At 65.2% G+C, this 55146-nt stretch carries 58 protein-coding genes (1 of these 58 running past the window's edge); 30 read left to right on the top strand and 28 right to left on the bottom strand.

Annotated elements, in window-relative coordinates; genetic code table 11:
- Window positions 1-918, top strand: the 3' portion of a protein-coding gene (locus tag FJ443_RS09370; RefSeq protein ID WP_140582516.1) for an NAD(P)/FAD-dependent oxidoreductase. Its footprint begins 348 nt before the window's first position; only the last 918 of its 1266 coding nucleotides appear in the window; the start codon falls outside the window, past its left edge; it ends in the stop codon at window positions 916-918.
- 107 nt (window positions 919-1025) lie between these two features.
- Window positions 1026-2213 (top strand): ATP-grasp domain-containing protein, encoded by a 1188-nt coding sequence (locus FJ443_RS09365; RefSeq protein WP_140582519.1) that lies wholly within the window; start codon window positions 1026-1028, stop codon window positions 2211-2213.
- Between the two features lie 12 nt (window positions 2214-2225).
- Here FJ443_RS09365 and FJ443_RS09360 read toward each other — a convergent pair whose 3' ends face one another.
- From FJ443_RS09360 to FJ443_RS09345, 4 genes are all read right to left on the bottom strand, one after another.
- The gene (locus FJ443_RS09360; RefSeq protein ID WP_140559831.1) at window positions 2226-3044 is read right to left on the bottom strand and encodes a class I SAM-dependent methyltransferase; all 819 of its coding nucleotides are present in this window, start codon (window positions 3042-3044) and stop codon (window positions 2226-2228) included.
- A gap of 22 nt (window positions 3045-3066) precedes the next feature.
- Complete coding sequence (locus tag FJ443_RS09355; RefSeq protein WP_140582521.1) at window positions 3067-4278, bottom strand: GNAT family N-acetyltransferase; 1212 nt, start codon at window positions 4276-4278, stop codon at window positions 3067-3069.
- Between the two features lie 480 nt (window positions 4279-4758).
- A complete protein-coding gene (locus FJ443_RS09350) occupies window positions 4759-6060 on the bottom strand; it encodes a hypothetical protein (protein WP_181169975.1) in 1302 nt (433 codons plus the stop codon).
- Window positions 6057-7226 carry a glycosyltransferase gene (locus tag FJ443_RS09345; protein WP_140516153.1) on the bottom strand — a complete coding sequence of 390 codons (1170 nt, stop codon included), beginning with the start codon at window positions 7224-7226 and terminating at the stop codon, window positions 6057-6059. Before FJ443_RS09345 ends, FJ443_RS09350 begins: the two co-directional genes overlap by 4 nt.
- Before the next feature lie 294 nt (window positions 7227-7520).
- Here FJ443_RS09345 and FJ443_RS09340 point away from each other — a divergent pair, with 294 nt between their 5' ends.
- A complete protein-coding gene (locus tag FJ443_RS09340) occupies window positions 7521-8681 on the top strand; it encodes a DUF1972 domain-containing protein (protein ID WP_140556373.1) in 1161 nt (386 codons plus the stop codon).
- Window positions 8678-9937 (top strand): cellulase family glycosylhydrolase, encoded by a 1260-nt coding sequence (locus tag FJ443_RS09335; RefSeq protein WP_140582524.1) that lies wholly within the window; start codon window positions 8678-8680, stop codon window positions 9935-9937. The genes FJ443_RS09340 and FJ443_RS09335 overlap by 4 nt, the downstream gene beginning before the upstream one ends.
- 33 nt (window positions 9938-9970) lie before the next feature.
- On the opposite strand, the gene FJ443_RS09330 is transcribed toward FJ443_RS09335, so the two are convergent.
- Window positions 9971-10840 carry an NmrA/HSCARG family protein gene (locus FJ443_RS09330; protein WP_140556369.1) on the bottom strand — a complete coding sequence of 290 codons (870 nt, stop codon included), beginning with the start codon at window positions 10838-10840 and terminating at the stop codon, window positions 9971-9973.
- A gap of 103 nt (window positions 10841-10943) precedes the next feature.
- Between FJ443_RS09330 and FJ443_RS09325 the strand changes: the two genes are divergently transcribed.
- Complete coding sequence (locus FJ443_RS09325; protein WP_140630565.1) at window positions 10944-11834, top strand: LysR family transcriptional regulator; 891 nt, start codon at window positions 10944-10946, stop codon at window positions 11832-11834.
- Between the two features lie 111 nt (window positions 11835-11945).
- On the opposite strand, the gene FJ443_RS09320 is transcribed toward FJ443_RS09325, so the two are convergent.
- Both FJ443_RS09320 and FJ443_RS09315 read right to left on the bottom strand, forming a co-directional pair.
- Complete coding sequence (locus FJ443_RS09320) at window positions 11946-13316, bottom strand: VpsF family polysaccharide biosynthesis protein (RefSeq protein ID WP_210239461.1); 1371 nt, start codon at window positions 13314-13316, stop codon at window positions 11946-11948.
- 1 nt (window position 13317) lies between these two features.
- Window positions 13318-15450 carry an exopolysaccharide transport family protein gene (locus tag FJ443_RS09315; RefSeq protein WP_140663641.1) on the bottom strand — a complete coding sequence of 711 codons (2133 nt, stop codon included), beginning with the start codon at window positions 15448-15450 and terminating at the stop codon, window positions 13318-13320.
- Window positions 15451-15715: 265 nt separating this feature from the next.
- On the opposite strand from FJ443_RS09315, the gene FJ443_RS09310 reads away from it, so the two are divergent.
- The 3 genes from FJ443_RS09310 (at window position 15716) to FJ443_RS09300 (ending at window position 19462) form a co-directional block, all read left to right on the top strand.
- Window positions 15716-17221, top strand: coding sequence for a formyl transferase (locus FJ443_RS09310; RefSeq protein WP_140516165.1), 1506 nt, complete (start codon window positions 15716-15718; stop codon window positions 17219-17221).
- A 320-nt stretch (window positions 17222-17541) separates the two neighbouring features.
- Window positions 17542-18573, top strand: coding sequence for a hydroxyacid dehydrogenase (locus FJ443_RS09305; RefSeq protein WP_140499087.1), 1032 nt, complete (start codon window positions 17542-17544; stop codon window positions 18571-18573).
- 232 nt (window positions 18574-18805) lie between these two features.
- Entirely contained in the window at window positions 18806-19462 is a 657-nt protein-coding gene (locus FJ443_RS09300; protein WP_140499090.1) for a GntR family transcriptional regulator, read from the top strand.
- A gap of 57 nt (window positions 19463-19519) precedes the next feature.
- Here the strand turns inward: FJ443_RS09300 and FJ443_RS09295 are convergent, their stop codons facing one another.
- Both FJ443_RS09295 and FJ443_RS09290 read right to left on the bottom strand, forming a co-directional pair.
- Window positions 19520-20521 (bottom strand): NADP-dependent oxidoreductase, encoded by a 1002-nt coding sequence (locus FJ443_RS09295; protein WP_140649357.1) that lies wholly within the window; start codon window positions 20519-20521, stop codon window positions 19520-19522.
- 96 nt (window positions 20522-20617) lie between these two features.
- Window positions 20618-21433 carry an oxidoreductase gene (locus FJ443_RS09290; protein ID WP_140663639.1) on the bottom strand — a complete coding sequence of 272 codons (816 nt, stop codon included), beginning with the start codon at window positions 21431-21433 and terminating at the stop codon, window positions 20618-20620.
- 104 nt (window positions 21434-21537) lie between these two features.
- Between FJ443_RS09290 and FJ443_RS09285 the strand changes: the two genes are divergently transcribed.
- Window positions 21538-22107 (top strand): TetR/AcrR family transcriptional regulator, encoded by a 570-nt coding sequence (locus FJ443_RS09285; protein ID WP_140559838.1) that lies wholly within the window; start codon window positions 21538-21540, stop codon window positions 22105-22107.
- A gap of 220 nt (window positions 22108-22327) precedes the next feature.
- Window positions 22328-22633: a hypothetical protein gene (locus FJ443_RS09280; RefSeq protein WP_140499097.1), complete on the top strand. Its 306-nt coding sequence runs from the start codon at window positions 22328-22330 to the stop codon at window positions 22631-22633.
- A 65-nt stretch (window positions 22634-22698) separates the two neighbouring features.
- On the opposite strand, the gene ugpC is transcribed toward FJ443_RS09280, so the two are convergent.
- From ugpC to FJ443_RS09250, 6 genes are all read right to left on the bottom strand, one after another.
- Window positions 22699-23763 (bottom strand): sn-glycerol-3-phosphate ABC transporter ATP-binding protein UgpC, encoded by a 1065-nt coding sequence (gene ugpC / locus FJ443_RS09275; protein WP_140663636.1) that lies wholly within the window; start codon window positions 23761-23763, stop codon window positions 22699-22701.
- A 34-nt stretch (window positions 23764-23797) separates the two neighbouring features.
- Window positions 23798-24619, bottom strand: a complete 822-nt coding sequence (locus FJ443_RS09270; protein WP_140521426.1) for a carbohydrate ABC transporter permease — start codon at window positions 24617-24619, stop codon at window positions 23798-23800.
- Window positions 24620-25525 carry a sugar ABC transporter permease gene (locus tag FJ443_RS09265; protein ID WP_140521586.1) on the bottom strand — a complete coding sequence of 302 codons (906 nt, stop codon included), beginning with the start codon at window positions 25523-25525 and terminating at the stop codon, window positions 24620-24622.
- 95 nt (window positions 25526-25620) lie between these two features.
- A complete protein-coding gene (locus tag FJ443_RS09260; RefSeq protein WP_140521425.1) occupies window positions 25621-26958 on the bottom strand; it encodes a sugar ABC transporter substrate-binding protein in 1338 nt (445 codons plus the stop codon).
- Between the two features lie 63 nt (window positions 26959-27021).
- A complete protein-coding gene (locus FJ443_RS09255; protein WP_140499104.1) occupies window positions 27022-27681 on the bottom strand; it encodes a GntR family transcriptional regulator in 660 nt (219 codons plus the stop codon).
- A gap of 19 nt (window positions 27682-27700) precedes the next feature.
- A complete protein-coding gene (locus FJ443_RS09250; RefSeq protein WP_140663634.1) occupies window positions 27701-28585 on the bottom strand; it encodes a dihydrodipicolinate synthase family protein in 885 nt (294 codons plus the stop codon).
- 263 nt (window positions 28586-28848) lie between these two features.
- Between FJ443_RS09250 and FJ443_RS09245 the strand changes: the two genes are divergently transcribed.
- Window positions 28849-30810: an acyltransferase family protein gene (locus FJ443_RS09245; protein WP_140663632.1), complete on the top strand. Its 1962-nt coding sequence runs from the start codon at window positions 28849-28851 to the stop codon at window positions 30808-30810.
- Window positions 30811-30959: 149 nt separating this feature from the next.
- Complete coding sequence (locus FJ443_RS09240; protein WP_140499110.1) at window positions 30960-31265, top strand: hypothetical protein; 306 nt, start codon at window positions 30960-30962, stop codon at window positions 31263-31265.
- Between the two features lie 107 nt (window positions 31266-31372).
- Here FJ443_RS09240 and FJ443_RS09235 read toward each other — a convergent pair whose 3' ends face one another.
- Entirely contained in the window at window positions 31373-31969 is a 597-nt protein-coding gene (locus FJ443_RS09235) for a DUF6456 domain-containing protein (RefSeq protein ID WP_140521422.1), read from the bottom strand.
- Between the two features lie 134 nt (window positions 31970-32103).
- On the opposite strand from FJ443_RS09235, the gene FJ443_RS09230 reads away from it, so the two are divergent.
- Together FJ443_RS09230 and FJ443_RS09225 are read left to right on the top strand one after the other, a co-directional pair.
- Window positions 32104-32385 carry a DUF982 domain-containing protein gene (locus FJ443_RS09230; RefSeq protein WP_140499114.1) on the top strand — a complete coding sequence of 94 codons (282 nt, stop codon included), beginning with the start codon at window positions 32104-32106 and terminating at the stop codon, window positions 32383-32385.
- A 99-nt stretch (window positions 32386-32484) separates the two neighbouring features.
- Window positions 32485-32787, top strand: coding sequence for a DUF982 domain-containing protein (locus FJ443_RS09225; RefSeq protein WP_181167247.1), 303 nt, complete (start codon window positions 32485-32487; stop codon window positions 32785-32787).
- 236 nt (window positions 32788-33023) lie between these two features.
- Here the strand turns inward: FJ443_RS09225 and FJ443_RS09220 are convergent, their stop codons facing one another.
- Window positions 33024-33608 carry a GcrA cell cycle regulator gene (locus FJ443_RS09220; protein ID WP_140663630.1) on the bottom strand — a complete coding sequence of 195 codons (585 nt, stop codon included), beginning with the start codon at window positions 33606-33608 and terminating at the stop codon, window positions 33024-33026.
- A 575-nt stretch (window positions 33609-34183) separates the two neighbouring features.
- Between FJ443_RS09220 and FJ443_RS09210 the strand changes: the two genes are divergently transcribed.
- The 3 genes from FJ443_RS09210 (at window position 34184) to FJ443_RS09200 (ending at window position 35583) form a co-directional block, all read left to right on the top strand.
- Window positions 34184-34888 carry a helix-turn-helix transcriptional regulator gene (locus tag FJ443_RS09210; RefSeq protein WP_140663627.1) on the top strand — a complete coding sequence of 235 codons (705 nt, stop codon included), beginning with the start codon at window positions 34184-34186 and terminating at the stop codon, window positions 34886-34888.
- A 96-nt stretch (window positions 34889-34984) separates the two neighbouring features.
- Window positions 34985-35275 carry a type II toxin-antitoxin system ParD family antitoxin gene (locus FJ443_RS09205; protein ID WP_140663625.1) on the top strand — a complete coding sequence of 97 codons (291 nt, stop codon included), beginning with the start codon at window positions 34985-34987 and terminating at the stop codon, window positions 35273-35275.
- The gene (locus FJ443_RS09200) at window positions 35272-35583 is read left to right on the top strand and encodes a type II toxin-antitoxin system RelE/ParE family toxin (protein ID WP_140521418.1); all 312 of its coding nucleotides are present in this window, start codon (window positions 35272-35274) and stop codon (window positions 35581-35583) included. Before FJ443_RS09205 ends, FJ443_RS09200 begins: the two co-directional genes overlap by 4 nt.
- A 20-nt stretch (window positions 35584-35603) precedes the next feature.
- Here the strand turns inward: FJ443_RS09200 and FJ443_RS09195 are convergent, their stop codons facing one another.
- Window positions 35604-35906 carry a hypothetical protein gene (locus FJ443_RS09195; protein ID WP_140663623.1) on the bottom strand — a complete coding sequence of 101 codons (303 nt, stop codon included), beginning with the start codon at window positions 35904-35906 and terminating at the stop codon, window positions 35604-35606.
- A 174-nt stretch (window positions 35907-36080) separates the two neighbouring features.
- On the opposite strand from FJ443_RS09195, the gene FJ443_RS09190 reads away from it, so the two are divergent.
- The 4 genes from FJ443_RS09190 (at window position 36081) to FJ443_RS09175 (ending at window position 38390) form a co-directional block, all read left to right on the top strand.
- Window positions 36081-36449 carry a hypothetical protein gene (locus FJ443_RS09190; protein ID WP_140499122.1) on the top strand — a complete coding sequence of 123 codons (369 nt, stop codon included), beginning with the start codon at window positions 36081-36083 and terminating at the stop codon, window positions 36447-36449.
- A 155-nt stretch (window positions 36450-36604) separates the two neighbouring features.
- Window positions 36605-37201 carry a hypothetical protein gene (locus FJ443_RS09185; protein WP_140663621.1) on the top strand — a complete coding sequence of 199 codons (597 nt, stop codon included), beginning with the start codon at window positions 36605-36607 and terminating at the stop codon, window positions 37199-37201.
- Window positions 37198-37818 carry a hypothetical protein gene (locus FJ443_RS09180; protein ID WP_140663619.1) on the top strand — a complete coding sequence of 207 codons (621 nt, stop codon included), beginning with the start codon at window positions 37198-37200 and terminating at the stop codon, window positions 37816-37818. The genes FJ443_RS09185 and FJ443_RS09180 overlap by 4 nt, the downstream gene beginning before the upstream one ends.
- Window positions 37815-38390, top strand: coding sequence for a hypothetical protein (locus FJ443_RS09175; protein WP_140516193.1), 576 nt, complete (start codon window positions 37815-37817; stop codon window positions 38388-38390). The genes FJ443_RS09180 and FJ443_RS09175 overlap by 4 nt, the downstream gene beginning before the upstream one ends.
- 22 nt (window positions 38391-38412) lie before the next feature.
- On the opposite strand, the gene FJ443_RS09170 is transcribed toward FJ443_RS09175, so the two are convergent.
- The 5 genes from FJ443_RS09170 to FJ443_RS09145 form a co-directional block, all read right to left on the bottom strand.
- Window positions 38413-39528, bottom strand: a complete 1116-nt coding sequence (locus FJ443_RS09170) for an ionic transporter (RefSeq protein WP_140663617.1) — start codon at window positions 39526-39528, stop codon at window positions 38413-38415.
- 127 nt (window positions 39529-39655) lie between these two features.
- A complete protein-coding gene (locus FJ443_RS09165; protein WP_140663615.1) occupies window positions 39656-40939 on the bottom strand; it encodes a hypothetical protein in 1284 nt (427 codons plus the stop codon).
- A 126-nt stretch (window positions 40940-41065) separates the two neighbouring features.
- Entirely contained in the window at window positions 41066-42082 is a 1017-nt protein-coding gene (locus FJ443_RS09160) for an ABC transporter permease (protein ID WP_140516199.1), read from the bottom strand.
- Window positions 42079-43650: a sugar ABC transporter ATP-binding protein gene (locus tag FJ443_RS09155; protein WP_140663613.1), complete on the bottom strand. Its 1572-nt coding sequence runs from the start codon at window positions 43648-43650 to the stop codon at window positions 42079-42081. The genes FJ443_RS09160 and FJ443_RS09155 overlap by 4 nt, the downstream gene beginning before the upstream one ends.
- 226 nt (window positions 43651-43876) lie before the next feature.
- Window positions 43877-44824, bottom strand: a complete 948-nt coding sequence (locus tag FJ443_RS09145; RefSeq protein ID WP_140516203.1) for a substrate-binding domain-containing protein — start codon at window positions 44822-44824, stop codon at window positions 43877-43879.
- A gap of 318 nt (window positions 44825-45142) precedes the next feature.
- On the opposite strand from FJ443_RS09145, the gene FJ443_RS09140 reads away from it, so the two are divergent.
- Window positions 45143-45835 (top strand): RibD family protein, encoded by a 693-nt coding sequence (locus FJ443_RS09140; RefSeq protein WP_140663609.1) that lies wholly within the window; start codon window positions 45143-45145, stop codon window positions 45833-45835.
- Between the two features lie 18 nt (window positions 45836-45853).
- On the opposite strand, the gene FJ443_RS09135 is transcribed toward FJ443_RS09140, so the two are convergent.
- Window positions 45854-46744: an SDR family oxidoreductase gene (locus tag FJ443_RS09135; RefSeq protein WP_140663607.1), complete on the bottom strand. Its 891-nt coding sequence runs from the start codon at window positions 46742-46744 to the stop codon at window positions 45854-45856.
- A gap of 90 nt (window positions 46745-46834) precedes the next feature.
- Here FJ443_RS09135 and FJ443_RS09130 point away from each other — a divergent pair, with 90 nt between their 5' ends.
- Window positions 46835-47680 (top strand): helix-turn-helix transcriptional regulator, encoded by an 846-nt coding sequence (locus tag FJ443_RS09130; RefSeq protein WP_181165261.1) that lies wholly within the window; start codon window positions 46835-46837, stop codon window positions 47678-47680.
- A gap of 84 nt (window positions 47681-47764) precedes the next feature.
- Here the strand turns inward: FJ443_RS09130 and FJ443_RS09125 are convergent, their stop codons facing one another.
- Window positions 47765-48664 (bottom strand): LysR family transcriptional regulator, encoded by a 900-nt coding sequence (locus tag FJ443_RS09125; RefSeq protein ID WP_140663605.1) that lies wholly within the window; start codon window positions 48662-48664, stop codon window positions 47765-47767.
- 94 nt (window positions 48665-48758) lie between these two features.
- Between FJ443_RS09125 and FJ443_RS09120 the strand changes: the two genes are divergently transcribed.
- From FJ443_RS09120 to FJ443_RS09110, 3 genes are all read left to right on the top strand, one after another.
- Window positions 48759-49643: an aldo/keto reductase family oxidoreductase gene (locus FJ443_RS09120; protein ID WP_140663603.1), complete on the top strand. Its 885-nt coding sequence runs from the start codon at window positions 48759-48761 to the stop codon at window positions 49641-49643.
- Window positions 49644-49768: 125 nt separating this feature from the next.
- Window positions 49769-50500 (top strand): pseudouridine synthase, encoded by a 732-nt coding sequence (locus FJ443_RS09115; RefSeq protein WP_140663601.1) that lies wholly within the window; start codon window positions 49769-49771, stop codon window positions 50498-50500.
- A gap of 142 nt (window positions 50501-50642) precedes the next feature.
- Complete coding sequence (locus FJ443_RS09110) at window positions 50643-51044, top strand: VOC family protein (RefSeq protein WP_140559852.1); 402 nt, start codon at window positions 50643-50645, stop codon at window positions 51042-51044.
- 5 nt (window positions 51045-51049) lie between these two features.
- Here FJ443_RS09110 and FJ443_RS09105 read toward each other — a convergent pair whose 3' ends face one another.
- A complete protein-coding gene (locus FJ443_RS09105) occupies window positions 51050-51631 on the bottom strand; it encodes a histidine phosphatase family protein (RefSeq protein WP_140663599.1) in 582 nt (193 codons plus the stop codon).
- A gap of 219 nt (window positions 51632-51850) precedes the next feature.
- On the opposite strand from FJ443_RS09105, the gene FJ443_RS09100 reads away from it, so the two are divergent.
- Window positions 51851-52300, top strand: coding sequence for a universal stress protein (locus tag FJ443_RS09100; protein WP_140663597.1), 450 nt, complete (start codon window positions 51851-51853; stop codon window positions 52298-52300).
- A gap of 36 nt (window positions 52301-52336) precedes the next feature.
- Here the strand turns inward: FJ443_RS09100 and FJ443_RS09095 are convergent, their stop codons facing one another.
- The gene (locus FJ443_RS09095) at window positions 52337-53095 is read right to left on the bottom strand and encodes a sulfite exporter TauE/SafE family protein (protein WP_140663595.1); all 759 of its coding nucleotides are present in this window, start codon (window positions 53093-53095) and stop codon (window positions 52337-52339) included.
- The gene (locus FJ443_RS09090) at window positions 53088-53300 is read right to left on the bottom strand and encodes a hypothetical protein (protein WP_210239605.1); all 213 of its coding nucleotides are present in this window, start codon (window positions 53298-53300) and stop codon (window positions 53088-53090) included. Before FJ443_RS09090 ends, FJ443_RS09095 begins: the two co-directional genes overlap by 8 nt.
- Before the next feature lie 156 nt (window positions 53301-53456).
- On the opposite strand from FJ443_RS09090, the gene FJ443_RS09085 reads away from it, so the two are divergent.
- From FJ443_RS09085 to FJ443_RS31950, 3 genes are all read left to right on the top strand, one after another.
- Window positions 53457-54329 (top strand): LysR substrate-binding domain-containing protein, encoded by an 873-nt coding sequence (locus FJ443_RS09085; protein ID WP_140663590.1) that lies wholly within the window; start codon window positions 53457-53459, stop codon window positions 54327-54329.
- 126 nt (window positions 54330-54455) lie between these two features.
- Window positions 54456-54962, top strand: coding sequence for an Lrp/AsnC family transcriptional regulator (locus tag FJ443_RS09080; RefSeq protein WP_140499160.1), 507 nt, complete (start codon window positions 54456-54458; stop codon window positions 54960-54962).
- Window positions 54959-55084, top strand: coding sequence for a hypothetical protein (locus FJ443_RS31950; protein WP_263486469.1), 126 nt, complete (start codon window positions 54959-54961; stop codon window positions 55082-55084). Before FJ443_RS09080 ends, FJ443_RS31950 begins: the two co-directional genes overlap by 4 nt.
- Window positions 55085-55146: the final 62 nt, after the last annotated feature.

Genomic DNA, 55146 nt, shown 5'->3' with positions numbered 1-55146 from the left:
GAACGGACCAATGCGGGATTCCGGCTGATCCTTGCCGACGGCGATGCGGTTCGCGCCGGCCGCGTCGTCGTCGCCATGGGCCTGAAGAACCAGGAACTGGTGCCCGCCGCCTTCACCGGCCTGCCCTCCGAACTGGTCAGCCACACCAGCGCGCACATTGGATTCGAAGCCTTTGCCGGCAAGCATGTCGCCGTTGTCGGACGCGGACAGAGCGCCTGCGAATCCGCCGTCCTGCTGAGAAAGGCGGGAGCCGACGTCGAACTCGTCTGCCGGGGCGACATCCATTGGCTGGGCGCGCCGTCCAGCAGCCGGGGCCGCAATGTGCTCGGCGCCGCCGAGGAACTCCTGGCGTCGCCCTCGCGCGTCGGCCCGTTCCCGCTGTCCTGGCTGATCGAGGCGCCGGGTCTCGTGCATGGTTTGCCGGCGGCGGCGCGACGCTGGGTCAATGCGCGTGGCCTCAGGGCCGGCGCGTCAGGCTGGCTGCGGCCGGACTTCGGCGGCATCAAGGTCAAGGCCGGCCGCGTGATCGTCGGCGCCTCCGCCAGCAACTCCGGACTAGACTTGCGGTTCGAGAACGGCTCGACCGCTTACGATCACGTCCTGCTCGCGACCGGCTATCGCATAGACATCGGCAAGCTCGGGCTCTTCGCCCCCGATTTCCTCGATGCGATCGCCTGCCGCGACGGATCGCCTGTCCTTTCCACGGGACTGGAATCGAACATTCCCGGCCTGCATTTTGTCGGCGCCAGCGCGGTCGCGAGTTTTGGCCCGTTGATGCGTTTCACCGCCGCCACCCCGTATGCGGCGCAGGCCGTCACCCGTTTCATACGCACTGCCAGAAGCAAGGGGCAGAACGCACGGCGCTCCACCGTGAGACTGGGCGAAGCCTCGGTTCCCGCCGGCCCGAAGCCGCGTTGAGCATCGCGGGCCCCGCCATGTATCAGCGCGATCAGGCGGGGCTCTCGCCTGTCAAAGCGGAAGAGCTGGGCAACCGGCCGTGCCGGACAGCATGTGAGGATGTAGGCTTGGCGACGTCAGGCGCAGTGTTTCTTGGGGGCGCGCACGGCACGCTTGCCCTGGCGCGCAGCCTCGGCGCGCAAAAAGTGCCCCTCACCTACATCACCAATGATTCGCCGCTGCCGGGCTGGTCGCGATTTGTCGGAGCCACCATCCGCTGGCCCGGCCCAAACGATGAGCGGGCACTGCCGTTTCTGCTGGAAGCGGCGCCTAAACACCGGCTGGAGGGATGCCTCCTGATCCCGGCCGCCGATCCAGAGGTTCGCCTGGTCTCGGAAAACCTCGCCGCCCTGTCGGCGATCTATAAGATCTTGCTGCCTTCCTGGGATGCGTTGCAGTGGGTCTGCGACAAGCCTCTCCTCTACAGGCGGGCAACCGAGTTGCGGCTGTCCATTCCAAGGACCTATGACATCGCATCCATGGCGCAGGCCTCATCCCTGGACATGGTTTTTCCGGTCGTTCTCAAGCCTCACATGGGCGGCGGCAACACCCGCATCGCCAGGGCCAAGGTCGTCCAGGCCGACGACAGGGCCTCGTTTCTTGCCGCCTATCGCGACGCGGCCGAACAGGTCGGCGGCCAAAACGTCGTCGTGCAGGAGCGCGTGCCGGGCGGGGGAGAAAGCCAATTCTCTTACGCCGCGCTCTGGAACGAGGGCAAGCCGATCGCGGAGTTCACCGCGCGCCGCTCGCGGCAGTATCCGGTCGACTTCGGCTATACCAGCACCTTCGTCGAGATCGTCGACGAGCCCCGCGCCGTCGCTGCCGCGCGCACATTGCTGTCGTCGATCGGCCATAGCGGCCTGGTCGAGGTCGAATTCAAGCACGATTGTCGCGACGGCACGCTCAAGCTTCTCGACGTCAATCCGCGCCCCTGGTCGTGGTTCGGACTTTGCGCGCCTGCCGGCGTCGACCTGGGCGCGATGCTGTGGGAGACAGTGAACGGCCGGGCCACCGCAGCCGCTACCGCTCGCCCGGGAACGGCATGGATGTATCTGGCCCGCGACGCTGTTTCATCCGTGACGCTGATGCTGGGCGGCAGGCTTGGCATCGCGGCCTATGTCAACTCCTTCGCGACGGTTCGATCCTGGGCGGCGTTCGCCTCAAACGATCTGCTGCCGGGGCTGATCGAACTGCCGCTGACGGCATGGCGGGTGCTGACGAAACGGCTGCTGAACCCGGCCGGCCGCCGGCCCTGACAAAATCGCCCTTTATGATGGCCGGTAGTCGAAGATCGCGTAATCGATGGTCCGCACCGCGTCGAGGAAACGCGGCATGGGCGGCGTCACGCGTTGGTGGAAAGACCCGGCATCGTGGATGGCGGGCTTCGCCCATTCGATGGCCCTGTGGCTCGAACTGCCGTAAACGACGAGGCAGGGCCGCGGGTGCCGTTCCAGCGACGACATGAGATTGCCCAGCACGATTTCGAACACGTCCCTGGAAAAGGGATTGTAGAAATAGACCAGCAGCGGCGTCGGCGGGAACTCATACGTCGCGGCATCCGCTTCGATAACTGCAATCTGGCGGCATTTCTGGGCCGGGCTCTTGTATCGCTCGATGTTGCGCCGGGCGATTGCGACGAGCTCCCGCGCGAACTCCACACCGACAATCGCGGCGAACGGGTAGTGCGAGGCCAGCAGGAGCGTGCGCGACTTGCCCGAACCGATATCGATGAAGGTGTAGTCTGCAAGATCGTCCGTCAGCCTGTCCATGATGAAGGCGAAGGATCTGGGCGACGTGCAGACGCATTCATTGCCCTGGTCCCGGTGCGGTCCGACGACATCGAGCGCGTCGAGCCGGATCGAACCCGCCGTGTCGACGCCATTGTCGCGATCCCACTGGCGCGCCAGCCGGTCGGCAACGAGATGGCGGATGTTGCGTGCGACGAAGCGGCCGCTGTCACCAAGGCCATGCCGTCGCACGAGCCGGAACGGTTCGAGGATTCCTTGCTGCCGGACGAACCGCAGCGCCCTCGCGATGCGTCCTCTCGACCGGTCCTGCAAATCGATGCTGTACGTTTTACGGTTCATTGCGGATCAGCTCGGTTGCCTGTCAGCGCAAGCGGCGCAGGCCGCGCACCAGGCCTTGGCCGGCCTTGAGCAGCCGCGGTTTGGAGCGAATGAAAAGCTCGATCCGGCAGCGCAGCGAAATGTAGGCGGTGGCGCCCCATCCCCGCAGTGTCATCGACTGGCACAGTTCCGCCAGCACCGAACTGGCGGCGCCGATGTGCTCCTTATAGCCCTGGCTGCCGACCGAAAGGTCGAAATAGTCGAACCCGTGCCCGCGCCCCCACATCATCAGCTTGCCAAATGTCGTCAGTCCCGGCGGGGCAATGGCATTCTGGTCGATCCCAAGCAACAGGGTATGGAGCGTGCCTTTCCTGACCAGTACATAGATGACGGCGAGCCAGGCTTCCCCTCCGCGCAATCCGAAGATGCGCACCGAGCCGTCGGAAAGGCCATGCAGCGCGGCATCTCGGTAGAAGTCGACGACGGGCTCCTGCGTCAAAAGGTCGAAACGGCCGAGCTCGCGAAACCGCTTCAGTCGCAGTTCAAGGAGCGTGTCAAAGAGCGTTTCCGTCAGCGCCGGCGTGTCGGCCTCGACCAGGCTCAGGCCGCCGCGCTTTTCGAGGCGGCGGCAATGCTTGTGAAAGCTCTTGGCGAAGGAGGGCCTGCAGATGCGCTTGATAAGCGTTTCCGGTTCGCCGTGCAGGATTAGGCCGGAGGTGATCTGGAGGGAATCGTGCGCCGCCGAAAGCAGCGCCAGAGGATTGGCGACTCGTTGGATCTGTTGCGGGATTCCCAAGATATGGATGCGATCCGCCGGTGGCAGCACGGCGCGGACTGCCGCCCATGCGGCGTCGGCGCCTTGCCTGGTCCATGCCCTATCATCCGCCAGCAGCGGTGCCGAATAATCGCAGACGCCGCAGCTCAACCATTCGATCACGGAGTGGCCCAGCGCCCGGCGCCGCATCAGCGGCAAAAGCATGACCGGCGCGCCCGTGGCGGCGTCGTTGACCTCGACGACAAGCAGTTCCGCGCCTTTGGGCATCAGCCGTTTGGCGATCCCCTCGACCCACGCATAATGCTGATGCGCGGTGCACACGCCATCGGCCTGAAATCGCAGCCAGAGCGGCTTTACAGTGTCGAGGCTGGTGTGCAGCCGGGCTTTGAAGCGCGCGGCTGTACCGGCGCTGGCGGCAGTCGGGGACAATAACCCATCGGATAGATCCGTCTTGGGAGCCGTTCCCGTGGCTTGCCACATGCTTCTCCTGTCCTCCCGGCCGGCCATAAACATCGTCCACGCAAGCAGTGTAAACCCCGCCAACTCAGGACCGCTCCGGGCAGCCGTGCGTTGGAGCGCACGAAAGCCATGGTTGCGGACCAATGGCAGCGCTTGCGATACCCCCGCATCGTAAACCACGGCAAAGTTCGGTCAGGACCAGACCTTTGGCGCCATTATGTTCGTTGCTTTCGCCTACCGGCCGATGGCCGAACTAGTCGAACCTTTGCCCGCGTGCCCAGCTTGTCGACCTGCCATGAGGCCCGGTGAGACGTTGGGCACTTGCGCTCAGGTCGATCGCTAGCATCAAAGCATGAACGGTGCGTTGATGGACACTCAGAAATTGCACCGATCGGTCGTGCCACGTCGGGGCCATTCGTGAGACCACGCCGACGACAAACGGGGCCTTCCCGCCGCGTGCGTCCGTTACACCCTCACTGCCTCGCCTGCCACCGGTCTCTGCTACCGTTTTACCGGGGCGAACGGGACCGACCGCCGCCACCCGCCCAACCAGCTGTCGCGCTGCTGGTCCGGGTGCTCGATGTTCCATATGCGGTGACGTGCGAAATACCATGACGCCGCAAGGACGAAGATTTCGGAGACCGCGGAACCCAACAGCGACCACGGCGGAGGCGCGATTGCCAGCAGGATTGCGATCAGCGTCAGCCCGATTATTGCGCCACCGGTCGTGATGAACGCGACGGTCCGGAAATCACCGAGGACCTCAAGGATGATGCGAGGCATGACATAAAGCATGACCGGGATGAAATTCGCGATCACGAAAAGTCCGATGAATCCGACCGAGGCATCCTGGAGGGCCTGGGATTTTATCATCGGCAGGACGAATAGGATGGCACATCCATAGACGAGGCCACCGATCCCCATGACCAGCGACCAGATCTTCGCTTGCGCCCAGACACGGCTTGTTTCGTTGTTACGCATCAGCTTCGCCAGCTCCGGCTGCGTCATGTTGAAGAGAGCAAGGCTGATGATGCGTAGTGGGGCAAACAGCACGAGGACCGCCGCCAGCGGTGCGTAAGCGGCGGGTCCGGCAATGCCCGCGACCAGCAGGGCCAGGCATTGACCCTGGATGTTCGTGGTGGTCGCGCTGAACGCCGACCAGCGCAGCTGCGGCCAGAGCCTTGTATAGCGGCGGCGCGTCGGCATGCGGAAGCTGATGCGAGGTGTGCGGCGCGCCAGCCGAACCAGGACGACGATGCCGAGTAGATTTGCGGCCGCAAGCGCATAGAACACGGTTTGCAGCGCGTCCTTCGCCAACCACATGGTCAGTCCGGTCAGGATGATGCCGGTGATCGTGAAAGCGGCGTCGCTGATGGAGACGATCACCTGCTGGCGCCGAGCGAACAATGCCGTGCGCATGTGGCTGCGCAGCGACCATGCGCCGACGAAGCAGCCCGCGGCGATGCCGCTCGGATCGCCCAGCAGATGCATCAGGATCGCCGTGCCGACCGCCATCAGCAGCGACACTACCAAAGCCGCTGTTCCGAAGGCCACGTCATGGGCATCGACGCCGGCACTGTTGGTGCTCTTGCCCATCCATATCGAGGCGGGGACGGCAGTGAGCGAGCGGATGTACGACAGGCCGACGCCGCCCATCACCATGCCGATGGCGAAGAGACCGTAACCTTGCGCCGACAGTATGTGCAGCAGCGCGATGTTGAGGGCAAAGTGAAAGCCGCTCTGCATCGCCTCGCCGCCGACCATCAGCACGAGGCGTCGCAGCAGATGGACCGGGAATTTCACGGCCGGGTCTCCGCCTGGCGGGCGGTTGCCGGCCTGCCCGGCCTCGCCATCGTCACTTTCAGCTTGTCGGCGGCGATCGCCGCGATCGCGGCCGCTGCGACCGGTTCGCTGAAGACTGTCTCGTAGCGCGCACGGCCGGCGGCAATAAAACCGCGCCAGGCCTCGGGCCGCAGGATGATCGCCTGCAATTTCGCGGCAAGGGCGGCGGCGTTGTTCGGCGGAACATGCCAGCCGGTCTCCCCGTCGCTGACCACCTCGACCAGCCCGCCGATCGCCGATACCAGTGGCGGCCGACCATAGGCCATCGCCTCGATGGCGACGCGGCCCAGCGATTCCGGGCGCCGCGACGGAACGGTGACGATGTCGGCCCAGCGGTAGTGTTGCGAGGGGTCCGATATGAACGGCAGCACGCTGACGCGATCGGCCAATCCCATGGTGTTCACCAGCTCGGCCAAGGCCAGTTCGCGCTCGGTGCTTTCGAAAGCGCCGCCCACCAGCCGCACTTCTATGCGCGAGCGCAATTCCGGCGGCATCGAGGCGACCGCCTCGAGCAGCACCTCCTGGCCCTTGATCCTGTTGATGCGGCCGAGCAGCAGCACCCGCAACGGCCGGCTGCCGTCATAGTGCATCGGCTCGACCGCAGGCGGGCCGGCAACGCCATTATAGACCACATGCGTGCGTGAACGTCCGGCAATGCCGAAAGCGGCGCGCGTGGCGCGTGAATTGAAGATCAGGTCGGCATGGCTCCAGCGCATCAAGGCGACCAGGATCGTGCGCATGAAACCTTCGGGGATCTCGTGGATATGCAGGACAGCCTTGTGAGGCAGCAGGCGGGCGGCCAGCGCATAGTCGGCCACGATCGAGGTGTTGACATAGACCAGATCGCATTGCCTCAAACGTCGCCATGCCCGCCATAAGGCCAGCGGCAGGCGCGCCATCTCGACGGTCGCGAGGCGCAGGATGGCTTGGCGCCGCAACACCCAGAGCGGCTCGAAGACGATCCGGCTGGCATGCGGTTCGAGGATCTGCACGATCGGCCCGCTGCGCGGCAGCACGACTTCGATGTCGGCGGACGGAAACGCGGCGCGCAGGGCTGCGACGCTTTCCGCGAAGCTTCGGTCGGAGCCATAGAGTTCGTAGCCCTGATGAACGCAGGCAATCCGCATCTTAATATCCCGCCAGGTTCATACCCCATCCAGCATCGCGCGAGGCGGATGGCTGCCGAAGTCCAGGGGCAAGAATCATGCCCGGTCCGCTTTCCCAGGCGGTTAGGCCGAGGAACCCCAGCAACGCCTCGTTTCGATACAGATACGCCCGGAAAGTTGACCGATAATGAAACAACTCCGGCGTTTGGTAAGAATTTTTTACGACGTTCTGCGACAGTTGCTCCCACTCTTGCCCGGCTGGAAGTCGCAGGGTGGGTTCTGGTGCAATGAACATTCCGGAAAGTCCCGTCGGCCATGACATCAAAGCCCTCCATCCTGATCCTGGGAACGCGCGGCATACCCGCGGCCCACGGCGGTTTTGAAACCTTCGCCGAGAAGCTGGCGCTTTTCCTCGCCGGACGCGGCTGGAGGGTCGGCGTTTACTGCCAGGACGAAGTCGAGCGTGTCGAGCACAGGGTGCGCAGCGAAACTTGGCGCGGCATCGAACTCATCCACATCCAGGTCGCCTCGAAAGGTCCGCGCGCGACGCTGGAATTCGACTGGCAATGCGTGCGCGATGCCGTGCGGCGGCCCGGCGTGTGCCTCGTGCTGGGTTACAATGGCGCGCTTTTCCTGACCTGGCTCAGGCTGATGCGGCGCAAGATCATGACCAACATGGACGGCATCGAATGGCGCCGCCCCAAATGGGGCCTGTCGGCGCGAAGCTGGTTCTGGCTCAACGAATGGATCGGCGCCTGGACCTCGCATCGCCTCGTCGCCGATCATCCTGTCATCGCCGATCATTTGGCGACACGCCGGCCGCGCAGCGCGATCGTCACCATCCCCTATGGCGGCGATCCGGTGACGACGGCGCCGGAGGCACCGGTCAGGGCGCTCGGGCTCGAACCTGGAAAGTACCTGATCTCGATCGCACGCATCGAGCCCGACAACAACATCCTGCCGATCGTCGAGGCCTTTTGCAGCAAAAAGCGCGACATGAAGCTGGTGGTGCTTGGAACGCTCTCGGATGAAATCCCCTATCACGCCGCCATCCGCAAGGCCGCGAACGGCTCGGTGGTCCTGCCCGGGGCCATCTATGACCAGGCGACCGTGAAGGCGCTGCGGTACCACGCGCGCGCCTATATGCATGGCCACACGGTCGGCGGCACCAACCCGTCATTGGTCGAGGCGCTGGCGGCCGGCAACATGGTGATCGCCCACGACAATCCCTACAACAGGTGGACCGCGGGCGCCGCCGCCCTCTATTTCACCGATACCGGCACTTGCGCCGGCCGGATCGATCGGGCCATCGAAGACGACGCCCTGGTCGAGAGTTGCGGTGAGGCCGCCAGGGCGCGCGCCCGCGAAGCCTTCCGCTGGGAAGACGTGCTGCTGGCCTATGAGAATGAAGCCTTCCGGCTGCTCGGCGTCGTCGCCGGCGAGGCCGTTCCGGTCGACCATCCCTCGCACGCATGACGACGTGGTCGCGCCGGCGGGTTCTCGGAGCGGCGCTGTCCACGGCGGCGTTGTTCGCGCCGCTTTCTCCCGTGTCGTCCAGCCTGGCCGCCACCGGCGAATGGCGCTTCCGGCGCGGCGTCAACGCCTTCCCCTGGTTTTCGCTGACGCGCGAATTCCCCGCACCCCGTACCGACTACGACTGGCCTCCATTCCAGCAGCGGCCGGTCCCGACGGCGGCCGATCTGCGCAGGCTGCGCGCGACGGGTCTCGATTTCATCCGCCTGCCGGTCGATCCCGGCCCGTTCCTGGCCGGCGATGCCGGCACGCGCGGCCGTTTGCTGGCGATGCTCGATCGGGCCGTCACCGCCGCCCTCGACGCCGACCTCGGCATCATCGTCAACGTGCAGGCCAATAGCGCGACCCACTATTGGAATCCGCACCGCATGGTCTCCAGCACTGCCGCGCCCGCCTTCGATCTCTATCGGACGCTGATCGGCGAGCTTGCCGGCCGGCTGGCGCGGTTTCCATCGGGCAAGGTCGCGCTGGAGCCGGTCAACGAGCCGCAGCAATCCTGCGAGTCCAACGTCTGGTCGCAGGTCCAGTTCGCGCTCCTGACCGAAGCCAGGGCATCGTCCGTTACCCTGCCGCTGGTCGTGACCGGTGGCTGCGGCTCCATGGTGAGCGGGCTGACCGCGCTCGATCCGGCGCCGCTCTCGCGCTTCGAACCGATCCTGTTCACCTTCCACTTCTATGAGCCCTACCTGTTCAGCCACCAGGGCGCGCCGTGGATGAGCGAACCCGTCTACCGTTCGCTCAACAACGTGCCGTGGCCCGCCTCGGCCGGTTCGCTCGAGGCGACGCTAGCTTCGGTGCGGGCGCGCATGGCCGAGGACGCCGAAACCTCCGAAGCGGACAAGAAAGCCGCCTACGCGGAAACCGAGCGCGTGCTGAAGGTCTATTTTGACGCCCAGCCCGGCCGCTGGTTCATCGACAGATACCTTAGCCAGGCGCGCGATTGGGCGGATAGCCATGACATCGCGCCCGAACGCATCATCATGGGCGAGTTCGGCGCGCTGCGCACCGACGCCCGCTACGTCGCCGCGCCCGATCCCGACCGCGCCCGCTACATCGCCGACGTCAGGCAAAGCGCAGAGTCGTTCGGCTTTGCCTGGGCCTTCTGGGCCCTCTTCGACGGCATGGGCATGATGGACGACACCACGCGCGCCCTGGACCCGGCGATGATCGAGGCGCTTGGGCTGGAGATGCCGGGCTAGACGGCCTATCCCCGTTGCTTGTCCTTGCTTCCGTCAAGCGGAGGCAGCGATCGCCGAGGCGAAGTCGCGATATGGGCGCAGTGGGCGTCCGAGCAAGGCGGTCAGGCGCTCGACGTCGCCGGCCTCAGGCAGCATCCCGTTGGTCAAGAACCGCTCGCCCATCAGGCGCATGTCGTAGGCCATCCAGGCGGGCAAGAGCTGCTTGAGATTTTGCTCGAAGCCTTCGGTATTGTCGCCGCCGTAGTTGATCGGGCGGCCAAGCACCTCTGACCAGATTGCGGCGATATCCGTCCCGGTCAGTGTCTCCGGGCCGACGAGGTTGATTCGGTCGAGCGCAAGCGGCTCGGAAGACTGTTCGCGGCGCAGCAACTCGAGGGCGGCGATCTCGGCGATATCACGCACGTCGATCATGGCGAGCCCCTTGGCGCCGATCGGCATTGGGTAGGTGCCGTGGCCGGTGATGACGTCTTCGATCATCAGATCGTTCTGGATGAAGTAGGCCGGGCGCAAGATCGTAGCCTTGAAGTCCATCTCCTCGATCATGCGCTCGACGCCGAACTTGCCCGCGAAATGGGGTACGTTCACATAGACGTCAGCGTGGACCACCGACAGATAGACGATCCGCTCGATGCCGGCAGATCGGGCGACGTTGAGCGCGACCAAAGCTTGGGTGAATTCGTCCGGTACCACGGCGTTCAAGAGGAACAGAGTAGAGACTCCGGACATGGCTTTCCGCAGCGAATCGACATCGAGAAAGTCGCCTTGCACGACGGAGACGCCTGCCGGGAAGTTGGCTTTCGACGGATCGCGGACGAGAGCACGCACATCTGCGTCGCGCTTGACGAGATGTTCGACGACTTGGCGGCCAATGTTGCCCGTGGCGCCGGTAACGAGAATGGTCATGAAATTTCTCCTGTTGGATTGCTTGACAGCTCCAATATGTGTGGCTCACTAACAGCCCAACAGGCGGAAATTTTAGACACGTCGTCTCACTGGTGGAACACACATGGACCTCCTTGCCCTCGCCGATTTCAATCTCGTTGCCCGTCATGGCGGCTTCGGCAAAGCGGCAAGGGCCACCGGCCGGCCCAAGGCAACCCTGTCCCGGCGCGTTGGCGAACTGGAAAGCAGTCTTGATCTGCGCCTGTTTGAACGGGGTGCGCGTAACCTCAAGCTCACCGAAGAAGGACGGGCGCTCTTCGAGCGGACGGGAGCGTTGCTCGCCGAACTCGACGAGACCGCTTCGGCGATTGCCTCGGGCGGTCAGAGACCGAAGGGGAAGCTACGGATCAGCGCGCCTTTGCATTTTTCTCAGACCGCAATGGGAAGGATCGCTGCGGGGTTTGCCCTCAAATATCCGGAGGTGAGGCTGGAGGTCACGACCGAGGACCGGGCCGTGGACATGATCGAGGAAGGCTACGACCTGGTGATCCGGGTCAATCCGGATCCCGACGAAAGCCTGGTCGGACGGGCGTTTCTGCGCGATCGCCTGGTCCTGGTGGCTCGCCCCGACCTTCCTCGCCCGACCGGTGGACTCGCCGCTCCTGGCGTTGCGCGCGGGGCAGGCGATCTGCAGACATTGCACGTGAAGACACAAGGCGGCCGGTCAACGATCACGATCGAGCCGGTCGTCGCCTTGTCGACGCTCATCATGGTCCGGGACGCGGTGCGGGCCGGCGTCGGTGCGGCACGTCTTCCCATTTCGTTGGTGAGCCACGACCTGGCTGACGGCACACTGGTAAGTTGGGGGGAGATCGACGGCCCCGAGATCGCTCTATGGACGCTCTACCCCTCTCGACGGCTGCTCAGCGCGCGAGTGTCGGCGTTCATGGACTTTCTAAAACAGGCCTTCCCAAACGGGACGCCCGACGAACTGGCTGCCTATATTGGCAGGTGACGACCGTGCCCGCTTTCGGGCGTGGAAAGTCCTAAGAAGCGCTTTCCCGGCGTCATGGCTGAGCCCCATGTCACATGCGATCCGTCTTTGCGAAACACAGGGGATCAGCCGCTAACGGCGGAGAGGCTGCGCTCTTCGCCGGTCGTCTCCAATTGCGCGCACTGCTTGCGCCTCTTGCCGCGCCACGGCCCGCGCCGGCCGGTACAGCACCAGCGCCAGCACCACGAATTTGGTCAACAGCGTCGTCTTGGAGGCGAGGGTCTCGGAGGTGTTGAGCAGGATCAGCCAGCCCAGCATGGGCAGCCAGATGCCGGGATGGCAGCGGCGTGCCACCTCGTGCATGAACAGCACGAAGCCGAACAGCATCAGCAGGGTAAAGAAGGCGCCCTGATAGAGCACCATGCGTATGATCGGGTTCTCGATGCCTTGTTCCAGGCCGTTGATGCGGCGCATGCTTTCGATCAGATCGATATCAGGCCCCACGATCAGGTCGCCCAGCCCCAGATTCTTGAAGAGGTCGAACATTTCGACGCGGGCATTGGCGCTGCCGCTGTCGGAAACGAAGCGCTCCAGCAGCGCGTCGAAGAAGCCGTAGGAAAAGAGAAGGGCGACCGCCACCGGCAGCAGCGTGGCGAGCAGGACCGCAAGGGCCGCGCCCAGCAGGCTGACGCGTCCATGCCGCAGATAGGCCACGCCCCTGAAAAGCAGATAGATGCCGCCGAGCGCGAGCGTGATCACCATCGCCGAACGTCCGCCGAAGGCGACCAGCGCCGCGGTTTGCAGGCCGATCAGCGAAAGCCGCAGCGGCATCGACAGCGACCGTGAGCCGGAGAGCAGCGCCAGCACATAGACCGCGGTGATCGTGGCATTGGCCAGCGGATGGCCCTGAAGCGCGGTCGAGCGCAGGTCCGTGAACACCTCGCCGTCGAGCCGGTAGGGAAACACCAGCGTCTTGGTCGCGAACTCGAACAGCGCCAGCACCGCATTCGCCGACATCACCGCGTGAACGACCGTCTGCAGCCGCGCGAAGGTCCGGTCGTCGTCCTCGGCCAGCATCAGCACCAGCAGCGCCGCCGTCACGAACGTATCGACCATGCCCGCCATGCCCGGGCGATGCCTGACGACGACCACCACCAGGAGCACGACCGAGATGACCGCCATCAGCGCGCTGGCCGGCCGCCGGTCGGCAACGGCAGCCATATAGCCGACCGGATTGCCGAACGTGCATGAACGCCAGGCAAACACCAGCACCAGGAGATAGGTCGACGGATGGATCTTGGTGGCCGGACTGCCGAGCAGGCCGTCGTAATTGTAGCCCACCAGCCATAGCATGCCGCCGGAAACGGCGAACAGCACCGCCACCGTGACGACCAGGCCGAAGCGGGTCACCCAGTCGACGGAACTGCCGGCGCGGGATGCGGCGGCGGCTTGACCCGGCGCGGCCCAGCCGGCTGCCGGGCTGGCGGGCCGGACGGCGGCCATGTCAGGCCGCCTCGTCGACCAGCAAGGCGCCGGTCGGCAACCGCCCCATGACGGAAATGGCCTGCGAGGCCGCCGCGACATCGCGCATCGGCGTCGAGTTCAGCGTGGCGACGAGCAGGATTTCGTCGGCCATCGCTACCAGCGGCGAGGCATTGAGATTGTCGGCCAGCGCACCGCCATCGATGACGACGAGTTCGAAGTGGCGGCCCGCCTGGACCAACATCTGCTGGGCAAAATAGACGCCCTGCGCCTCCTGGAAGACGGCCTTTGACCGGCCCCTCCCCAAAAGCGCGACATTGCTGCCGGGCGTATACTGGCTCAACGCCTCGATACCGTACTCACCGCGAAGCACGTCGAGCACGCCCGGCTGCTGATCTTTCTGGCCGCCGCCGGCATTGGTATCGATGAACAGGATACGGCCGCCTCGGGCGGCCGCGGCATTGGCCAGCAAGCGCGCCACCCTGCCGCGATGCGCGGCGTCCTCGGGCGGCGACGTCACCAGTATGGACGGCACCAGCGGCCAGTCCGGCGGACGCCGGCCCGACGAGAACATGCGCCTCAGCGCCAGCCCGACGACCGCGTCCGTCTTCTGGCTCGCCGCGGCGGCCGTGCCGCCGAAAGGCCACCAGCGGCGGGTGTTGCCCGATTTTGCCGGCACCACGCCAAGCACCGGCGCGTCGATGGCCGATTGCATCTGCGCGCTGGAAAGCACTGTCGGCGAGGAATATTCCGCGATCAGCGCCAGGCCGGTGCCGAGCCCCAGGCCGCCGAAGAGCGCGCCCAGGACAAGCAGCGACAGCGGCGGCCAGCTCTTCTTCAGGGCCGGCATGGCGCTGGAGATGATCCGCGCATTGGTGCTGTCGACGTTGATCTGCTCGCGCGTCTCCTGCACCCGCTGCAGATAGTTGGCGTAGACGGAGCGAACGGCCTCGAGATCGCGCTGCAACTCCCGCAGCTTGACCGAAGCCTGGTCCGTATCGAGCGACTTGGTCTTCATGCCGGCGACCTTGGCCTCCAGCGCCTGCTGGTTGGCCAGCGCCCGCTCGTAGTCGGTCTCGGCAGCCGCCCCGATGCGGCCGAGCTCTCGCCCGATCAGTGCACGCGTATCGCGCAGTTGCTGCTGCGCCGCGATCATCGAGGGATGGCGTGGCCCAAGTTCCGTGCCGAACTGCGATACCTTGTCGACAAGCGTCGCCTCCTGCGCCCTGAGGCTCGAAATCACCGAGGAGCGCATCGCTTCCGAGGTCGCGTCCGGCGCCCCGCCCGACCTGCGCAACTGGTCGACCTGCGCCTTCAGCGCCGCGGTGCGGCTTTGCGCTGCCGAAAGCTGCGTATTCAGCTCGGTCAGTTCCTGGTCGCTGACCAGATTGCCTGCCGCCATCACCATGTTGTTGGCGGACCTGTAGGCCTCGACGGCATTCTCGGCCTGCTGGACGCGCTTGCGCTGCTCATCCAGTCGCGCGGCGATGGCGTCCGAAGCGTCCTTGGCCATCCGCGCGCGTGAGCTCGCCTGATCCGCCAGATAGGCCTGCGCGATCGCATTGGCCAGCATCGCCGACTTCTCGGCGTTCTTGGTGGTGATGATCACCTCGATGACCAGCACTTTGTCCGCTCGCCGCACCGCCAGGCGTGCGCGCAACGCATCGAGCGTCTTGGCAGTCTTGTCGGCTTCGCCCGACCCCGAACCCAGCAATCCGCCGAGTAAGCGTCCCAGCATGCCCTGCCCGTTGAATTCAGGATCCTCGGTCAGGTTGGTCGCCTTGATGGCCCTGAGCAGCACCCCCGTCGACTGGACGACGCTGACCTGGCTTTCCACACGGGTTATGCCGCCGTCGGGCGGCACCTGGCTCGGATTGACGTCGTTGCTGACCACCTGCAGGTCTTGCGGATCGATGATGATTTCCGCCGCCGAGCTGTAGAGCGCCGGCGTCAAAAGCCCATAGAGCAGGGCGCCGAGGGTCAGCAGCGCGGTGATGGCAAAGATGAGGGAACGGCGGCGCATCAATATGCGCTTCACGTCGCCCAGCTCGACGGTCGAGGCCGGGTAGGATGGCGCCAACGGCACCGCTTCGGGCGCGTATTGCATCGCCTCCGGAGCGTATTGTTGCGGCAACGAGAGCAGGGATGATTGCAAGGGTCGCTCCGACAACACTCCATGCGCCTGCAAAGATCAAATTGCGGCTTTGTCTTAGCTATGCTTCCAACTGTTAAAACACTGTTAATTATATTGAGAGCTCTTGTGAATTTTGGCACGGGGTTTGCCTAGAAGAGGCGCGGGTGTTGATACGGCGCGGGCAACGGGGGAATGACATGGAATGGGGCAACACTTCATCCGTCCGGCCGTTTCCCGCGTCCAAACACCGGCCCAATACCGAACATCACAACGATGAGGATGCGACATGCAGGTGAGCCTGCGCCTGGACAGCGAATGCCCGCGTGCCTTTCACCTGACGCTGCTGGAGCGCCTGGCGGCGCTGGCGCATGTCGAGGTCTCTGTCGATCTCAGGCCGGCCGAGGGCGGCATACCACCCAGCGCCGCGGCGCTGTTTCAGCTGGAAACGGCCATCCATGGCCTGTCCGCGAACGGGCTGGCGAAACGCCTGCCGCTTTCGGCGCTGGCGCCCTATCAAGCGCGGCCGCCGGCAGCGCCCGATCTGGTGATCGACCTCTGCGGCGACGTGCAGCGCGAAGAAACGCGCGTCTGGCGCGTGACCTATGACGGCGCGGCGGGCGAAGCAGCCCTGCTGGCGCTGATCCTCGATGGGCGAACGCCGATCGCCCGTATAGAGGAAAACGGTGCGTACCTCGCCGAAGGCCGCTTGGGCACCGAATATGGCGGCATCGCGCTTGCCTCGTTCCAGGATATGCTGGCGCGCACCGCGAGCCTGATCCTGGCGGCGATGACCGGCGCCGCACGGCACGCCCTCTCCGTCCTGCCGGAGCCGGCGCACGGCAATGCCGCGCCCGCCCTGCCGTCCTCCGCCAAGCTTGGCGTCAGGGCCGGCAAGGCGCTGGCGCGGCGCATCGTCCAGAAGATCTACCATCTCTGCTACAACGCCCCGCACTGGAAGGTCGGCTGGCGGCAAACGCAGGGGCAGGACCTGCTCGACCTGCGGGCGCATCCGGCAACGGGCTGGCAGGTGCTTCCCGACGACGGCAGCCGCTTCTACGCCGACCCATTCCCGATCCTGTATCAGGGCAAGGTGACCCTGTTCGTCGAGGACTATATCCACCGTCTGGGCCGGGCCATCATCTCCGCCGTGCCGTTCGGCCCGTCGGGGCCGATCGGCCGCCCGGAACCGGTGCTCGACCTGCCCTATCACCTGTCCTATCCGTTCGTCTTCGAGCGCGACGGCGAAGTCTGGATGGTGCCGGAGAGCTGCGCCAACCGCACGGTCGACCTCTACCGCGCCACCGCCTTCCCTGGCGGCTGGGTCAAGGAAGCGACGCTGCTGTCAGACATCGTCGCCAGCGACGCCACCCTGGTCGAGCATGGCGGACGATGGTGGCTGTTCGCCACCGTCAGGGACGGCGGCGGCGCCTTTTCCGACGCGCTGCATCTGTGGTCGGCGCCGGACTTTCGCGGACCGTGGACGCCGCACCCCAAAAACCCCGTCCTGATCGACATCGCCTCGGCGCGACCGGCGGGCCGCATGGTAGAACGGGAGGGCCAATTGCTGCGCCCCGTGCAGGACTGCCGCAGGAGCTATGGCGCGGCGCTCGGCATCGCACGCATTGTTCACCTCGATTTGGACGGCATGAGCCAGGTTGTCGAGACCATCTTGACGCCTGGCGCGTTATGGAGCGGGCGCAAGCTGCACACGCTCAACGAGGCGGGCGGCCTTGAATTCATCGACGGTTCCGCGATCGCGCCGCGCTGGAAGCAAACGAGCGGCGGGCGCTGACGACGGCCTGCGCATAAGGTCGATACGGCCCTCTGGCAAAAAGCCCCCGCCAGTCATGGCCGGCGGGGTGAGGCTCTGGAGTAAGCCGGAATCGGTCCGGCATGGATCAACGTATGGAGCGGTGGTTGGTTGCGGCGCCAGAAGCGCATTCCCTTTCCCTTTTTTGGGCCCTTGTGCAAGAACGGCCCCTCGCCCCAGCCGCAATCCCGCCTTTCTTGTCGCGAAATTTTCCTCCTCCGTATGCATGTTGTAAGTCGTTTAATCCGGGATAGATTGCATCCAGAAGGGCGCCAAAACGATCGCGCCGGGAGGAATTCGCCATGTCCGACAGCGCCCTGCCGCTGGTCATCAGCGCGCCCGAACCGCGCACGCTCGACCTCATCTTCACGCCGCCGCAGCTGGCGCGCTTCAAGGCGAAATATCGCATCGTCGAGACGACGCCGGACGGCGTGGCGAAACTGCCGGCCGATGTGCTAGCCGAGGCCCGCTACATCGTCGGCCAGCCGCCGATCGCGGCCGAGACGCTGGAGAAGATGAAGGCGCTGCGCTGCGTCTTCAATGTCGAGAGCAACCTCATCGACAACATGCCCTATGAAACGCTGTTCGCGCGCGGCATCCATGTCGTCACAACGGGCCTGGTCTTCGCCGAGCCGGTGGCCGAGCTCGGCCTTGCCATGGCGCTCAACCTCGCCCGCGGCATCGTCGATGCCGACCTTGCCTTCCGCAAGGGCGAGGAATTGTGGGGCGGCGACGGCAACCGGACGGCGCGGCTGTTGTCAGGCGCCGATGTCGGCATCATCGGCTTCGGCGATCTCGGCCGCGCGCTGAACCGGCTGCTGTCGGGTTTCCGCACCAGGACAAAAGTCTTCGATCCCTGGCTGCCGCCGTCGATCCTAATCGACAATGGCGTCGAGCCGGCCGCGATGGACGAGGTGCTGTCCGCCAGCGACTTCGTCTTCGTCGTCGCCTCGGTGACCAGCGAGAACCAGGGCTTCCTCGGCGCCGACGCCTTCGCCAGGATGCGCAAAGGCGCGGCCTTCATCCTGCTCAGCCGCGCCGGCGTGGTCGACTTCCCCGCTTTGATGGCGGCGGTGAAGGGCGGCCACATCCTCGCCGCCAGCGACGTCTTCCCCGAGGAGCCGCTGGCGCGGGACCACCCGGTGCGCGCCTTGCCCGGCTTCCTGCGCTCGGCCCACCGCGCCGGGGCGCTCGACATCGCCTTCAAGCGCATGGGCGACATGGTGCTGGAGGACATGGACCTGATCGACCGCGGCCTGCCGCCGCTGCGCTCCAAGCGCGCCGAGCGCGAAACGGTCTCGCGCATGCGCTCAAAGCCGGTGGACAGGAACTGACAGGGCGGCGACGTCCCTCGCGTCGCTTGACAAAAGCATGGCCAGCGACGACCCTCGCCCGGCCCATCTGGGGGCTCGGCAAGCGGCAGGGACCGTCGGCGGTAATGGCGCAGCTGGCGGGCTCAAGGCCAATCGGTCCGGCCGGCCAAGCGGTCCGGTTCTCTTTTTTCGCCATGGCAAGGCGGCAAGAGCGGCCCTCGCCATGAGGCTGTCGAAAACGCGACGGAGCGCGATGCTCAACACGATCGATTATGGCGGCAAGGAAGCCGATATCGTCCACGCGCTGGAGGAAGACATCATCTTCGGCAGGCTGGCGCCCGGCGCGCGCCTAGTCGAGGACGTGCTGCTCGCCCGCTTCCCGGTGTCGCGCCATACCATTCGACAGGCGCTCTATCAGCTCGAAAGGCTAGGCGTCGTCACGCGCGAGCGCAACAAGGGCGCCATGGTGCGGCGGCTGTCGCCCGACGAGGTACGGCAGATCTACGAGGTGCGCGAGATGCTGCAGCGCCAGGCGGCGCTGATGATCCGCCTGCCGGCGAGCGATGCGCTGATCGAAGAGCTGACGCAGATCCTCCGCATCTATAACGACCATGTCGAGAGCGGCTACCTGCGCGGCATCCACGAGGCCAATGATCGTTTCCATCTCACCATGTTCTCGGCCTGCGGCAATGCCTATCTGGTGGCCTCGATCGAGCATTACATGCGCCTCAGCCTGCCGGTGCGGGCTAACTCGCTGGCCGACAGGGAAAAGCTCGACATCTCGCGCCAGCACCACGCGATGATGATCGAGGCGCTGAAGCGCCGGGACAATTGGGTGCTGGCGCAGCTCTGCGTCGACCATTTGCAGCCCAGCAAGGCGTTCTATCTCCAGGAGATCGAGAGCGGCTGAGACCGCCCTGGCTAAAAGGCGCAAGACTGACAACAGGCCGAGCGGCGCCGGCGCCTTCTATCTCACCTTCACGACCACCTTGCCCTTGGCGCGCCCCGTCTCGACATAGGCCAGCGCCTCGTTGGTCTTTTCGAATGGGAATACCTGATCCATGACAGGGCGTATGACGCCGGATTGGATGAGCGACGTGATCCTGCTCAATTGATCGCCCTGCGCCCACATGAACAGGAACGAATATCCGACCCCGGCGCGTCTGGCCTTGCGGCGTATGCCGCGGCTCAGCAGGCGCAGGACCAGTTTCAGGACAATGTTGAGGCCTTTGTCCCTGGCAAATTCGGGATCCGGTGGACCGGAGATGGAGATGAGCTTTCCGCCCGGCTTCAGCACATGCAGGGATTTCTCGAGCGTCTTGGGGTCCTGGCTGTTCAGGACGACGTCGTAGCCATGCAGGACCTTCTCGAAGTCCTCCTTCTTGTAGTCGATGACGACATCGGCTCCGAGACGTCTCACCAGATCGGCGCTCGCGGCGCTGGCCGTCGTCGCAACCGTGGCGCCGAGATGTTTTGCCAGTTGGATGGCGAATGTCCCCACACCGCCGGAGCCGGCCTGGATGAACACCTTCTGCCCTTTCTTCAGCCCTGCCCTGTCGACGAGCACCTGCCAAGCGGTCAGGCCGACCAGCGGAATGGAGGCCGCCTCCTCCATGCTGAGACTGTCGGGCTTCAAGGCCACGTCGGCTTCTTCGACGGCGATGAATTCGGCGAATGTCCCGATCCGTCCGTCGCGCGCCCGCGCATAGACTTCGTCGCCGGTCTTGAATTTGCGTACTTTCGACCCGACGCGAATGACGATGCCAGCCACGTCATGGCCAAGGATGAATGGCGGGCGGTAAGGCAATATGAGTTTGAACTCCCCGTCCCGGAGTTTGGAATCGAGAAGGTTTACGCCAGCGGCGTGGACCTCGATCAGGACATCGTTGTCGCGCGGTTCCGGCTCAGGCATCTCTGCAAGCCGCAGGGCGCCCTTCTTCTGATATTTGTCGACGACAAAGGCTTTCATCATATTCGCTTTCTTGAAATGGGTCCCGATATCGGACAGGCCGGGCTTTCGGGGCAGCGAAACTGCTTGTGCGGGCACCGACTTGGCACGCTCCGTTCAGGCAGGCAGGCGGAACTGCTTGCGCAAGGTCTTGTCGAACGTCGCGGCGGGCGCGAACCGCCGCAGCGTGCTGACCAGCCGGGCTGTCTTGCCGGCGGTGTAGCGTCGGCGCTGACGCTTGTCGGTGGCGGCCCTGAGTACCACATTCGCCACCGCTTCCGGCGGGTCTGCTTTCGGCATCACGTCGCGAAGCAATGCGTCGATACCGGCGCGGGCCTGATCGTATTCCTTCATGACGGAATCGGGCTCGAGCCCGTTCTGGTCGAACACGGTGCGCACGAAGGCAGGTTCGATGACCGAAACCCGGATGTTGAAAGCGCGAACCTCGTGGTCGAGCGATTCCGAATAGCCTTCGAGCGCGTGCTTGACGGCGGAATAGTGGGCCGAGTACGGCGCGGGGACCAATCCCAGGATCGAGCCGATATTGACGATGCGCCCCTCGTCGCGCCGCCGCATCGACGGCAGCACCGCGTTGATCATCCGCATGACGCCGAACAGATTGACATCGAACAGGGCCTTGGACTGGGAAACCGAGGATTCCTCCGCGCCTCCCAGCAGCCCGACGCCGGCATTGTTGACCAGAAGGTCTATCCGGCCGGTCCTGGCGAGGACATCTGAAACCAGAGCTGCGACCGATGCGTCATCGGTCACGTCACAAACCAGCATCGATATTTCGCTCGAACCCTGGCCTGATATTTTGCGGCTGGTGCCGAAGACGGTGAAACCCGCCCGCGCCAAAGCCTCCGCGCTGGCGCGGCCGATGCCTGAGGAGGCGCCGGTCACGATCGCCGTCTTTCCTGAATTCCGGTTCATCTGGTAACTCCGAACTCGAGAGGTCTTGCCTCTCGGCGATGATTGAATTATGATCGTAATATCACATTACGAGTGTAATGCAATAGGGAAGCGGAAGGAGCGCCATGCGCTACGAAAAAGGCCGGAAGGACGCATCACGCAGCCGGATCATGGAGGTCGCCGCCGAACGGTTTCGCGGTGACGGCATCGCCGCATCCGGACTGGCAAGCATCATGAGCGACGCCGGCATGACGAACGGCGCCTTCTATCCACACTTTCAATCCAAGGCCGAACTCGTCCGCGAGAGCATGGTCGCGGCACTGGAGGCTCAGTCGCAGCAATTGCAGGAGGCGTTGGCCTCGGGAGGGCTGGATCTGGCCCTCGCCATGTATTTGTCGCCCGAGCACCGGGATCATCCGGAGACCGGCTGTGCTTCGGCGGCGCTGTTGCCCGAAATCGCGCGTCAGCCATCCGAGACCCGCGCGCTCTACACCGAACGATTAATGACTCTGGTGCGCCAGCTATCGGCGCAGTTGCCGCCTGGAATCCCTGATCCGGAGGGCGTTGCATTGGGCGTTTTCGCGGCGCTCATCGGCGCCCTTCAACTGTCCCGCGCGGTGGAGGGAACCGAATTGTCCGATCGCATGCTGACGGCGGGAGCGGAGGCGGCGCGGACTCTGGTCCAGCCGCGCTAGGGTGAAGAGGAAGGCGCTATCCCGTGCGATGTGCCCCCGCTGCAAATCTAACGATGCAGCCAAACGAAGAAAAAAGCGGAAAGTTTCGCCGCCGTTGAACAATATATTTGTTCAGACCGGGCCTCAGCTGACATGGCGAACCGGAACTTTCCTCCAAACCTTCCGTTTCTTTGAAGATCGTTGCTTCGACGGTCGAAGAGCAACAGGGAAGGATCCTATCATGAACATCAAGATGATCTGCGTCGGCGCGATGACGCTTTCGATGCTCGCGGGCTCGGCCCTCGCCGCCGCGAACAAGGGCACGTCGGCACTCGACGACCCGGCCAAGATGCAGCCCTTCTACACCGACTCCAGCATGAAGAAGATGCGCAGCAGCGACGAGTTCACGAAGGCGTGGAAAGCGCTCACTCCGGAAGACCAGAAGATGATGATGACGGCCTGCGACGACGAGGCCAAGGACGCCAACGCCGCCAACAGCCATCCGGAGTTCTGCAGCAGCGTCAAGGCGAATGGCGGCAGCAAATAGACCGGCCTAGAAGCAGGCTTTTGTAGCCCGCACCCTGAAGACAGCCCCGTCCCGCGGGGCTGTTGTCATGCGCCGACGCGCCGGCCGGTTTCGGCGTCGAACAGATGCGCGCAGGCGCGGTCGACCTCGATGCGCACCGGCTGGCCCTGCTTGAGCGCCAGCCGCTCGCGGAAAAGGCAGTCTATCTCCTCGCCGCCGCAGTCGACCTTGGCGAAGATCTCCGAGCCGGTGGCTTCCAGCAGCGTGACGCTGCCAGGTATGCCTTGGCTGCTGGCGCGGATGTGTTCGGGGCGGATGCCGTAGACCAGCCCTCCGCCCGGGACCTGTGCCGGATGAAGCGGCGCCGGCAGCGGCAAGGTCAGCCCGCCTGCGCTGCGGAAGACGCCTTCCTCGATGCGGCCGCGAATGAAATTCATGGCGGGCGAACCGATGAAGCCGGCGACGAAGAGATTGGCCGGCTGGTCGTAGAGGTCGAGCGGCGCGCCGACCTGCTCGACCAGGCCGTCATGCAGCACCACGATCTTGTCGGCCATGGTCATGGCCTCGATCTGGTCATGCGTGACATAGATGGTGGTGGTGCCCAGCCGCTGGTGCAGCGCCTTGATCTCGCCTCGCATCTGCACGCGCAGCTTGGCGTCCAGGTTGGAGAGCGGTTCGTCGAACAGGAAGACTTGCGGGTCGCGCACGATGGCGCGCCCCATGGCGACACGCTGGCGCTGGCCGCCCGAAAGCTGGCGCGGGAAGCGGTCGAGCAGCTTTTCCAGGCCGAGGATACTCGCCGCCCTGTTGACGCGGCCGGCGGTATCGGCCGGATCGGCTTTCTTGATCTTGAGCGCGAAACCCATATTGTCGGCCACCGTCATATGCGGGTAGAGCGCGTAGTTCTGGAACACCATGGCGATGTTGCGGTCTCGCGCCCTGAGATCGTTGACGACCCGCTCGCCGATGGCGATCCTGCCGGCCGAGATCGTCTCCAGCCCCGCGATCATGCGCAGCAGCGTCGACTTTCCGCAGCCCGAAGGTCCGACCAGGATCACGAACTCGCCATCGGCGATGTCGACGCTGACGTCGTGAATGATCCTGGTCGCTCCGAATGCCTTCTGCACATTGTTGATGGTCACCGCTGCCATTTCATGTCCTCACCTGGAAAGAGTGTCGTCGGCTTCAGCCGCCCTTGACCGCGCCGGCGGTCAGCCCGGCGACGATCTGCCTTTGCGCGAACATGGTCAGCACCAGCACCGGCAGCGTCACCACCAGTGCGGCGGCGGCCAGCGGCCCCCAGCTCACCTGCTCGTAGGAGAGCATGTTGTAGACCGCGACCGGCAAGGTCCGCGTCTCGCGGCTGGCCAGCACCACGCCAAAGACGAAATTGTTCCAGGAGAAGATGATGGACAGGATGAAGGCCACCACGATGCCTGGCCTGGCGATGGGCAACGCGACCAGCCGGAACACCTGCCATGAGGAGGCGCCGTCCATGCTGGCGGCCTCCTCCAGCTCCATCGGCGTGGTTTCGAAATAGCCGATCATCACCCAGACCACGATCGGCACCGTGACCACGAGATGGATGATGATCTGCGGCCACAGCGTGCCCAATATGCCCGCCCACTGGAACAGCAGGAACAGCGGGATGAGATAGGACAGCCCCGGCGTCATGCGCGCGATCATGATGACGACCGCCGACCGTTCGGCCTTGAGCCGCGCTATGCCGTAGCCGGCAGGCACGCCGATCAGCAGCGCCAAGAGCGTCGCCGTGCCGGTCACCAGCACCGAGTTCCAGAAGTAGAGCAGGAAATTGTTCTCCTCGAACACCTTGGCATAGTTCGACCAGGCCACGTGCTCGGGGATGAAGACCGGCGGCGAGGCGCCGTTGTCGATCTCGAATTTCAGGGACAGCGAGAGCATCCAGAGGAAGAACAGGATCGCCGGCGAGACGAAGACCAGGGCGGCGAAGAACAGGCCGATCCGGTTGAGCAGTCGCGAACGCATCTATTTGCCCTCCGCGTCGGTCCAGCGGCTGCGCTGGCGCAGCATCAGCAGGACGAAGGACAGCGCTACGATAAGAACGAAGAACACCACCGCCATGGCCGAGCCGTAGCCGACGTCGTAATAAGAGAAGGCGATGTTGTAGAGATAGATGTTGATGGTCTCGGAGGCCGTGCCCGGCCCACCCTGCGTCATCGCATAGATGATGTCGAAGCTCTTCAGTGCGTCGATCGTGCGGATGATCACCGCGATCATCAGGAACGGCGCGATCATCGGCAGGGTCAGGTAACGGAACTGCTGCCAGGCATTGGCGCCGTCGATCTCGGCGCTCTCGAAGGGTTCGCGCGGCACCGAGGCCAGCCCGCCCAGCACGATCAGCATCACCAGCGGCGTCCACTGCCAGGTCTCGACCGCAACCAGCGAGGGGATGACCGTCCTGGCATTGAATATCCATTCCTGCGCCGGAATGCCGACCAGCGACAGAAGGTAGTTGAGCACGCCGAGTTGCGGATGGAACATCATCGTCCAGACCAGCGCCACGGCGACGGGCGTGGCCATCATCGGCATCACGAAAATGCCGCGCAGCACGCCGCGCAGCGGGAACCGGGCATCGAAGATCAGCGCCGCGACCGTGCCGAGCAGCATCGGCGCGGCCACCGAGAGGAAAGTGTAGGACAAAGTGTGCGCGAGCGATTCCCAGAACCGCCCATCGCCGACCAGTCGCAGATAGTTCTCCATCCCCGCGAAGCTTCGCGACTGGCCAAGCGTCCAGCGGTTGACGCTCATCCACAGCGTGAAGGCCCAGGGAAAGACGATGACGGCGCCGACGACGACCAGCGCGGGGACGACGAAGGGCCAGTAGCTGGGAGCCAGCTTGACGGGCCGGCCCCCTTCGCTTGCCTGTTTCATCACCCCGGTACGATCCGTCGTCGCCCCGGCGCGATCCGTCGTCGCCCCGGCGCGATCCGTCGTCGCCCCGGCGCGCTCTGGGGCAGTTGCGGACATCAGCCTTGCTCGCTCCTGTCGAGGACCGGCTGGAACTGTTCCGTCGCCTTCTTCAGTTCCTCCGCCGGGTCGGCCCCGGCGAGCAGGTTGCTGAGCGCCACGCCATAGATGTCGCGGAATTCGGTGACCGGGATGATGACCGGCAGCGCCAGCCGGCTGACATTGCCGGAGCCGACCACGGCATCGAGCCAACTCGCCGGCATGGTCACGCCTTCGCGCACCTTGGGGTCTTCCAGCACCGATTTGCGGAACGGCACGCCGGCACCTGCCTGCAGCAGCCGCGCGCCCATGCCGGCCGACACCGCCCATTGGCAAAAGAGATAGGCGGCTTCCTTCTTCTCGCTGGCCGTTGTCACGCCGAGCCCGTCGCCGAACGTACCCGAGGCATGCGCCTTGGGGCCCTTGGGCATGACGCCGTAGCCGACCTTGCCGACCACCCTCGACTTCTCCGGATTTTCCATCGGCGGCGCGAAACCGACGCCGTCGAACCACATGCCGATCTTGCCTTGCAGGAAGGCGGATTGCGCTTCGGCCCAGTTGAATCCGGTGACGCCGGGCGGCGCGGATTTGGTCATCAGCCGCTGGTAGAGGGCGGCCGCCTCCACCGCCTCGGGCGCGGTGGTGCGCAGCTTGCCCTTGTCGTCGAGCGGCGTCATGTCGTAGCCGAGCATCAGCGAGGTCCAGACCGGCGTGTTGGCGTTCTTGAGGCCGCGCGCGACGAAACCGTAGGTGTTGGTCGACGGGTCGGTCAGAGCCTCCGCGGCTGAAACGAGCTGATCGAAGGTTTCGGGGTATTTGAGGCCCTTGGCCTCGAACAGCTCCTTGTTCCAGTAGATTATCCAGTAGTCGACCGAGAACGGCAGCGAGCGCAGCACGCCCTGGCCGTCCTTGGCGAACAGCATGCCGGCATCGGCAAAGTCCTTTTCGACCAGGCTCGGATCGGTCAGCGTCGGGTCGGCAAGGTAGCCCGATATGTCGGCCAGCCAGCCGCCCTTCTCGAACTGCCGCTTCTGCACATGGTAGCTCAGATGCACGACGTCGAAGCTGGGTTTGCCGGAGCTGAGCTCGATCACCGTCTTCTGGCGCTGCTGCTGCTCGGGCGTCGCCTCGGCATTGACCTTGATGCCCGTCAGATCCTCGAACTCGGCGAGATATTTGATCAGCGTGTCGCTGCGCGGGCTTTTCACCAGATTGACATCGAGCGTCGTGCCCGCGAAGCGCTTCCACTCGACGCCGGCGGCAAGGCTCGGGCGGATACCGGCAAAGCCGGCGCCGGCGAGCATGGCGGCGCCCGCAAGGAGCTGCCTTCTGGTTGGGTTGAATGGATTGGACGGCATTTCTTCCTCCCGGTTGCTGTCGTTGTCGATTGCGCCGCGACAGGCACGGCGCGGCCTGCTTCCTCAGATATGGAGCGCCAGCCGGCGCGCATTGTCGATATGCTGGCTGATCGCCTCGACCGCCTTTTGTGGATTGCGGCTTTCGAGGGCTTCGATCACGCTCAGATGCTCGCGCATCACCGGCACCACGCGCCCGTCGATGCGGAACCGTTCCTGGTGGATCAGGCGGATCTTCACCGAATTGACCAGATAGGCCTTGGCAATGATCTCGTTGCCGAGCGCATCGATGAAAGTATCGTGCATGGCCCAGTCGATGGTCTGAGCCCTGGCCTCCATCTCCGGCGTCGGGGTCTGCGCCAGCGCCTGCGCCAGCATGTCCTCATGCTCGCGGCGCAAGCGCGCGAGTTCGTCGTCGGAGGCGCTGACGGTGAACAGCGCCACCGCCTCGCGCTCCATGAACAGGCGGAACTGGAAGGCCTCGCGGATCAGGCTGATGTCGATGTGCGCAATCTGCATGCCGCGCTGCGGGATCGTCGTCAGCAGCCCCTCGGCTTCCAGGCGCGGCACGATCTCGCGGATGGCGCCGAGCGGCAGGCCGGTGAAGGCGACGAGTTCGCGCTGCGACACGAACTGGCCCGGCTTGAGGTCGCGTGCCAGCAAATGCCGCGTGAAGCTGGCATAGGCCTGCTCCCGCAGATTTGTCTGGTCGCCGCCATTGGCCATTTCAGCGCTTCCCTTCCCGTCAGGCCGCCGCGGCCGCGAAAAGAGTGTCGTAGGCAGCGCCAAGCTGCTGGCGCCCCGGCGCCGCGATCGGCTCGAGCGGCGGCCGCACCGCCAGCCAGCGCTCGTCGCCGGTTTTGCGCGCCACCATCACCTTGACCGCAGGAATGACCGGGTGCTTGAGCAGCTCGAGCACGAAACGCTCGACCCGCGCATCGTCATGCCCCGTCTGCGCCATGGCGAGGACCTCGCCTGCGGCGAAATTGGCCATGCCCGAAATCGCGCCCTGGCCACCGATCCTGACCGCCCGCGCCAGATGCCGCTCGTCACCGATCAGGATCACCAGATCGCCATGGGCGCCGAGCAGCGCCTCGCTATAGGTCCAGTCGCCGCCGGAATCCTTGACGCCGGCGACCACGTCCGGAAACGCCTGGCGCAGCCGGCCGATCAGCCCCAGCGAAAGCTGCACCGTGGTGACCGAGGGAATGTTGTAGAGCAGCACGCCGCGGGCCAGCGGACCGAGAGCGGCAAAGACAGCGGAAAACCAGCCGAAAAGCCCATCGTCGCCGACATTCTTGAAGTAGCTGGGAGGGGCTAGGAGGATGTTGCGGGCGCCGCGCTGCAAGGCATGCCGAGCCTGCTCGGCGGCATCCTCGACCGCATCGACCAGCACGCCTGCGACAAGCTGATGCGGCGCGATGCCGGCCGCCAGCATCGCCTCGGTGACAGCCCGCCGCTCCTGGGTGCCGACCGAGGCGCCCTCCCCGGTGGTGCCGAAGAGCGTCACACTGCCGCAGCCTTGCGCCAGGCAACTCCGCGCCAGGGCCACCATCGGGGGAATGAGGATCTGCCCCGACGCATCGAAAGGCGTGGCCAGGGCAACCGAAAGACCAAAGCGCGATGTCACCAGCGAGTCTCCAAAAGAGCAGTTCGCAGGCAGTGCTATCACGCTAACATGTTAGTCGTAAATAGGGCGGGCACCATTTACCGGAAACATAAGATGTGAGGCGTCCGGCGGCAGGCGTCATCCATGCCTCGCGTCACCGTCATCTCCGTTTCTGCCGCTGTCCTTTTTCCTGCCATGTTGCGTTGCGAAAGATTTGTTGCATTGCGATACGATCCGCCCCGACTAACAATGGTCGCGGGTTGGGCTTGCACGAAGGATTTGTCGTGGCAGCATCGTTCCGACCCGATATCGAGGGAATGCGCGCACTGGCGGTAGCAGGCGTCGTCGCCTATCATTTCGGCCTCGCCGCCCTGCCCGGCGGTTTTGCCGGCGTCGACATCTTCTTCGTTATCTCCGGTTATCTCATCACAAGACACCTTTTGCAGGAGATCGGCGAGAGCGGCCGGCTGAACCTGTGGCGCTTCTATGCCCGCCGCGCCCGGCGGTTGCTGCCGGCCTCGCTGTTCGTCATCCTCGCCACGCTGCTGGCCGGCGCCTTCATCCTGTCGCCGGAGGAACAGGCGCTCTATTCGAAGGGCGCGATGTTTGCCTCGGCCTATATGATCAATCTGTGGCTGATCCGCTGGTCGTTCGACTATTTCGCCTCCGATGCCGCCAACAACCCGTTCATCCATTTCTGGTCGCTGTCGGTGGAGGAGCAGTTCTACCTCGCATGGCCGGCGCTGCTTGTTCTCGCCGCATGGCTGCGGCCGGGACGGCGCGCGGCTATCGTGGTCATCGGCGTCACCGGCCTGGTTTCGTTCGTGGCCTGCGCCTGGCTGACCAGCGTTTCGCCGCCCTGGGCTTTCTATTTCTCGCCGCTGAGGGCCTGGGAGTTCGCCGCCGGCGGGCTTGCTACGATGGTGCCGGCGAATTTCCTCCAGTACCACCCGCGGCTGCGCGCCGCGCAAGGCTGGCTCGGCCTGGCGCTGATCGTGCCCGCCTATCTGCTGCTGGACGAGGCGCTGCCCTTCCCCGGCCTGCTGGCGCTGCTGCCGGTCGTCGGCACGGTGCTGCTGCTGGTCAGCGGGGCAGGCGAGCGCCAAGCGGGTGGCAAGCTGGCCGGCGGCCCCACGGCTGTCCTGTCGCTGCCGCCCATGCAATCGATTGGCAGGCTCTCCTATTCGCTCTATCTCTGGCACTGGCCGGTCATCGTCTATGCGGGAATGGTCACCGCGGAGCTTTCCGGGCTGGACAGGTTTGCCTGCCTGGCACTGACGCTGATGCTCTCCATCTTCACCTATCACGTCATCGAAAACCCCGTGCGCCGCAACGGCTGGCTGATGGCAAGCGCCGCCCGCGCGCTCGTGCCCGCGGCGCTGCTGACCGGCGCCGGCGTGGTCGCGGCCTACGCCAATGCCAAGTTTGCCGTTCACGAACTCGATCCGGAGCAGCGCGTCATCGCCCAAAGTGCGGCGCGTCCATCCACCGCGCGCGCCAGGGGCGGCTGCGTGCTCGACTACGAGACCATCACCCCGAAGCCCTGCGTGTTTGGCGCCAAGAATGTGAAAGGCACGATCGCCTTGTTTGGCGATTCACATGCCGACCACTGGTCGACGCCGCTGATCCAGGCGGCCGAAAAGCGCGATTACCGGGTGGTTACCTGGCTCAAATCCTCGTGCCGGGCGTCCCGGCTGTCGACATGGTCGAGCAAGCTGAAGCGCGACTACGCCGAATGCGACCAGTGGCGCGAGCAGTCGATCAAGGAGATCCTGGCGCTGAGGCCGGCCCTGGTGGTGATCTCGGAAATCGCCCTGACCAGTTCGCGCAAGATGGCCGCCGGCAAGGATGAGCCCGACAGTCAGGACGCGGAGTGGAAGGCTGGCCTGCGTTCGACGCTGGAGACGTTCAGCAAGGCCGGGCTGAAAGTCGCCTTCATCCGCGACGTGCCCTTCAACGACGAGCAGGTCGACACCTGCGTGGCGCGTGCGCTGTGGCGCGGCGACACGCCCTCGCTCTGTGATCAGACGCGCGCCTATGCCGCCAACGACGCCATGGCCGCGGTGGAGCGCGACGTCGTGCGCAGCATTCCGAACGCCCGCTATGTCGATATGACCGACCAGTTCTGCAACCAGACCACCTGCCATGTCTTCATCGGCGGCAAGATCGCCTTCCGCGACCGCCACCATCTGGCGACCGCTTTCGCCGAGACGCTGGAGAAGCCGCTGGAGAAGGCGCTGTTTTAGAAGGGGTTAACGTCCCTTCTTCAAAGGCGCGCTGCCAAGGCGCCGCCCCCTCACAGCGCGCGCGGGCACGAAACATTGGTTTACCGGCTTTATGGGAACAGGGCCGCGAGGGCAGCGTTTATTAGATGAGCCTTAAAGAGGAGGTTGCCATGAAGAAACTCTTGCTCGCATCCGTGATTGCCGTCGCTTCGGCGGTGGCCGTGATCGCCCCGGCAAATGCCGCCAGCATCACGCTTGGCATCGGCAACGGCTATGACGACGATTATTATGTTCCCAGATATCGTCACCACTATCGCGATTATTCCGACGATGACGGCTACTATCGCCGCTACAGCATGTATGACGAGAGCTACCGTCCGCGTTACTACGGTCATCGTCGCTGCCACACCGAGGTGATCAAGCACTGGCGTCATCACCATCGGGTCATCGAGAGAGTCCGCGTCTGCAGGCGTTGACCTGACAACCAATCCGGCCGGCATCGCGCCGGCCGGATGTCATGCACAGCGCCATGCCCTGGAGCGGAGCACTTGTCGTGCGCGCCGCAACTCCTCGGGGCCCAACCTTATCGTCGCATCATCATCCCGTAATGCATCGCCAGCAGATCGAGCCCGATTCTCAACAGCTTTGCCGCCACGTCCCTGCCCTCGCTCATCTCTCCCGCCACGCCTCTGACCGACTGCTCCAGGCACACGATCTTCCGGACCACGTCGACCACCTCCCAATGGCCGAGCGCGCGGGTCGCGGCGGCGTGCGACCGTCCGGCATTGAGCACGCTGTCGGTGATGCCGCCGCTTGTCCTGTCGCCGTCGACGCGTTCGCTCCAGCGCATCGGCTTGATATCAGCCTGCTGGCTGGCGCGGAAATCCTCGCGGTAGCGCAGACCGGCTTCGCGCTGCTGGCGCGACAGCGAGGTGATGCCCAGCAGCGGATCGATGCTGCGCACCCGCACGATACCACCGGTGGAGGTATGGCCGTCATTGGACACCTCATAGACGCGCCGCGCCTCCGATGTCCCGGTTGCGAGCCGCTTGCGGCCGAACTCATCGTCCCGCAACGCGAAATCATGGCCGACCTCGCGGCGGATGCGCACCTGCTCGGCCTCGCCCTTCGGCAGCTTCGGCGTCTGCGGTTTGGCTGATCTGGCGGCTTTCTTGCTCATGGCTGCGTCCTTGTGGGGAGTGGATTGAGGTGCTGGCTGGCGGGGCAGCAATCCCTGGCGAAATTGGCTGCGCGCGCCGGAACCAGCGGCGAGGCTGGGCGTTGTGCCGCACCAAACCAACAGGAGGTATGCCCATGACCGCCTTCATGCCGGTGACCTTGCGCTTCTGCGACAACAAGACCATGCTGGTGGGCTCCATCGCCCAGGCGGCGACCGCGCTTCGCCGGCAATGGCCTGACAAGACGGCCACCGCCTATCTGGATGCGGCAAGGCTGGTCAGGCTCGCCATCGACGGGAGCTGCCGCCAGCGCGTCGCCTTCGAGGCTTTCACCAAGGCGGCCGGGCAGCAGGGGCTGCTGGTGGCAAAGCCGCGTAGCCGCGCCCATGAATGGCTCGACGCCGCCGCGGGCCCGTGAGGCGGCTGAAAACGTGATGCAACCGCGCCGCCGCCTTGCACGTTGATAGGGGCTGGCTTCCGAGCCGCGCGCAACGCCAAGGTAACCGCCGTGGGTACCATGAAAACAGGATCTCCGCTCAAAGTATGCCTGGACGGGCATGTCGAGGTGATCGACAGCGTCGTTGAGGCAGCCGACTTCCTGCAGCGCTGGCCGGTTGAACGGCGTGGTCACGTCTACCGCAGTGCGCTCAACGCGTGCAGTGCGGCCATCGCGGCGCAGATTTCGCACGCCGACGCGATGAAAGCGTTCACCGGCTTCGCGCGGGTTACCCGCATATTGGCCGGCGATGACGGCCGGCCAGCGATGCCTGATGCAATGAGCGTGCGGATGCCAAAGCAGGGCCACGATCTGCCAAAATAAAAGCGTTGCGTGGCCGCCGTTCTCGCCAGATCGCCAACACTGCAAAAGAAAAGCCAGCGTTGCAGCAAGCTTCTTTCTCCCCGTCTTATGGAGAGAAATGCTTAGCAGGCCAATGAGAGGCGCCAACGCTTCGATACCTTGCATCTGAACCAATCTCCCAAGCTCTCGGATGTGTTCCCAATCCTGACCGGCGTTGCCTCCTGCCGGCATCGTCTCCCGAGAACCGGGAAGGTAGCTCACCCCGCCTCGCAGACACGCCGGTGGAAGCGCGCCTGGTGATAGGTGCAGTAGCTTTTCATCGCCCTTGTGCGCATGCCGCAGCACAGCATGTGGACGCCCGGCCGGCCTCCGGGAGCATCGTTTTCCGGATTTTGCTCCAGCGCCAGGTCGAGCGGAGCGCGGCAGCGGCCGAACAGGCAGTCGACGAAGCGCATTGCCACGCCATGCGGCTGGCGGCCGATCGGGCTTTGCCGCGGCACCGGTACCTCGAGGCGGTAGGCTTGCCCGTCCGCGATCAGCACGCCGGCCTCGCGCGCTGCGAGGCGTTCCGCACCTTCACCCTTCGGCACGCGCTTGTGTCCGGCCTTGGCGGCGCGGTCGGCGGCTTTGTCATTCGCCCTCTCGGCTGCCGCGATCCGCTTGCTGTTGGCAAAGCCGATAGAACTCAGCATGGCGTTGCGGTGAACGATGCCAATGATGGCGTCGCGCGACACCGGGCTGCCTCGCGACGCGCTGAACCGAGCCGCGATGCGCGAGGCGGAAAGTCCGTCCGTCAGCCAGCCGGCGATCGCCTGCAATTCCTTGTCGCCGTAAAGTGCCATGTCCTGGTCTCCGTCCATTGCGCGGCCGCGGCAGCGCGCGACGCGGCCAGCGAGTGTCGGTGTCGGCCCGCCGCAGGCGGTGGGCATTGTCGGGTTCGATCCGGCCTGTCGGCCGTTGGATTGGCGGCCTCAGCCCGGCCGGCCGTCCAGCGCGGCGAGGCGCGCCAGCCGCGCCTCTGCCGTCACCCGGTCGGGTGCGGAAACCGCCCTGCCCGTCAGCCTGTCGAGCAGGATCACGGTGCCGTCCTCGGTGCGTATCAGGGAGCGGACCCGCGCCGCGCTGAATTGGGGGCCGGAGCCGCGGGGAGCGGCGGCTCCGGCCGTTCCGGCCGCCGGTGACGGGCGGACCGGACGTGCGGCTGATGCATCGGGGCAATCAGCCTCACGCTTCGCCCTGGCCGGGGAGGAGGACAGCCGGGGCGAAAGGGAATGAGCGCTGGCCGGCTCGCGTGAAGCTGGCCTGAGGGCGCTTTCGACTCGAAAGGGGTTGAGCTTTTGCATGAACGGATATAAGCATAACTCAAAATCTTATGCAAGCCATTCTTTCATGGACGAAAGCAGCGCTTGTTGGTCACATGGGTGCCATGGTGAAAACGCAACTGTCGGTCAAGGTCGGCGCGGCAATCCGCCAGGCGCGCAAGCAGCGCGGCCTGGTCATGCGCCACATCGCCGAGCACAACGACACCGACGTCGCCGCCGTCGGCAATTGGGAAACCGGTCGCAACCTGCCCAAGACGGAAAACCTCCTGAAGACCGCCGCCTTTCTGCGCGTCGACCCGGTGGCGCTCGGCAAGGGCGAGGTGGTTTTCCTCGACGATGCCGGACCGGTCAACGACGCCGAGATCGTCACCGATGCCGGGCCGCCCCCCGCCGGGCCGATGGACATCCAGGTGCTGGGCGCCGCGGTTGGCGGCGACGACGGCGATTTCACCTTCAACGGCGAGCCCGCCGGCTATGTCCAGCGCCCACCCGGCATCCGCAACCTGGCCAAGGTGTTCGCGCTGCACGTGCTGTCGGATTCCATGGTACCCCGTTACGAGCCCGGAGACCTGATCTATTGCGGCGGCCGCGATGCCGTCCCGGGCGATCACGTGGTGATCGAAACGTTCCCGGAAGAGAACGAACGCAACGGCAAGGCCTTCATCAAGAAATTGGTCAAGCGCACCGCCGCCGAACTGGTGGTCGAACAGTACAATCCGCCGAAGACGTTGACCTTCAACCGCTACGCCGTCAAGCAGGTCTGGCGGGTCATTCCGTTGAAGGAATTGCTGGGCTATTGAGCGTTTCATCGCCCACGGCCCATCATTCGACTGGCCGTTGGCGGTAAAAAGTGTATGATTAAGTCACACACGTTACAATTTGCTTGGGGAACGACGATGCGCAGCACCCAGCCACTGACTATCACATTGCCGCTTGAGATGGCGCAGATGGTGAAGGACAAAGTTTCATCCGGCGAGTACGCCACGGAGAGCGAAGTCATCCGCGATGGCCTGAGAACGCTCGCGGCGCGCGACGCGGCAATCGATCGCTGGCTGCGAGGGGAGGTTGCGCCAACGATGGATGCGCTCGAGAAGGATCCTTCGCACGTCTCACCTCTGGAGGATGTGCGAAAGCGACTTCATAGCCGCATCGACGCGCTGGCCGGGAAGCAGTCACGCCAAGCATGACGCACAGGGTCGTTTTCAGCAAGGCTGCCGAGAAAGACCTGCTGGATTTGCTGACCTACCTGGTTCCACAGGCTGGCGAACGAATTGCGCGGGCTTATATCGATCGCCTCATTGATTACTGTGCGCACTTTGACACGTTTCCTGAGCGCGGGACCCGCCATGATGATATCAGGCCAGGCCTCCGCACCGTGGGATATCGCAGGCGGGCGACGATCGCGTTTGCCATTGAAGACGAGACCGTGACCATCCTTCGGGTCTTTCACGGCGGCCGACACGCCATCCTCTCCGATGAAGATGATGCCTTCTGACGGCCATCTGCCGCCGCCCCTCAAGCCTGTCTCGATCCCTCCAACGGCATCTCGCGCTCGCTCAGCATTAGCGCCTCGCTGCGCACGCGCTGGCGCTCGTCGATAAACGCTGCCCGGATCTGGATCGCCGTGCCCGGCAGCCCGTCGGCGCGGCAAGCCGAGCAGACCAGCCGGCCCGAAAGCGCTGCCAGCGGGGTATTGCCAGTCACGCCGAAGCGCCGCAGCTGATCGGGCTTCCACCACCTGTTGCGGCCGCAATCGGCGCATTCGACCGATATCGAAACGACATCCGCAATCACTGATCCCCTGCCCGTCAATGCCATCGCGGCTCGCCTCTTTTGTTCCTTGTTTGTTCACATATTCCTGCGTTTTGAAACGAGAGTCGAGTCGCATCTTTCAGGGCTCCGCAAAAGTTTCTCTTTCGCTAATTTTTGAGTTATGCTTCTATATAGCTTGCAAAGCCGAGTCGGCGCGCGTGCAGCACCCCGGGAGAGACGATGGACGCCCTTGCCGCCGATTTCGCTCACGCCTGCGGCTATGGCGGCGACAGTCACGCTCTCATCGAGGCTTTCGTGAGAATCCGCGAACACGGCATCCGCCAGGCGCGCCTCGGCCATTTCAGGCGCAAGGCGGTCGTCGACGCGCTGAAACAATCGGAAGCACTTTTCCTGGCGGCGATCGGCCCGGCGCTATCGGCACAGGAAGCCATCGAGGACGCCGCCCGCTTCATCGCCTTCTGGCGCAACATGCCGCGCTGGCGCCAGGAACGGCGCCTGGCGGACCTCGCCAGGGCCAGGCAACAACGCCTGCTGGCGCGCTTCTTCCGCCGCTACGGCCACCGCATTTGGGCCTTGGAGGCGGCATAGGCGGGCTCGCCAAGCCGTCGGCGACCACACTGCGCCACGAGAGAGACGCAGCCACGAGAAGAGCTGGGCAATGCCGCCATTTGCGGGTTCCCATCCGCGCGTTTTCTTCCTAGATTGCCTGCGGGTGGCTGATCGTTCGACGTGCATATCAGGGAATGTTCAAGACTGCCCGTTCAAGAGTCCAGGCCTGGATGACGGCAGGCGCGGGAACCATCGCCGCGCTGTTGGCGGCCGGCCTCATGGGCGCCTTTGGCGCCCTGCCCGCTCACCCTCCGCCGCAACTGCCGTCCGATGCCGCCATCGATGCCGGCCGCTGGCGCATCAAACCGGTGCGTGCCTATGTCAGCCATGCCGACATCCATGGCGTGCCGCTGAAACCGGGCCAGAAGGCACTGGTGCTGGAGGCCGACATGACCAACCGCACGGCCGAATCCAACAAGGCCTACTTCGCTGTCTTCAAGCCGGAGGGAATCACCCTGCCGGACCCGATGCCGATGATCGCCCTGATACGCGATTCGACCCTGGCGCCGGAACTGCACCCCGGCATGACCGAGCGCCTGGCCTATGTCTGGCCGCTGGCCGGCGACGCCGCCGTGCCGCCGACGCTCGCCTTCGGCGTCACCGCGGAGATCTTCAAGCCGCGCGACAATCTCTACGGCACGCCCGGCTGGTACAATCCCTACCGTCTCGGCACCGTCACCTTGCCGTTCGCCGATATACCGGCAACGGACACGCCGGGAGCCGGCTCATGAGGATGCGGGTCCTCGGCAATCTCGCGATTCTCGCCGCCACCGTGGCGCTGAGCTACGGTATGCAGCTTTCCAAGCCGCATTATGCCGACCTCACCGCGCCCATCCCGGTCGACGGCGCCATGCACGACACGGTGCGGGCACGCAGCTTCGACGTGCGGCTTGACGAGGTTGTCTTTGCCCACGCGCTGAAGACCAACCAGTTCGGGCAGCAAAAGCTTTTGACGACGAGCGGCGTGTGGGCGGTGGTGACGACCAGCCTCACCGCGACCGACGCCTCCATCACGGTCGCGGACGGCACCTGGCAAGGTCCGACCGGTCTGCGCTACCGCCAGACGGAGCGGCTGGGCTATCGCCAGGACATGCCGCCGCACGGCGTCGATCCCGGCTTGCAAAAACGCGGCCTGTTCGTCTTCGAAGTACCGCCCGACCAGATCGGCGGCGCCAGGCTGCTGGTCTCGGAACGCCAATTCGGCGCGCTCGACGCGCAGGCCCGCATCAGCTTCGACGGGTTGTCTGCCGGCGCCGATGGACAACCGGCCGGCATCCTGCCGCAATACGATCTGGATGCACCACCGGGCCAGACTTCTCCGGGCCAGACACCGCAGGGCAAGCCATGAGCGCCGTCGCGACCGACATGGGGCCGGCCGCCGAGCGGCAGGTCGAGAAAAAATGGCGCAGGCGCAGCCTGGCGGCGCTTGTCATCCTGCTGCCGCTGGCGCTGGCAGAAACCAGCCATGACAGCTTGCGCGAATGGCTGGGCGGCGAAGACCTCATCGCCAGGGATGTCGAGTTTGGCCAGTCCGCGCACTTCGGCGGCAGCGACTGGAAGCTGGCGGACCTGCGCGGCGGCAAGGCCGGCCGCTTGCCCGATCAGGCCTTCGCCGTCATCGCCACCTTCTCCGTCACCGTCGGCGATCCCGACTTGCAGAAGCAATGGCTGGGCTGCAGGCTGATGCTGACCGATGCCGCCGGCCGCCGCTGGCTCCCCGACATGATTTCGGGCGTCAGACTGCCGGACGGCGTGATGAACTGCACCTCGGCGATCTTCTCCGGCGCCAAGACAGGCGACGTCATCACCATCGGCGACACCTTCATCGTGCCGGAGGATGCCATCAAGACCATCCGTCCCGCCATTGGGCTGGGAAGCGGGCGGCCGTGGTACCTGCGGTTTCAACGGCCGCCGAAGTAGCGACAGCGCCGGCAGTCCGGAGTCACGGCACGGCGATCAACAGGACGTAGGCAACAAAGACGACGAGGTGAGCAAGTCCGGTGAGAACCGTCGTGCGTCCGGTACTGAAACTTACGACACTCACCGCAAGGGCCAGAACCAGCAAAATCACGTCGCTCGGACCGAGACCGAGGTTGAGCGACTTTCCGGTGATGAGGCTGGCCGCCGCCACTGCCGGGATCGTCAGTCCGATGGTCGCGCACGCCGAGCCCAAAGCGACGTTCAATGCGCGCTGGAGCTCATTCCCCCACGATGCCTTGATGGCGGAGATCGCCTCGGGGAGCAGCACGACAAACGCAATCATCGCGCCGACGATCGCATCCGATTGCGGGATCTGCAGGTAGGTAAGGCCATCTTCAACGCCAGCCGCGACCCGTTCCGTCAGCAGGACGATCCCGACCAGTCCCAGAAGCAGGAAGACGAAATGCGTTGGCACGCCGTGGACCTGCGGAGAAGGGCTTTCCGGAGCGCTTTCACGCAGCTGCACCTCCAGGAAGTCCTCTTTCTGGCTGTAGCTCTGGGCGAAAACGAAACTGCCGTAGAGCAAGAGCGACAGCAGCGCGACGAAGGCCAGTTGCGTGGGAGAAAATGTCCCGGGGCTGGTGGCAAGCGTGTAGTTCGGCAGCACCATGGTCAGCACCGTGATCGCGGTCAGCACCGAGAGAAAGGAACTTGTCCCTTGCCTTCGGACGTCCTGGTGGCGGTGCCGCCACCCGCCAAGTGTCAGGCACATGCCCACAATGCCGGTGCAAACGATCATGACCGTGGAGAACACGGACTCTCGCGCCAAGGTCGGATTGTTGGCGCCATGCCGCATCATCGAAACGATAATCGACACTTCGATGGTCGTTACAGCCAAGGTAAGAACTAGGGTGCCGTACGGCTGTCCGACACGTCGGGCTATCGCCTCCGCATGTCGCAACACGGCAAAGACGGTTGCCAAGGTAAGAACGATCGATATGCCGGCAACGATCACCACAATCGCCGTCCGATCTTCGATCGGCTCTATGTTCGATTGCAATATCAACGCCAGCGCGCAGCAGACCACAGGCAGGCCGAAGGTCATTGCCTCACTTCGACGGCGGAAGAAGTAAGTCATGCCATTCTCTTCGATCTTGCGAGTGCAAACAGGCGGTCTGTTTACGAGACCAGGAAAGATCGCACTTTCGCCCCATCGCACGTACATGGCAAGGCGCGGCAAGGATACGCTACGGTCGTTCCCGTCGCTACCGGGAACGACCGCCCCCCTTCGAAAGCGAGAACGCCGTCTCCAGCACCGCGGCGAGGAAGCAGATGCGCAGCGGCTCGACCAGGATGCCGGTGGAGGAATCCTGGAACGGGCTGCCGAACAACAGCGTCACGCCATGCGACAGGATCTGCCAGACGTCGAGCTCGTGCGGGCCGATCAGCCGCGTCGCGCCGAGCCACAGCCAGGCCGCGCCCCAGTCGAGCAGGCGACAGCCGACGATCAGCGTACACAGCAATACGAGGCTGGAACTCACCGTCAGCCGCACGCCATTGGCGATCGGCAGATAGCGCGAGCGGTAGCCGGCGACGAAATGCTCGACGAAATCGCGCAGGAATTTCGGCAGGCCGGCATAGCGCTTGCCGACGCGTTCCAGCCGGCCGTGCACGCGCATCAGTGCCGTGTCGTCGCGCACATCATAGCCATAGATCAGCGCCGCCATCACCAGCCAGATCAGCGGCAAGAGCATGTAGAAGAACAGGTTGACGGCGATCGTCGAGGGCGCGATCGAGGTGATCTCGACCGGCACCATCGGCGCGGCCGTCGCCGCCGGCACCGGGCTCGCCAGCCCGTCGGCCGACGCCTGCAGAACCGACCAGAAATTGCGGCTCATCAGCCATTGCAGCGCGCTGTCCTTCCAGCGGCTGATGACGTAGAGGCCGACGAAGATCCAGTTGGTCTCGCAGATCACCACCACGATCTGCCAGAACGAGGCGGCGCCCGTTTTCGCCTGCATGAACTTGGCCAGCCGGCGCACCAGCCAGGACACCGCCACCGAGACCAGCAGCCAGCGCGAATCCAGCACGTCCAGAACATTGGCGCTCTGGCCGAAGCCGGCCTGGTCGAGCGTTTCGCGCGAATATTGCCGCACGATGTCGCCGAGGAACCCCCAGGCCGCGTAATAGGCGAAGAAGGGCAACAGCGCGATGGTGATCATGCGCACCAGCCGCGAACCGCGCCGGTCCGCGGTTCCCTGCCCCTCGGCGACCGTGGCCTTTTCCGCGCCACGCTGCGCGGCCAGCACATGGGGCAAGCCGGGACGCAGCACATGGAACATCGCCACCGTCACCACCAGTTGCGCCAGCGCCACTAGCGTCAGCATGGCGAGCCCGGCGAAATGGTTTGCGAGCGCCACCTTGGCCGCCAGTTGCAGCAAGAGATCGCCGGCCAGAACACCGGCCAGCACCAGCACGACGAGCTGCGGCCAGAACCGCCGCAGCAGCGAAAAACTCAAGCTGATCGGTCTGATGATATCGGCAAACATGAGGTTCTCTCAGAATGCCACCCGCCCGAAATCCTTCTAGCAAAGGGGGGTTGTTTTGCAAGAAAGGTGGCGAGCTCTCCTGCCAGAGCGGCGATTTCCCCTTCTCCGACAACAAGGGAGAAAGAATTAGCGCCTCACCCGCGACTTCAGCCAGCGATCGAACGCCACCGCCAGGATCAGGATTAGGCCGATGACGATGCTTTGCGTGTAGGACGAGACGTTGTTGAACTGGAGCCCGTTCTGTAGCACGCCGATCAGGGCGGCGCCCACCACGGTGCCGCCCACCGAGCCGATGCCGCCGAACAGCGAGGTACCGCCGATGACGACGGCCGAAATGACCGTCAGCTCGTAGCCGATGCCGGCCACCGCTTCGGACGAATTCAGCCTGGCCGACAGCACGAAGGCGGCGAGCCCGGCGAAGAAGCCGACGATGACATAGACCGAGACCAGGATGCGGTCGACGCGCAAGCCCGACAGCCGTGCGGCCTCGGCATTGCCGCCGACGGCGTAGACGGCGCGTCCATAGCGCGTGTAGCGTAGCACGATGTGGCACAGGATGGCGGCCGCCGCGAAGATGATCGCCGGCACCGGCACGGGGCCGATCAGCCCGGTGCCGAACCAGCGCATAGAAGCGTCGAAGCCCGAGATCGGGCCGCCATTGGAGATGGTCAGCGTCAGGCCGCGAAACACGGTGAGCCCGCCAAGCGTGACGACGAAGGGCGGCACTTTCAGCCTGGTGATGGCAAAGCCCTGAACACCGCCGGCCACCGCCCCCACCACCACGGCGGCAAGCAGCGCCGCGAACCAGCCATAGCCCTGCGTTCCCGACGTCGACAGCGACAGTGTGTTGGCGGTGCCGCCCTTGGCGACCACGGCCGCCACCATGCCGCAGAAGGCGAGCAGCGAGCCGACCGAAAGATCGATGCCGGCGGTGAGGATGACGAAGGTCATGCCGAGCGCGATCAGCCCGGTGATCGATATCTGGCGGGTGATGTTGAACAGATTGATCGGATCGATGAAGCTCGGCTTCAGCACGGTGAAGACGACCACCAGCGCCGCCAGGAATAGCAGCGGCCCGAAATTCATCAAGAGCCGCGCAATGCTGATGCCGCCACGCCGGCTCTGCTCCTCGGCCACGCTCATCGTGCCTCCTCCTCAACCGCTCCCGGCTGGTCGAGTGCCATCAGTTCCATCAGTTTTTCCTCGCTTGCCTCGATGCCCGGCATCTGCCCGGTGATGCGCCCCTTGCGCATGGTCACGATCCGGTCCGACACAGCCAGCACTTCGGGCAGCTCGGACGAAATCATCATCACCGCTATGCCGCGCGCTGCCAATTGCACCAGGATCTGGTGCACCTCGGCCTTGGCGCCGACATCGACGCCGCGCGTCGGCTCGTCGACGATCAGCACCTTGGGGTCGCGCGCCAGCCAGCGCGCCAGGATCACCTTCTGCTGGTTGCCGCCCGACAGGCCCTCGATCGCCTGCTCGGCCGACGCCATGCGGATCGACAGCATTTTCCGGAACCCCGCCAGCGCATCGCGCTCGCGCCGCTCGGCCATGAAGCCGAAGCCATTGCTGAACCGCCCGAGCGAGGCGACGGAGAAATTCGGCAGGATGCCGAGCGCGGCGAAGATCGCCTGATGCTTGCGATCCTCAGGCACAAGGCCGATGCCGAGCGCTATGGCATCCGCCGGCGAGGCCGGCGCGATGGGCCTGCCGTCGAGCGTGATCGTGCCGCCCGCGATCCGGTCGGCGCCGAAGATGGCGCGCGCCAGCTCCGTGCGACCCGAGCCGACGAGGCCGGCGACACCCAGGATCTCGCCGGCCTTGAGGTCGATATCGACGCCGTCGAGCACGATGGCGTGCGGCGCTTCGGGATCGCGCACCGTGCGCAACCCGCGCACCGACAGCACGACGTCGCCGGCCACCGTGCGCTGCGCCGGCCGCGCATAGAGCTCGGACGCCGCGCGGCCGACCATTTTCTCGATGATGCGCGGCAATCGGATCGGCCCGCCTTCGCGGTCGAGATTGCCGGCCAACCTGCCGTCCCGGAGCACCGTCATGCGGTCGCAGATGGCGGCGGCCTCCTCCAGCCGATGGGTGACGAACATGATGGCGACATGGTCCTTGCGCAGCCTGTCCATGATCGACAGCAGCCGCTGCACCTCTGTCTCGGTCAGCGCTGATGTCGGCTCGTCCATGATGATCAGCCGGCTCTTCAGCGACAGCGCCCGTGCAATCTCGACGAGCTGCTGCTCGGCCACCGAAAGCGCCGAGACCGGCGTCATCGGATCGATCGTGAGGCCGACGCGGGCGATGATGGTGCGGGAGTCCTGCTCCATCTTGCGCCAGGAGACGAGGCCGAGCGGACCGGTCGGGGCGCGGCCGATGAAGATGTTCTCCGCCACCGTCAGCGTCGGGATCAGGCTGAGCTCCTGGTAGATGGTGACGATACCTAGCCGCTTGGCATCCTGCGGGCTCGACGGCCGGTAGTCGGCGCCGTCGAAAATGACATGGCCGCTGGAAGGCGGCATGACGCCCGACAGGATTTTCAGCAGCGTCGATTTGCCGGCGCCGTTTTCGCCGAGCAGGCCGAGGATTTCGCCGGGCCTGACATCGAGCGAGACATCGTTCAGCGCGGTGACGCCGGCGAAATGCTTGGTGACGCCTTCGACGGAGAGCAGGGCGGGTGCGGCTTCAGCTGGCGGCAAGGAATGCTCCTTGAGACTTGAAACGTCTGCGCTGCCCCTCACCCCAGCCCTCTCCCCGTGTAGAACGGGGAGAGGGGGCCGTCAGCGTCGGAGCGCATCCCTTCTCCCCGTCACTATACGGGGAGAAGGTGCCGGCAGGCGGATGAGGGGCAGCGCTAACTTGGGCGATTGATCCTGCTCGCAGAACATCATCCTGCCAGCCTGACATTCGCGATCTATTCACAGCCTACTTCGTCTCGTTCAGCCTCTCGGCCTTGTCGAGATTGTCCTTGCCGATGACGATCGGCGTCAACAGCACCAGCTTCTCCTTCGGCTCCGTCTTGTCCCTAGCGTAGGCGACGGCGATCTGCACGGCGGTGCGCGACTGCTGGCCGGGGAACTGTTCGACCGTGCCGGCGAGCTTGCCGTCGCGGACCGCGACCAGCGCTTCCGGCAGCGCGTCGAAGCCGTAGATCTTGACGTCGGTGAAGTTGCGCGCGGCACAAGCCTCCAGGGCGCCCAGCGCCATGTCGTCATTGGCGCAGACGATCGCGTCCGGCTTACCGTTGGCGGCAAGGCCGGCTTCCGTCACCGACAGCGCCTCGGCGCGGGCGAAATTGGCGGTCTGCTCGAAGACGATCTGGTATTTGTCCTTCAAGGGATCGAGCACATTGTGCACGCCCTTGTTGCGGTCGATCGCCGGCCCGGCGCCGGGTTGGCCCTGGAGGTGGAACAGTTTCGCGCCGTTGGGGAACGCCGCCACCACGGCCTGCGCTTCCGCCTCGCCGCCCTTGACGTTGTCGGCGCCGACATGGGCGAGGATGCCCTCGACGCCGTCGACGCGGCGGTCGATCGTCACCACGGGAACGCCGGCCTTGACCGCTTCCTCGATGGCCGGCGCCAGCGCGTTGACGTCGAGCGGCGAGATCACGATGGCGTTGACCTTTTGCACTAGGGCCGCCTCGATGTCGGCGGTCTGCTTGGTGGCCGAGTTCTGGCCATCGCTCTCGGTCAGGTTGACGCCTTGCGTGGCGGCTTCCGCCTTGATCTCGTTCAGCATGTGCACGAAGAACGGAAAGCCGAGACTGGGCACCGAGCCGAGAATGGTGAGCTTGTCCTGCGCAAATGCCGAGGGCGCGGCAAGCACCATGGCGCCCGCGGCCACGGACGTCATCAGGAATTCACGTCTGTTCATGGGATCCTCCTCCACAAGAACGCACGGCCCCGGAAACCGGGACGGTTTCAGGAAGGATCATGCGTCGGTTCAAAGTGTTGGAGCATCCTCCTTGCGTTTGCTAACGCATGCCGCTCCAGCTGATCGCCGTTGCAAAAACTGCCTCCCGTCGGCACCAGCAAACGGATGCTAGCCCAGGCTCAACCATTTGTGCAACATCGATATAACAGGGCCAGACGGCAATGGTCGGAATTTGGATGAGCCGGGTGCCCAGCTTCCATTCTCCGGCGCTGGCCCTAGTTTGAACCGCGCCTGAGCCCATTCCCTGGAGACACCCGCATGAAACCGCACATCATCTGCCATATGATCGCGTCGCTGGACGGCAGTCTCCACCCGAGCCGCTACACGGCCAGCCCGGACGGAACCCGGGCCGAATGGTCGAGCCTCTACGAGCATATCCATAATGATTTTGCGGGCGACGGCTGGATCGTCGGCCGCGTCACCATGGCCGAGATGAGCAAGGCCGGCGCGCACCCGCCGGCCGATGCGGGCAAGGTCGACCGACCCTATCATGTCGCGCAAACCGGTACGGGAAGCTACGCGGTGGCGCTCGATCCATCGGGCAAGCTCCACTTTTCCAAACCCGACATTGGCGGCGACCATGTCGTGGTGCTGCTTGGGCACGATGTCGCCGACAGCCACCTGGCCGAGCTCGCTGCCGACGGCGTGTCCTATATCGTGGCGGAAACGGCTGACATGGATCTCGGCCGGATGCTCGAAGTTCTCAACCGCGAATTCGCCATTCGCCGGCTGCTGCTCGAGGGCGGCGCCGGCATCAACGGTTCCTTCTTCGCGGCCGGCCTTGTCGATGAGCTCAGCCTTCTCGTCGCTCCCGCCGTTGACGGGCGGGCGGCGAACCAGGGTTTCGTCGAATTCGGCGAAACCGGCCTCGCGGGCAAGATGCAACTGTCGCTCAAAAGCTGCGAAGCCCTCGCCCACGGCCTCGTCCATTTGCGCTACGCCGTCGGCTGACGACGCTTTATCGGCGCATCATGCGTCGTACCGCATGGCCTCGAGATCGGCGATCAGCGTCGGGCCGGTCGGCTGCCAGCCGAGCCGCGCCCGGGTCAGCGCGCTGGAAGCCGGCAGATCCATCGGGGCGAACATCGCCATCCAGCCGAAATGCTCCGGCGCCTGTTCCGGCGTGATCGAAACCACCGGCACGTTGAGGCCCCGCCCGATCACCTCGGCGATCGCGCGCACCTCGACGCCTTCCTCGCCGACCGCGTTATAGCGCGCGCCGGGCTGCCGCTTTTCCACCGCCAGCCGGTAGAGGCGCGCCGCGTCCAAGAGATGGCCCGCCGCATAGCGGTTGCGGCCCTCGCCGACATAGGCCGAAACGCCTTTCTGGCGCACGATTTCGATGAGCGGCGTGATGAGCCCTTGCCTGACCGGGTTGTGAACCTGCGGCAGCCGCACCACCGAGACGTTGACGCCGGCTTCCAGCAAGGCATTGCCGGCGAGCTCCGAGGCGATGCGCGGATTGGGATGGCTGGGGTTGAAGACGTCCTCGCTGGCAAGCTCGCCATGTCCGGGGCTGCCCACGCCGACGCCGGAAGTGATCACCAGCGGCCGGTCGGATCCGGCCAATGCCTGGCCGAGTGCCGCGATGACACGGCTATCCTTCTCGCAATTCTCGGCAAACCGCGAAAAATCATGGTCGAACGCCGTGTGGATCACCGCTTCCGCCTTCGCCGCGCCGTCGCGCAGGCCCTCTGGATCCTCGAGCGTTCCCCGATGCACTTCGGCGCCCGCCGCCGTCAGCGCTTCGGCCCCCGCTTCGGAGCGAGTGACGCCGACCACCTGATGGCCCGCCTTGATGAGCTCGGCAACGAGCGCCGAGCCGATGAAACCGGTCGCGCCGGTCAAAAAGATACGCATGCGAATTCTCCTGCACGATTGCCTGCGCAGTATCGCCGGTCTATTATTCCATTAAAGTAGTGATCTTATCGTGGTATAATGGCTAACAGGATGCCCACCAATTCCGCCGGTTCGCTCGCGGCGTTTCTGAGAGACCGGCGCACCCGGCTCGATCCGGCCTCGTTCGGATTTTCAGGGCGCCGGCGCACGCCGGGGCTGCGCCGGGAGGAAGTGGCCCAGCGCGCCAACATCAGCCCGACCTGGTACACATGGCTGGAGCAGGGTCGTGGCGGCGCGCCTTCGGCCGATGTGCTGAACCGCATCGCCAAGGGGCTGATGCTGACCGAGGCCGAGCGCGAGCACCTTTTCATGCTCGGGCTCGGACGCCCGCCTGAGGTCCGCTATATCGGCGCGGAAGGCATCAGCCCCCGGCTGCAGCGCCTCCTCGACACGCTTGAAGCGAGCCCCGCCTTGGTCAGGACCGCTACCTGGGATGTCGTTGCCTGGAACCGCGCCGCCCAGGTCGTGCTGACCGATTACAGCGCCCTGCCCGCAGACCAGCGCAACATTTTGCGCTTCATGTTCCGCAGCCCGGCCATCCGCGAAAAGCAGCACGACTGGGAAAACCTCGCCCGTTTCGTGGTGGGCGCCTTCCGCGCCGACGCGGCGCGTGCCGGCGCGGTGTCCGAGGTACGCGAACTCGTCGACGAACTGTGCAGCGCCAGCCCCGAATTCGCCGCCCTGTGGCGCGAGAACGACGTGCTCAGCCATGGCGACGGAACCAAGCGGCTGAAGCACCCGGTGCTCGGCGACATCGAGCTGGAATATTCGGGATTCGCGGTCGACGGCCGCCCGGATCTGAGCCTGACCGTCTACAATCCGGTCGACAGCGCGGTCGCGGAGCGGATTCGCGAGCTGGCGAAGCGCGCCAAGGTGTCATTGGACCCGCCGCGATGATCCCTGCTCGTTCCTGGAACATTCCAGAAATGCGCAGCGGGTTGCGTCCTGCCATGCGTCCCATGAAACCGTCATCGGGGCGCCTTACCACCGCATCCCGCCGACAAAGTCGATGAATGCCCGCAGCGGCGCCGGGATGAGCCGGCGGCCCGGGTAATAAAGGAACGGGCCGGAAAACTCCTGCCACCAGGGCTCCAGTACCGGTTCGAGCCGGCCATCGTCGAAATAGGGGCGCAGCCAGTCCTCGAACAGCGAGACGATGCCGCCGCCGGCGACGGCCACATCGAGCGCAAGCGCCATAGCCGTGCCGGTGCTGACCAGCAGCGGCCCGGTCGGCTCGACGCTCACTATCTCGCCGTCGCGCTCGAACTCCCAGGGCGGCGTCAGGCCGCTGGCGAAGCGGCCGCGCAGGCATGCGTGATCGAGCAGGTCGCGCGGATGGTCGGGCCGGCCACGCCTGTCGAGATAGGCCGTTGCGGCAGCGGTGGCGAAGCGCTGCCGGCGCGGGCCGATCGGTACGGCGATCATGTCCTGCTCCAGCCGCTCGTCATAGCGGATGCCGGCATCGCAGCCGCTCGCCAGTATGTCGACAAAACTGTCCTCGGCGGTCACCTCCAGTCTTATGTCGGGATAGGCGGCAAGGAAGGGCGGCAGAAGGCGCGGCAGAACCAGTTTCGCCGCCACGACAGGCACGTTGAGCCGCAGCGTGCCGGCCGGGCGGCCGCGAAAGCCGCTGACGACATCGAGCGCTGCCTCGACCTCGCCGAGCGCGGGGCCCAGCCGCTCCAGCAGTCGCGCGCCGGCCTCGGTCGGAGCGACGCTGCGCGTGGTGCGGTTGAGGAGCCGCACGCCGAGCCCCGCCTCCAGCCGCCGCACCGTTTCGCTGAGGCTGGAGGCGCTGACGCCGCTGACCCTGGCCGCCTCGCGAAAGCCGCCGGCGCGCGCCACCGCCATGAATGCCTGGAGGTCGCCCAGATCCGTCATTGTACGCCTTTCCGCACAGCCTGTGCCGATTGCGCCATATTATCGCGCAGGCGTGCATTGTCTATATCTGGCCGATGCAAAGGAGATTGAGACCATGACCGACATCTGCAAGGCCGGAACCTTCAAGCTCGGCGACCGCACCGTGAAGCGCATGGGCTACGGCGCCATGCAACTGGCCGGACCCGGCGTGTTCGGCCCGCCGAAAGACCATGACGCTGCACTCGCCGTGCTGCGCGAGGCGGTGGCGAGCGGCATCGACCATATCGACACCAGCGATTTCTACGGTCCGCACGTCACCAACCTGATCATCCGCGAGGCGCTGCACCCCTACCCCGCCAACCTCACCATCGTCACCAAGGTCAGTGCCCGGCGCGGCGCCGATGCATCGTGGATCCCCGCAATGTCGCCGCAGGAACTGACGCAGGCCGTGCACGACAATCTCCGCAATCTGGGACTGGACACGATGGAGGTCGTCAACCTGCGCTCCATGCACGGCATACACGGCCCGGCCGAAGGTTCGCTCGAACCCCAACTGAATACGCTCGCCGAACTGCAGCGTCAGGGTCTGGTGCGCCATATCGGCTTGAGCAATGTCACATCAACCCAGATCGCGCAGGGGCGCGGCATCGTCGACATCGTTTGCGTGCAGAACCAGTACAACATCGCGCATCGCGAGGATGACGCACTGATCGACGAGCTTGCCGCGGCCGGCATCGCCTATGTGCCGTTCTTCCCGCTCGGCGGCTTCACGCCGCTGCAATCCAGCACGCTGGCCGATGTCGCGCAAAAACTCGGCGCCACGCCCATGCAGGTGGCGCTCGCCTGGCTCCTGCGTCGCGCGCCCAACATCCTGCTCATCCCCGGCACCTCGTCCATTGCGCATCTCAGGCAAAACATGGCGGCGGCGGAGTTGGAGCTGCCAGCCGACGCGCTTTCCGTGCTGAACGGGATCGCGGACGAGACCGAGCAAGCAGCCTAAGCCGGCGCGACTAGCGCTTGCCGGGCGGCACCGCTGTCCGGCAAGATCCCGACCTCGGCGGCGGCTTGCGCAGCCGTCGCCGGCCATGGCATCTGGTCCGGTACAACGGATCGATCCGAAGCAGCATGGCTCCACGACCACCACGACCCGGCGTCAGCCTCAACCGCGCGCTGTCGAAGCTCGGCCTGTGCTCGCGCACGCAGGCCGAGCGGCTGATCGCCGAGGGCCGCGTGCGCGTCGGTGGCAAGGTCGCGCGCGATGCTTCCCTGCGCGTCGATATGAAGCGCGACCGTATCGTCGTCGACGGCGAAGACGTCGTTGCCGAGCGCAAGGTCTATCTCATGCTCAACAAGCCGCGCGGGCTGGTCACGACCCGCGACGACCCGCTCGAGCGCGACACCGTCTATGCCTGTCTTGAAGGGCTTGACCTGCCTTTCGTCTCGCCGGTCGGCCGGCTGGACAAGGCGAGCGAAGGCCTGCTGCTGATGACCAACGACACGCGCTTCGCCAACCGGCTGATGGACCCGGCCTCGCACCTGCCCAAGACCTATCATGTTCAGATCGCCACGGTGCCCGACGCCGCGGTGCTGGAAGCGCTGCGCGCCGGCGCTACCGTCGAGGGTGAAATGCTGACTGCGAACTCGATCGAGCTGCTGCGCAGCGGCGGCCGCACCGCCTGGCTGGAGATCGTGCTCCACGAGGGCCGCAACCGCCACATCCGGCGCCTGCTCGCCGCCCACGGCATTGAGGTCAAGCGCCTGATCCGCGTCGCCATTGGTCGCTTGCCGCTCGGCGACCTCGCCAAGGGTACTGCGAGGCATTTGACGCCCGACGAATTGGCGCTGCTGGCGGGATGAATAGGCGCAGGGTCGGCACTGCCGCTCGGCAGATCTGAAATCCCACCGGCACTTCCGTCTCCTGACGGAAAGCTGTCAGGGGCCCCGGCCTATAGAAGGCGGGGAGCCCAGCCGCGGCTTCGACGATCAAGGAGCCAATGCGATGAATTTCGTCTCTGTCCGCATCATCACGTCCGATGTCCAGCGCCTCGTGCGCTTCTATGGCGAGATCACCGGCATGCCGGTGACGATGTACACGGAGGACTTCGCCGAACTGGCGACGCCAGCCTGCACGCTGGCGATCGGCAGCACGCGCACCCTGATGCTGTTCGGCAGCGACATCGCCCGCCCAGCCGACAACCGCACGGCCATCATCGAATTCCGAGTCGGCGACGTCGATGCAGAATTTGCCAGGCTGGCGGAAACCATCAAGGGCGCAATTGTCCAGGAGCCTACCACCATGCCTTGGGGCAACCGCTCGCTGCTGTTCCGCGACCCCGACTACAATCTGGTGAATTTCTTCACGCCGGTAACCGCCGAGGCGATCCGGAAGTTCGACAGCTAGGCCGCCTACTTCCCGTTCCACTTGCGCACCACCGGCTCGCCGAGGTCATGCTCGTAGCCGAGCACGCTGATGCTGGCCGTATCGAGCACGAACAGCGCGCCGTCCTGCGGCGGCAAGCCGAGCCAGCGGGCGGTGAGCACGCGCAGGAAGTGCGCGCTGGAAAAGATCAGCGTGTCGGCGTTGGCCTCGCGCAGGCGATCGATGATCCTGTCGGCGCGGGCGCCCACATCGGCCGCCGTTTCGCCTTGCGGGCAGCCGTCGCGAAAGACGTTCCAGCCCGGCCGTTCGGCCAGGATCTCCCTGGTGGTTCGCCCTTCATAGGCGCCGTAGTCCCATTCCTGCAGGTCGTCCATCTTGATGCTTTGCGCCCCGAAACCGGCAAGCAGGCTGGTGTTGTAGGCGCGCTGCGAGGGGCTCGACCACACGGCCGAAAACCGCAGGCCTTTCAGCCGATCCGCCACACCCCGCGCGGCCGCCTCGCCGGCGGTCGTCAGCGGCATGTCGGTGCGGCCGGTGTGCTGGCCCGAAAGGCTCCACGCCGTCTCGCCATGCCGGACCAGATGGATTTGAGGAAACGCACTGCTCATGGTGGGCCTTTCGAAGTTGCCGCACCTTAGAGGACGATGCCGCGAAGGGGAATCCAGCTGGCGCGAAAGTCCGGGGGTGGAACGCTCGTTTGGGCGCGGTCCACGCGATGCCCACCACATTCCCTGGCCCTGATCCCCGCCGCATTGGCACAATGACTGGGCGCCGGGCATGACTATGTGTGGTCCATAGTTCACCAAGCACGATAGGTCACGATCATCATGTACAAACATCTGCTCATCGCCACCGACGGGTCGGAACTGGCCGACAAGGGCGTTGCCCACGGCCTCGGGCTGGCAAAGGGCCTCGGCGCCGCCGTGACCTTCGTCACCGTCTCAGAACAATTCCCGATCTTCGCCTGGGGCGGCGCCATGGCCGGCTACGCCGCGGGCGATGAGCTGGCCGCCTATCAGGAAGAAGCCCGCAAATACGGCAAGGAGGTGCTCGACAAATGCAAGGCTTCCGCCGAGGGGCTGGGCGTGTCGGCCAAGGTCGTGCACATCGAGGACAGAAGGCCCGCCGAGGCGATCCTGGAGCTGTCGCAGACCGAACGCTCCGACCTGATTGTCATGGCCTCGCACGGCCGCCGCGGATTGGGCAGGCTGCTTCTGGGAAGCCAGACCGCGGAAGTCGTATCCTACAGCGAAATCCCGGTCCTGGTGGTGCGGTAAGCCGGGTCCGGCCAGTCGGCGCTCTGCAAGCGGCACTCAGAACGCCGCCTCGGCCACCAGATAAAATCCCAGCGCCAAGAGCCCGGCGAAGAACACTTTGCGAAAAGTCTCGACGCTCATGCGCCGGCGCAGCGCCTGGCCGACAGCCATGCCGGCGAGCGCAGGCGCCAGCGCCGCGATCGAACCCGCCAGCCCGGCCGTCGGCGAGGCCAGGGCGCCGGCCCTGAACAGCCCGATGGCCAGCGCCGCCGTCGACACGGTGAAGGACAGGCCGAGCGCCTGGATCAGCTCTTCCCTGCCCAGCCGCAGCGATTGCAGGTAGGGCACCGCCGGAATGACGAAGACGCCGGTGGCGCCGGTGACCAGACCGGTCGCCACCCCGACCAGCGGCGATAGCAAGGCCTCGTGGCGTGGCGGCGTTGAGAAGCCGGCCTTTGCGAGGCCGAGAACGGCATAGAGCATCAGTGCCACGCCGAGCGCGCCGGACGCGGCCGCCGTATGCGCGCCGGTGAGCAGGCCGGCGCCGATAACGGTGCCGATCACCACGCCGGCCATCATCGTCCATAGCCGCCTGACGAGCCCGCCGAACGAAGGACCAGTGGACAATTGCCACAGATTGGTAACCAGCGACGGGATCAGCAGAAGCGTGGCCGCTTCGGCCGGCGCCATGGCCACCGCCAGCAGGCCCATCGCCACCGTCGGCAGGCCCATCCCGACCACGCCCTTGACGAAGCCTGCGGCAAGGAAGACGGCGCAGATCCAGGCAACGGCGGCGGCGCTCAGCGGCTCAATCATGGAGCAGCATGTCGGCGGCGTCGATCCCCGCTGCCGGCCCCGGTCCGGCGGCGGCGCTGCTGACAGGGGCGGATGTCATGGCGCATCCTGGCATGCCGGAATCCGAGCGCGCCATGGCCAGAAGAGCAACGGCAACCGCCAGCAGCATCGCCGCACTTTCAGCAATACCGAGCCCTTGCCGGTTCGATGCTGGTTTTCTCATCATGGACCTCCACCGAAACTGTTTGACGAAATTCGCCGTCACCCACAATGTGGAAATTACGGCACCAGCCTTCGTCTGAGGCGAAGGCTGGCGCTGAAAGCGGTCGGCCGGATGCGCCGTCGATCGCGTGCGCCCGGGCTGTCTTGCGGGAGGAAAAAGATGCGCTTCGACCTCGTCGATCTCCGGCTGTTCCTGCTGGTCGCCGAGCGCGGCAGCATCACCCATGGCGCCGAGCTCGCGGGCCTCGCGCTGGCCTCGGCCAGCGCCCGCATCAAGGGCATGGAGGATAGGCTCGGCGCGCCGCTTCTGGAGCGCCGCCGGCGCGGCGTGGTGCCGACCGCCGCCGGCCAGGCGCTGCTGCACCACGCGCGCGCGGTGCAGAATCAGATCGAGGCGATGGCCGGCGAGCTCGGCGCCTATGCCACCGGCCTGCGCGCGCGGGTCCGCCTGCTCGCCAACACGGCCGCCACCAGCGAACTTCTGCGCGACAGGCTGCCGGCCTTTCTGGTCGCGCATCCCGGCATCGACATAGACCTCGATGAGCGCCCCAGCCACGAGATCGCCGAGGCGGTGGCGAGCGGCGCCGCCGATCTTGGCATTGCCGCGACCTGGGCCGGCCTTTCCCATCTCGAGCAGAAACCGTTCTTCGTTGACCGGCTGGTGGTGATCGCCGCGCGCAACCGCCCCGGCCTCGAAGGCCGCGCGACCGGCCTCGCCGACATTCTCGGTGAAACCTTTGTCGGCCTGAGTGCCGGCCATCCCTTGCAGGAGCACATCTCCCGCCAGGCCGCGCGCCTTGGCGGTCATCTGCATTTTCGCATCCGCGTGCCCGGCCTCGACAATGTCTGCAGGCTGGTGGCCCAGGGCGCGGGCGTCGCCATCGTGCCGGAAAGCATCGTGCGCCGCTCGGCGCCCAGCCTGCGCAGCCGGCGGCTGACGGACGACTGGGGAACCCGCCAGCTCAATCTCTGCGCCCGCCGCTTCGACACGTTGACGCCGCAGGCCAAGCTGCTGGTGGCCGCACTGGTGTGAAGCCGCCGACCACATGCTGAATTCGCGTGGAATCATGCCTTGCCTTTAAGGAATCCATGAAATAGCTTGTTTGCACATAGGCAAAAAAATCGCCTAGCTTTTTTCGTTTTATGAAAGACGGGGGACTTGCGGGAACATCTCGATCTGACCGATCGGCGGCTGGTCAAACAGCTGTCGCAGGACGCACAGCCGGGCATCAACCGCCTCGCCGAGATTCTGGCGATCTCGGTGCCGACGGTGCGCACGCGGCTGCGCAACCTGCTCGACCGCAACCTGCTCAAGATCGTCGGGCTCTTGAACCTGACGGAGCGGCCCGAACTGATCTCGGCTATCGTCGGCATCAACGCGCAAGGACGCGGCCGCGCCCGCGAACTGGCACAGCGCATTTCCGAACTGCCCTTCGTCAACTCGGCCTCGGTCGTCACCGGGCGCTTCGACATCATCGTCGACGTGACGGTGGCCGGAGACGTCGCCGATCTCTACCGCGTCACCAGCGAGTTGATCCCGGGCGCCGGCGAGCCGGGCGAGGTCGTGCGCAGCGAGACCTTCGTCGTCATGGCGTCCTGCAACAAATGGGTCAGCCTGCCGGAAGGCTGCTGGTCCGACGACAGCATTCGCAAGGAGCCGGCATGAGGATAGCGGTTCTCGGGGGCCTCGGCCTGCTCAACCCGCTGCTGCATGTGCCGGACGCGCCTTTCTTCGACGCGTTGGCCAGCCGCGGCATCGCGGTCGCCGAAACGGCGGCCCGGCACTGAGGAGACGGATTTTCGAACGGTGGCCGCCGCCGGCAACGGCGCCGCCGCTCAAAAAGCACCCT

It is taken from the genome of Mesorhizobium sp. B2-6-1 (genome assembly GCF_006440475.1).
Lineage (GTDB): Bacteria > Pseudomonadota > Alphaproteobacteria > Rhizobiales > Rhizobiaceae > Mesorhizobium.
Note: the sequence above shows the minus strand (reverse complement) of the source record. Positions and strands in the feature narration are given on the sequence as shown.

Bases quoted from the DNA above. Each gene is read 5' to 3' on its own strand.
- FJ443_RS09125 (WP_140663605.1), bottom strand. From the start codon at position 48,664: ATGACGGATCTGGGCGACCTCCAGGCATTCATGGCGGTGGCGCGCGCC.
- FJ443_RS09300 (WP_140499090.1), top strand. From the start codon at position 18,806: ATGCTCAACACGATCGATTATGGCGGCAAGGAAGCCGATATCGTCCAC.
- FJ443_RS09260 (WP_140521425.1), bottom strand. From the start codon at position 26,958: ATGCCGTCCAATCCATTCAACCCAACCAGAAGGCAGCTCCTTGCGGGC.
- FJ443_RS09330 (WP_140556369.1), bottom strand. From the start codon at position 10,840: ATGACCATTCTCGTTACCGGCGCCACGGGCAACATTGGCCGCCAAGTC.
- FJ443_RS09145 (WP_140516203.1), bottom strand. From the start codon at position 44,824: ATGAACAGACGTGAATTCCTGATGACGTCCGTGGCCGCGGGCGCCATG.
- FJ443_RS09270 (WP_140521426.1), bottom strand. From the start codon at position 24,619: ATGCGTTCGCGACTGCTCAACCGGATCGGCCTGTTCTTCGCCGCCCTG.
- FJ443_RS09280 (WP_140499097.1), top strand. From the start codon at position 22,328: ATGAACATCAAGATGATCTGCGTCGGCGCGATGACGCTTTCGATGCTC.
- FJ443_RS09120 (WP_140663603.1), top strand. From the start codon at position 48,759: ATGACCGACATCTGCAAGGCCGGAACCTTCAAGCTCGGCGACCGCACC.
- FJ443_RS09335 (WP_140582524.1), top strand. From the start codon at position 8,678: ATGACGACGTGGTCGCGCCGGCGGGTTCTCGGAGCGGCGCTGTCCACG.
- FJ443_RS09235 (WP_140521422.1), bottom strand. From the start codon at position 31,969: ATGAGCAAGAAAGCCGCCAGATCAGCCAAACCGCAGACGCCGAAGCTG.
- FJ443_RS09310 (WP_140516165.1), top strand. From the start codon at position 15,716: ATGCAGGTGAGCCTGCGCCTGGACAGCGAATGCCCGCGTGCCTTTCAC.
- FJ443_RS09095 (WP_140663595.1), bottom strand. From the start codon at position 53,095: ATGATTGAGCCGCTGAGCGCCGCCGCCGTTGCCTGGATCTGCGCCGTC.
- FJ443_RS09160 (WP_140516199.1), bottom strand. From the start codon at position 42,082: ATGAGCGTGGCCGAGGAGCAGAGCCGGCGTGGCGGCATCAGCATTGCG.
- FJ443_RS09355 (WP_140582521.1), bottom strand. From the start codon at position 4,278: ATGTGGCAAGCCACGGGAACGGCTCCCAAGACGGATCTATCCGATGGG.
- FJ443_RS09225 (WP_181167247.1), top strand. From the start codon at position 32,485: ATGAAAACAGGATCTCCGCTCAAAGTATGCCTGGACGGGCATGTCGAG.
- FJ443_RS09220 (WP_140663630.1), bottom strand. From the start codon at position 33,608: ATGGCACTTTACGGCGACAAGGAATTGCAGGCGATCGCCGGCTGGCTG.
- FJ443_RS09105 (WP_140663599.1), bottom strand. From the start codon at position 51,631: ATGAGCAGTGCGTTTCCTCAAATCCATCTGGTCCGGCATGGCGAGACG.
- FJ443_RS09240 (WP_140499110.1), top strand. From the start codon at position 30,960: ATGAAGAAACTCTTGCTCGCATCCGTGATTGCCGTCGCTTCGGCGGTG.
- FJ443_RS09205 (WP_140663625.1), top strand. From the start codon at position 34,985: ATGCGCAGCACCCAGCCACTGACTATCACATTGCCGCTTGAGATGGCG.
- FJ443_RS09130 (WP_181165261.1), top strand. From the start codon at position 46,835: ATGCCCACCAATTCCGCCGGTTCGCTCGCGGCGTTTCTGAGAGACCGG.
- FJ443_RS09320 (WP_210239461.1), bottom strand. From the start codon at position 13,316: ATGGCCGCCGTCCGGCCCGCCAGCCCGGCAGCCGGCTGGGCCGCGCCG.
- FJ443_RS09295 (WP_140649357.1), bottom strand. From the start codon at position 20,521: ATGAAAGCCTTTGTCGTCGACAAATATCAGAAGAAGGGCGCCCTGCGG.
- FJ443_RS09305 (WP_140499087.1), top strand. From the start codon at position 17,542: ATGTCCGACAGCGCCCTGCCGCTGGTCATCAGCGCGCCCGAACCGCGC.
- FJ443_RS09360 (WP_140559831.1), bottom strand. From the start codon at position 3,044: ATGAACCGTAAAACGTACAGCATCGATTTGCAGGACCGGTCGAGAGGA.
- FJ443_RS09085 (WP_140663590.1), top strand. From the start codon at position 53,457: ATGCGCTTCGACCTCGTCGATCTCCGGCTGTTCCTGCTGGTCGCCGAG.
- FJ443_RS09090 (WP_210239605.1), bottom strand. From the start codon at position 53,300: ATGATGAGAAAACCAGCATCGAACCGGCAAGGGCTCGGTATTGCTGAA.
- FJ443_RS09175 (WP_140516193.1), top strand. From the start codon at position 37,815: ATGAGCGCCGTCGCGACCGACATGGGGCCGGCCGCCGAGCGGCAGGTC.
- FJ443_RS09100 (WP_140663597.1), top strand. From the start codon at position 51,851: ATGTACAAACATCTGCTCATCGCCACCGACGGGTCGGAACTGGCCGAC.
- FJ443_RS09345 (WP_140516153.1), bottom strand. From the start codon at position 7,226: ATGCGGATTGCCTGCGTTCATCAGGGCTACGAACTCTATGGCTCCGAC.
- FJ443_RS09285 (WP_140559838.1), top strand. From the start codon at position 21,538: ATGCGCTACGAAAAAGGCCGGAAGGACGCATCACGCAGCCGGATCATG.
- FJ443_RS09265 (WP_140521586.1), bottom strand. From the start codon at position 25,525: ATGAAACAGGCAAGCGAAGGGGGCCGGCCCGTCAAGCTGGCTCCCAGC.
- FJ443_RS09190 (WP_140499122.1), top strand. From the start codon at position 36,081: ATGGACGCCCTTGCCGCCGATTTCGCTCACGCCTGCGGCTATGGCGGC.
- FJ443_RS09135 (WP_140663607.1), bottom strand. From the start codon at position 46,744: ATGCGTATCTTTTTGACCGGCGCGACCGGTTTCATCGGCTCGGCGCTC.
- FJ443_RS09195 (WP_140663623.1), bottom strand. From the start codon at position 35,906: ATGGCATTGACGGGCAGGGGATCAGTGATTGCGGATGTCGTTTCGATA.
- FJ443_RS09255 (WP_140499104.1), bottom strand. From the start codon at position 27,681: ATGGCCAATGGCGGCGACCAGACAAATCTGCGGGAGCAGGCCTATGCC.
- FJ443_RS09200 (WP_140521418.1), top strand. From the start codon at position 35,272: ATGACGCACAGGGTCGTTTTCAGCAAGGCTGCCGAGAAAGACCTGCTG.
- FJ443_RS09230 (WP_140499114.1), top strand. From the start codon at position 32,104: ATGACCGCCTTCATGCCGGTGACCTTGCGCTTCTGCGACAACAAGACC.
- FJ443_RS09210 (WP_140663627.1), top strand. From the start codon at position 34,184: ATGGGTGCCATGGTGAAAACGCAACTGTCGGTCAAGGTCGGCGCGGCA.
- FJ443_RS09110 (WP_140559852.1), top strand. From the start codon at position 50,643: ATGAATTTCGTCTCTGTCCGCATCATCACGTCCGATGTCCAGCGCCTC.
- FJ443_RS09185 (WP_140663621.1), top strand. From the start codon at position 36,605: ATGTTCAAGACTGCCCGTTCAAGAGTCCAGGCCTGGATGACGGCAGGC.
- FJ443_RS31950 (WP_263486469.1), top strand. From the start codon at position 54,959: ATGAGGATAGCGGTTCTCGGGGGCCTCGGCCTGCTCAACCCGCTGCTG.
- ugpC (WP_140663636.1), bottom strand. From the start codon at position 23,763: ATGGCAGCGGTGACCATCAACAATGTGCAGAAGGCATTCGGAGCGACC.
- FJ443_RS09115 (WP_140663601.1), top strand. From the start codon at position 49,769: ATGGCTCCACGACCACCACGACCCGGCGTCAGCCTCAACCGCGCGCTG.
- FJ443_RS09140 (WP_140663609.1), top strand. From the start codon at position 45,143: ATGAAACCGCACATCATCTGCCATATGATCGCGTCGCTGGACGGCAGT.
- FJ443_RS09180 (WP_140663619.1), top strand. From the start codon at position 37,198: ATGAGGATGCGGGTCCTCGGCAATCTCGCGATTCTCGCCGCCACCGTG.
- FJ443_RS09340 (WP_140556373.1), top strand. From the start codon at position 7,521: ATGACATCAAAGCCCTCCATCCTGATCCTGGGAACGCGCGGCATACCC.
- FJ443_RS09170 (WP_140663617.1), bottom strand. From the start codon at position 39,528: ATGACTTACTTCTTCCGCCGTCGAAGTGAGGCAATGACCTTCGGCCTG.
- FJ443_RS09165 (WP_140663615.1), bottom strand. From the start codon at position 40,939: ATGTTTGCCGATATCATCAGACCGATCAGCTTGAGTTTTTCGCTGCTG.
- FJ443_RS09290 (WP_140663639.1), bottom strand. From the start codon at position 21,433: ATGAACCGGAATTCAGGAAAGACGGCGATCGTGACCGGCGCCTCCTCA.
- FJ443_RS09325 (WP_140630565.1), top strand. From the start codon at position 10,944: ATGGACCTCCTTGCCCTCGCCGATTTCAATCTCGTTGCCCGTCATGGC.